This window comes from Nocardia sp. CDC160 (assembly GCF_035818795.1).
Taxonomy (GTDB): Bacteria; Actinomycetota; Actinomycetes; order Mycobacteriales; family Mycobacteriaceae; genus Nocardia.
In genome coordinates, this window is sequence record NZ_JAYKYT010000004.1 from 618118 (window position 1) to 673973 (window position 55856).

The 55856-nt window shown below is 67.3% G+C and carries 59 protein-coding genes and 1 pseudogene (2 of these 60 only partly in view); 29 read left to right on the forward strand and 31 right to left on the reverse strand.

Going from position 1 to position 55856, the window contains the following annotated elements; translation table 11 throughout:
- Positions 1 to 1011 carry the 5' portion of a methylmalonyl-CoA mutase family protein gene (locus tag VMT40_RS24390; protein ID WP_326361033.1) on the reverse strand. The gene continues 831 nt to the left of window position 1, outside the view, so the window shows 1011 of its 1842 coding nt (coding positions 1-1011); its start codon is at positions 1009 to 1011; its stop codon lies beyond the left edge, outside the window.
- Between the two features lie 169 nt (positions 1012 to 1180).
- On the opposite strand from VMT40_RS24390, the gene VMT40_RS24395 reads away from it, so the two are divergent.
- Entirely contained in the window at positions 1181 to 1867 is a 687-nt protein-coding gene (locus VMT40_RS24395) for a TVP38/TMEM64 family protein (RefSeq protein WP_326361034.1), read from the forward strand.
- Between the two features lie 73 nt (positions 1868 to 1940).
- Positions 1941 to 2264, forward strand: coding sequence for a hypothetical protein (locus tag VMT40_RS24400; RefSeq protein WP_326361035.1), 324 nt, complete (start codon positions 1941 to 1943; stop codon positions 2262 to 2264).
- Here VMT40_RS24400 and VMT40_RS24405 read toward each other — a convergent pair.
- Genes VMT40_RS24405 through VMT40_RS24415 form a run of 3 tightly spaced genes read right to left on the reverse strand, consistent with a single transcriptional unit; the run spans position 2243 to position 7129 of the window.
- Positions 2243 to 3952, reverse strand: a complete 1710-nt coding sequence (locus tag VMT40_RS24405) for a hypothetical protein (protein WP_326361036.1) — start codon at positions 3950 to 3952, stop codon at positions 2243 to 2245. The genes VMT40_RS24400 and VMT40_RS24405 overlap by 22 nt on opposite strands.
- The gene (locus tag VMT40_RS24410; protein WP_326361037.1) at positions 3949 to 5781 is read right to left on the reverse strand and encodes a hypothetical protein; all 1833 of its coding nucleotides are present in this window, start codon (positions 5779 to 5781) and stop codon (positions 3949 to 3951) included. Before VMT40_RS24410 ends, VMT40_RS24405 begins: the two co-directional genes overlap by 4 nt.
- A gap of 16 nt (positions 5782 to 5797) precedes the next feature.
- Complete coding sequence (locus tag VMT40_RS24415; protein ID WP_326361038.1) at positions 5798 to 7129, reverse strand: ABC transporter substrate-binding protein; 1332 nt, start codon at positions 7127 to 7129, stop codon at positions 5798 to 5800.
- A 269-nt stretch (positions 7130 to 7398) separates the two neighbouring features.
- Between VMT40_RS24415 and VMT40_RS24420 the strand changes: the two genes are divergently transcribed.
- The 6 genes from VMT40_RS24420 (at position 7399) to VMT40_RS24445 (ending at position 12702) form a co-directional block, all read left to right on the forward strand.
- Positions 7399 to 8070, forward strand: a complete 672-nt coding sequence (locus tag VMT40_RS24420; protein ID WP_326361039.1) for a response regulator transcription factor — start codon at positions 7399 to 7401, stop codon at positions 8068 to 8070.
- Between the two features lie 51 nt (positions 8071 to 8121).
- Positions 8122 to 8499, forward strand: coding sequence for a response regulator (locus tag VMT40_RS24425; RefSeq protein WP_326361040.1), 378 nt, complete (start codon positions 8122 to 8124; stop codon positions 8497 to 8499).
- Positions 8496 to 9743, forward strand: coding sequence for a sensor histidine kinase (locus VMT40_RS24430; RefSeq protein WP_326361041.1), 1248 nt, complete (start codon positions 8496 to 8498; stop codon positions 9741 to 9743). The genes VMT40_RS24425 and VMT40_RS24430 overlap by 4 nt, the downstream gene beginning before the upstream one ends.
- Before the next feature lie 162 nt (positions 9744 to 9905).
- A complete protein-coding gene (locus VMT40_RS24435) occupies positions 9906 to 10778 on the forward strand; it encodes an ABC transporter permease (protein WP_326361043.1) in 873 nt (290 codons plus the stop codon).
- On the forward strand, positions 10775 to 11833 hold the full coding sequence (locus VMT40_RS24440; protein WP_326361044.1) for a taurine ABC transporter substrate-binding protein: 1059 nt from the start codon (positions 10775 to 10777) through the stop codon (positions 11831 to 11833). The genes VMT40_RS24435 and VMT40_RS24440 overlap by 4 nt, the downstream gene beginning before the upstream one ends.
- Before the next feature lie 86 nt (positions 11834 to 11919).
- Positions 11920 to 12702, forward strand: coding sequence for an ABC transporter ATP-binding protein (locus VMT40_RS24445; protein ID WP_326361741.1), 783 nt, complete (start codon positions 11920 to 11922; stop codon positions 12700 to 12702).
- Between the two features lie 82 nt (positions 12703 to 12784).
- Here VMT40_RS24445 and VMT40_RS24450 read toward each other — a convergent pair.
- Positions 12785 to 13117, reverse strand: a pseudogene (locus VMT40_RS24450) (transglycosylase family protein); the annotation flags it as partial.
- Positions 13118 to 13551: 434 nt separating this feature from the next.
- Here VMT40_RS24450 and VMT40_RS24455 point away from each other — a divergent pair.
- The 5 genes from VMT40_RS24455 to VMT40_RS24475 all read left to right on the forward strand — a co-directional run bounded on the left by VMT40_RS24455 (position 13552) and on the right by VMT40_RS24475 (position 18991).
- A complete protein-coding gene (locus VMT40_RS24455) occupies positions 13552 to 14292 on the forward strand; it encodes an IclR family transcriptional regulator (RefSeq protein ID WP_326361045.1) in 741 nt (246 codons plus the stop codon).
- Between the two features lie 170 nt (positions 14293 to 14462).
- Complete coding sequence (locus VMT40_RS24460) at positions 14463 to 15542, forward strand: ABC transporter substrate-binding protein (RefSeq protein WP_326361046.1); 1080 nt, start codon at positions 14463 to 14465, stop codon at positions 15540 to 15542.
- A complete protein-coding gene (locus VMT40_RS24465; RefSeq protein WP_326361048.1) occupies positions 15539 to 16372 on the forward strand; it encodes an ABC transporter ATP-binding protein in 834 nt (277 codons plus the stop codon). The genes VMT40_RS24460 and VMT40_RS24465 overlap by 4 nt, the downstream gene beginning before the upstream one ends.
- A 433-nt stretch (positions 16373 to 16805) precedes the next feature.
- On the forward strand, positions 16806 to 17606 hold the full coding sequence (locus VMT40_RS24470) for an ABC transporter permease (RefSeq protein ID WP_442790055.1): 801 nt from the start codon (positions 16806 to 16808) through the stop codon (positions 17604 to 17606).
- Between the two features lie 38 nt (positions 17607 to 17644).
- Positions 17645 to 18991, forward strand: coding sequence for an LLM class flavin-dependent oxidoreductase (locus VMT40_RS24475; RefSeq protein WP_326361049.1), 1347 nt, complete (start codon positions 17645 to 17647; stop codon positions 18989 to 18991).
- A gap of 61 nt (positions 18992 to 19052) precedes the next feature.
- Here the strand turns inward: VMT40_RS24475 and VMT40_RS24480 are convergent, their stop codons facing one another.
- A complete protein-coding gene (locus tag VMT40_RS24480; protein WP_326361051.1) occupies positions 19053 to 20303 on the reverse strand; it encodes an SPFH domain-containing protein in 1251 nt (416 codons plus the stop codon).
- The gene (locus tag VMT40_RS24485; RefSeq protein ID WP_326361052.1) at positions 20303 to 20734 is read right to left on the reverse strand and encodes an NfeD family protein; all 432 of its coding nucleotides are present in this window, start codon (positions 20732 to 20734) and stop codon (positions 20303 to 20305) included. The genes VMT40_RS24480 and VMT40_RS24485 overlap by 1 nt, the downstream gene beginning before the upstream one ends.
- Positions 20735 to 20924: 190 nt before the next feature.
- On the opposite strand from VMT40_RS24485, the gene VMT40_RS24490 reads away from it, so the two are divergent.
- Genes VMT40_RS24490 through VMT40_RS24500 form a run of 3 tightly spaced genes read left to right on the forward strand, consistent with a single transcriptional unit; the run spans position 20925 to position 23032 of the window.
- Positions 20925 to 21749, forward strand: a complete 825-nt coding sequence (locus tag VMT40_RS24490) for a DUF3097 domain-containing protein (RefSeq protein WP_326361053.1) — start codon at positions 20925 to 20927, stop codon at positions 21747 to 21749.
- 22 nt (positions 21750 to 21771) lie between these two features.
- Entirely contained in the window at positions 21772 to 22584 is an 813-nt protein-coding gene (locus VMT40_RS24495; protein WP_326361054.1) for a hypothetical protein, read from the forward strand.
- Between the two features lie 55 nt (positions 22585 to 22639).
- Complete coding sequence (locus VMT40_RS24500) at positions 22640 to 23032, forward strand: VOC family protein (protein WP_326361055.1); 393 nt, start codon at positions 22640 to 22642, stop codon at positions 23030 to 23032.
- A gap of 55 nt (positions 23033 to 23087) precedes the next feature.
- Here the strand turns inward: VMT40_RS24500 and VMT40_RS24505 are convergent, their stop codons facing one another.
- Both VMT40_RS24505 and VMT40_RS24510 read right to left on the reverse strand, forming a co-directional pair.
- Positions 23088 to 23798 (reverse strand): helix-turn-helix transcriptional regulator, encoded by a 711-nt coding sequence (locus VMT40_RS24505; RefSeq protein WP_326361056.1) that lies wholly within the window; start codon positions 23796 to 23798, stop codon positions 23088 to 23090.
- Between the two features lie 92 nt (positions 23799 to 23890).
- Positions 23891 to 24406 (reverse strand): pyridoxamine 5'-phosphate oxidase family protein, encoded by a 516-nt coding sequence (locus VMT40_RS24510; RefSeq protein WP_326361057.1) that lies wholly within the window; start codon positions 24404 to 24406, stop codon positions 23891 to 23893.
- A gap of 73 nt (positions 24407 to 24479) precedes the next feature.
- Between VMT40_RS24510 and VMT40_RS24515 the strand changes: the two genes are divergently transcribed.
- Positions 24480 to 25226, forward strand: a complete 747-nt coding sequence (locus tag VMT40_RS24515; protein ID WP_326361059.1) for a S1 family peptidase — start codon at positions 24480 to 24482, stop codon at positions 25224 to 25226.
- Positions 25227 to 25230: 4 nt separating this feature from the next.
- Here the strand turns inward: VMT40_RS24515 and VMT40_RS24520 are convergent, their stop codons facing one another.
- Positions 25231 to 26775, reverse strand: a complete 1545-nt coding sequence (locus VMT40_RS24520; RefSeq protein ID WP_326361060.1) for an FAD-binding oxidoreductase — start codon at positions 26773 to 26775, stop codon at positions 25231 to 25233.
- 106 nt (positions 26776 to 26881) lie between these two features.
- Entirely contained in the window at positions 26882 to 27478 is a 597-nt protein-coding gene (locus VMT40_RS24525; RefSeq protein ID WP_326361061.1) for a TetR/AcrR family transcriptional regulator, read from the reverse strand.
- A 75-nt stretch (positions 27479 to 27553) separates the two neighbouring features.
- Here VMT40_RS24525 and VMT40_RS24530 point away from each other — a divergent pair, with 75 nt between their 5' ends.
- Positions 27554 to 28696: an acyl-CoA dehydrogenase family protein gene (locus tag VMT40_RS24530; RefSeq protein WP_326361062.1), complete on the forward strand. Its 1143-nt coding sequence runs from the start codon at positions 27554 to 27556 to the stop codon at positions 28694 to 28696.
- A gap of 64 nt (positions 28697 to 28760) precedes the next feature.
- On the opposite strand, the gene VMT40_RS24535 is transcribed toward VMT40_RS24530, so the two are convergent.
- Positions 28761 to 29081 (reverse strand): hypothetical protein, encoded by a 321-nt coding sequence (locus VMT40_RS24535; RefSeq protein ID WP_326361063.1) that lies wholly within the window; start codon positions 29079 to 29081, stop codon positions 28761 to 28763.
- A 237-nt stretch (positions 29082 to 29318) separates the two neighbouring features.
- Between VMT40_RS24535 and VMT40_RS24540 the strand changes: the two genes are divergently transcribed.
- Complete coding sequence (locus tag VMT40_RS24540) at positions 29319 to 29513, forward strand: hypothetical protein (RefSeq protein WP_326361065.1); 195 nt, start codon at positions 29319 to 29321, stop codon at positions 29511 to 29513.
- On the opposite strand, the gene VMT40_RS24545 is transcribed toward VMT40_RS24540, so the two are convergent.
- The 4 genes from VMT40_RS24545 to msrB form a co-directional block, all read right to left on the reverse strand.
- Positions 29502 to 30128, reverse strand: a complete 627-nt coding sequence (locus tag VMT40_RS24545; RefSeq protein WP_326361066.1) for a class I SAM-dependent DNA methyltransferase — start codon at positions 30126 to 30128, stop codon at positions 29502 to 29504. The genes VMT40_RS24540 and VMT40_RS24545 overlap by 12 nt on opposite strands.
- 15 nt (positions 30129 to 30143) lie before the next feature.
- Complete coding sequence (locus VMT40_RS24550; RefSeq protein WP_326361067.1) at positions 30144 to 31361, reverse strand: FAD-dependent monooxygenase; 1218 nt, start codon at positions 31359 to 31361, stop codon at positions 30144 to 30146.
- Between the two features lie 140 nt (positions 31362 to 31501).
- Positions 31502 to 32014, reverse strand: a complete 513-nt coding sequence (gene msrA / locus VMT40_RS24555; RefSeq protein ID WP_326361069.1) for a peptide-methionine (S)-S-oxide reductase MsrA — start codon at positions 32012 to 32014, stop codon at positions 31502 to 31504.
- Positions 32011 to 32466 (reverse strand): peptide-methionine (R)-S-oxide reductase MsrB, encoded by a 456-nt coding sequence (gene msrB / locus VMT40_RS24560; protein ID WP_326361070.1) that lies wholly within the window; start codon positions 32464 to 32466, stop codon positions 32011 to 32013. The genes msrA and msrB overlap by 4 nt, the downstream gene beginning before the upstream one ends.
- Positions 32467 to 32611: 145 nt before the next feature.
- Between msrB and VMT40_RS24565 the strand changes: the two genes are divergently transcribed.
- Complete coding sequence (locus VMT40_RS24565; RefSeq protein ID WP_326361072.1) at positions 32612 to 33304, forward strand: hypothetical protein; 693 nt, start codon at positions 32612 to 32614, stop codon at positions 33302 to 33304.
- Between the two features lie 21 nt (positions 33305 to 33325).
- Here VMT40_RS24565 and VMT40_RS24570 read toward each other — a convergent pair whose 3' ends face one another.
- The 8 genes from VMT40_RS24570 to VMT40_RS24605 form a co-directional block, all read right to left on the reverse strand.
- On the reverse strand, positions 33326 to 33559 hold the full coding sequence (locus VMT40_RS24570; protein ID WP_326361073.1) for a hypothetical protein: 234 nt from the start codon (positions 33557 to 33559) through the stop codon (positions 33326 to 33328).
- A gap of 10 nt (positions 33560 to 33569) precedes the next feature.
- Positions 33570 to 34670 carry a ferrochelatase gene (locus VMT40_RS24575; protein WP_326361743.1) on the reverse strand — a complete coding sequence of 367 codons (1101 nt, stop codon included), beginning with the start codon at positions 34668 to 34670 and terminating at the stop codon, positions 33570 to 33572.
- Between the two features lie 50 nt (positions 34671 to 34720).
- The gene (inhA, locus tag VMT40_RS24580; RefSeq protein WP_326361074.1) at positions 34721 to 35557 is read right to left on the reverse strand and encodes an NADH-dependent enoyl-ACP reductase InhA; all 837 of its coding nucleotides are present in this window, start codon (positions 35555 to 35557) and stop codon (positions 34721 to 34723) included.
- Positions 35558 to 35614: 57 nt separating this feature from the next.
- Positions 35615 to 36334, reverse strand: a complete 720-nt coding sequence (gene fabG1, locus VMT40_RS24585; protein ID WP_157387900.1) for a 3-oxoacyl-ACP reductase FabG1 — start codon at positions 36332 to 36334, stop codon at positions 35615 to 35617.
- Between the two features lie 49 nt (positions 36335 to 36383).
- Positions 36384 to 37394, reverse strand: a complete 1011-nt coding sequence (locus tag VMT40_RS24590; RefSeq protein WP_326361075.1) for a VWA domain-containing protein — start codon at positions 37392 to 37394, stop codon at positions 36384 to 36386.
- Positions 37395 to 37405: 11 nt separating this feature from the next.
- The gene (locus VMT40_RS24595) at positions 37406 to 38380 is read right to left on the reverse strand and encodes a DUF58 domain-containing protein (protein ID WP_326361076.1); all 975 of its coding nucleotides are present in this window, start codon (positions 38378 to 38380) and stop codon (positions 37406 to 37408) included.
- Positions 38381 to 38404: 24 nt separating this feature from the next.
- A complete protein-coding gene (locus VMT40_RS24600; protein ID WP_326361077.1) occupies positions 38405 to 39628 on the reverse strand; it encodes an AAA family ATPase in 1224 nt (407 codons plus the stop codon).
- Positions 39629 to 39886: 258 nt separating this feature from the next.
- On the reverse strand, positions 39887 to 41197 hold the full coding sequence (locus VMT40_RS24605; protein ID WP_326361079.1) for an RNA-guided endonuclease InsQ/TnpB family protein: 1311 nt from the start codon (positions 41195 to 41197) through the stop codon (positions 39887 to 39889).
- 24 nt (positions 41198 to 41221) lie between these two features.
- Between VMT40_RS24605 and tnpA the strand changes: the two genes are divergently transcribed.
- Positions 41222 to 41641: an IS200/IS605 family transposase gene (tnpA, locus tag VMT40_RS24610; protein ID WP_326361081.1), complete on the forward strand. Its 420-nt coding sequence runs from the start codon at positions 41222 to 41224 to the stop codon at positions 41639 to 41641.
- Positions 41642 to 41775: 134 nt separating this feature from the next.
- On the opposite strand, the gene VMT40_RS24615 is transcribed toward tnpA, so the two are convergent.
- A complete protein-coding gene (locus VMT40_RS24615) occupies positions 41776 to 42624 on the reverse strand; it encodes a helix-turn-helix transcriptional regulator (RefSeq protein WP_326361082.1) in 849 nt (282 codons plus the stop codon).
- 101 nt (positions 42625 to 42725) lie between these two features.
- Between VMT40_RS24615 and VMT40_RS24620 the strand changes: the two genes are divergently transcribed.
- Entirely contained in the window at positions 42726 to 43352 is a 627-nt protein-coding gene (locus tag VMT40_RS24620) for a cysteine hydrolase family protein (protein ID WP_326361084.1), read from the forward strand.
- On the forward strand, positions 43349 to 44005 hold the full coding sequence (locus tag VMT40_RS24625) for a trimeric intracellular cation channel family protein (protein WP_326361086.1): 657 nt from the start codon (positions 43349 to 43351) through the stop codon (positions 44003 to 44005). The genes VMT40_RS24620 and VMT40_RS24625 overlap by 4 nt, the downstream gene beginning before the upstream one ends.
- Here VMT40_RS24625 and VMT40_RS24630 read toward each other — a convergent pair.
- Entirely contained in the window at positions 43953 to 44603 is a 651-nt protein-coding gene (locus VMT40_RS24630; protein ID WP_326361088.1) for an NAD(P)H-binding protein, read from the reverse strand. The genes VMT40_RS24625 and VMT40_RS24630 overlap by 53 nt on opposite strands.
- 240 nt (positions 44604 to 44843) lie before the next feature.
- Between VMT40_RS24630 and VMT40_RS24635 the strand changes: the two genes are divergently transcribed.
- Together VMT40_RS24635 and VMT40_RS24640 are read left to right on the forward strand one after the other, a co-directional pair.
- Positions 44844 to 45260 carry an NUDIX domain-containing protein gene (locus VMT40_RS24635; RefSeq protein WP_326361090.1) on the forward strand — a complete coding sequence of 139 codons (417 nt, stop codon included), beginning with the start codon at positions 44844 to 44846 and terminating at the stop codon, positions 45258 to 45260.
- Between the two features lie 20 nt (positions 45261 to 45280).
- Entirely contained in the window at positions 45281 to 46627 is a 1347-nt protein-coding gene (locus VMT40_RS24640) for an FAD-binding oxidoreductase (protein ID WP_326361092.1), read from the forward strand.
- Between the two features lie 20 nt (positions 46628 to 46647).
- Here VMT40_RS24640 and VMT40_RS24645 read toward each other — a convergent pair whose 3' ends face one another.
- The gene (locus VMT40_RS24645) at positions 46648 to 47850 is read right to left on the reverse strand and encodes a serine hydrolase domain-containing protein (RefSeq protein WP_326361094.1); all 1203 of its coding nucleotides are present in this window, start codon (positions 47848 to 47850) and stop codon (positions 46648 to 46650) included.
- Positions 47851 to 47883: 33 nt separating this feature from the next.
- On the reverse strand, positions 47884 to 48798 hold the full coding sequence (locus VMT40_RS24650) for a LysR family transcriptional regulator (protein WP_326361096.1): 915 nt from the start codon (positions 48796 to 48798) through the stop codon (positions 47884 to 47886).
- A 92-nt stretch (positions 48799 to 48890) separates the two neighbouring features.
- Here VMT40_RS24650 and mqo point away from each other — a divergent pair, with 92 nt between their 5' ends.
- Positions 48891 to 50342, forward strand: coding sequence for a malate dehydrogenase (quinone) (gene mqo / locus VMT40_RS24655; protein WP_326361097.1), 1452 nt, complete (start codon positions 48891 to 48893; stop codon positions 50340 to 50342).
- Here the strand turns inward: mqo and VMT40_RS24660 are convergent.
- Positions 50288 to 51283 (reverse strand): YncE family protein, encoded by a 996-nt coding sequence (locus VMT40_RS24660; protein ID WP_326361099.1) that lies wholly within the window; start codon positions 51281 to 51283, stop codon positions 50288 to 50290. The two genes, mqo and VMT40_RS24660, sit on opposite strands and share 55 nt — an antisense overlap.
- Positions 51284 to 51408: 125 nt before the next feature.
- Here VMT40_RS24660 and VMT40_RS24665 point away from each other — a divergent pair, with 125 nt between their 5' ends.
- Positions 51409 to 52188, forward strand: a complete 780-nt coding sequence (locus VMT40_RS24665) for an alpha/beta fold hydrolase (RefSeq protein WP_326361100.1) — start codon at positions 51409 to 51411, stop codon at positions 52186 to 52188.
- 297 nt (positions 52189 to 52485) lie between these two features.
- The gene (locus VMT40_RS24670; RefSeq protein ID WP_326361102.1) at positions 52486 to 53364 is read left to right on the forward strand and encodes a patatin-like phospholipase family protein; all 879 of its coding nucleotides are present in this window, start codon (positions 52486 to 52488) and stop codon (positions 53362 to 53364) included.
- Positions 53365 to 53427: 63 nt separating this feature from the next.
- Here the strand turns inward: VMT40_RS24670 and VMT40_RS24675 are convergent, their stop codons facing one another.
- Positions 53428 to 54147 carry a hypothetical protein gene (locus tag VMT40_RS24675; protein ID WP_326361104.1) on the reverse strand — a complete coding sequence of 240 codons (720 nt, stop codon included), beginning with the start codon at positions 54145 to 54147 and terminating at the stop codon, positions 53428 to 53430.
- Positions 54148 to 54468: 321 nt separating this feature from the next.
- On the opposite strand from VMT40_RS24675, the gene VMT40_RS24680 reads away from it, so the two are divergent.
- Positions 54469 to 54807, forward strand: a complete 339-nt coding sequence (locus VMT40_RS24680) for a hypothetical protein (protein WP_326361105.1) — start codon at positions 54469 to 54471, stop codon at positions 54805 to 54807.
- On the opposite strand, the gene VMT40_RS24685 is transcribed toward VMT40_RS24680, so the two are convergent.
- Positions 54804 to 55856: the 3' portion of an NlpC/P60 family protein gene (locus VMT40_RS24685; protein ID WP_326361106.1), read on the reverse strand. The gene runs 363 nt beyond the window's last position; the window shows 1053 of its 1416 coding nt (coding positions 364-1416); its start codon lies beyond the right edge, outside the window — the gene reads right to left on this strand; the stop codon is at positions 54804 to 54806. The genes VMT40_RS24680 and VMT40_RS24685 overlap by 4 nt on opposite strands.

Genomic DNA, 55856 nt, shown 5'->3' on the forward strand with positions numbered 1-55856 from the left:
GGCCAGCGTGGTGCGCAGCATGTTCACCCACGGGTCACGCTGGCTCATCATGGCCGCCGAGGTGATCGCCTGCTGCGGCGCGTTGCCGAAGGCCGGGGCACCGCACACGTGCGCGACCCGGGCCCAGAGCTTGCGGGCGGCACGGAATTTGGCGATGGTCTCGAACTGGTCGTCGGTGGCCGCGAAGCGGAACTCCAACTGGCCCAGCGCATCCGCGATATCGGCACCCGCGTCGGTGAGGGCGCGCAGGTATTCGAGACCGGCGGCCACGGCCGCGCCCAGTTCCTGGGCGTCGGAGGCACCGGAGTTGTGGAAGGCCACGCCGCACACGGTGATCGCGCGCACGGTCTCGGTGCGTGCCACCGCCTGCTGGGCCAGCGCGACCGCGCCGTCCAGGTCGATGGCCTGCGTACCGGCGAACAGGCTCGTCAGCGGGGTCGCGCCGAGGGAGACGCGAATGTCCTTGCGGTTCGGGGCCTGGTAGCCGTCGAGCAGCGAGAACAGCTGGGCGGCGGCCTCATTGGCGGCCGGACCGGCGTCCAGGGTCAGCGGGGCCAGCTCGTAGAGGAAGCCTTGCAGCGCGGTGCCGAGGCTCTCGACCGGCACGCCGCGCTCGGCGACGCCCAGCCACACGGCACTCACGCCATTGTCGAGCGCGAAGAGAATGTCGGCGTTCACGGCCTTGGCATCAGCTCCGCCACGGTGCTGATTTTCGGCTCTGCCGAAGCGCTGGCTGACGTACCAACCGCGATGCACATCGCGCGTGGCGTCGCCACCGCGCACGTAGGGGAACTGCCCGGGCAGCGGCTGCTCGGGCAGTTCATCGCGGCGCGTGTAGAGCGGGTTGACCGTCAGACCGTCGTAGGTCGTGACCGCGAGCAGCTTCTCCGGCTCATCCGGCAAGTCGCTCGCATCCACCCTGCGGGCCTTGGCCAGCACCCCGGCGACACCCTTGCGCCAGGCGGCATACTCGGGCACCGGATCGGTATCCGAGTCGGAAGCAATCGGCATAGCTGCTTTGTCCTTCTTCCACTCCCTGACCGGATGGTCGATTTCCCGGCATTCGCCCAGGTCAACAACCACTTTGGTTAACGAGCATTCATGGTCTTTCCCCTGATGCTAGCGGCCCGGTTTCGATTGTCGCCTCTGGAGTCTCACTACCAGCGGGTAACCTGGCGCGGTGCCAACAACCCTCCGCGAGCCGATCGAGCGAGTATCCGCGCTGCTCAACCGTCTCCGTCAACCGCGCACGCTGATCGCGCTGATCGCTTGCGGACTGCTGTTCGCCGTGGCCGCGTTCGCGCCGCATCCGGCACCGCAGCAGATCCGGCAGTGGGCCGATTCGGTCGGGCCGACCCTGCCGCTGGTGTTCTTCGCGGTGCACACGCTGGTGTGTGTCGCGCCGTTCCCGCGCACGATCTTCACCCTCAGCGCGGGCATGCTGTTCGGGACTACGGAGGGGTTGACGCTGGCGATCACCGCCACGACTTTGAGTGCGGTGCTGGCACTCTGGCTGGTGCGGGCCCTCGATCACGAACGCGTGCGGGCCCGTTTGACGCATCCGGCGGTGCAGGCCGTCGACGCTCGCCTGGCGCGGCGCGGCTGGCTGGCCATTGGATCCCTGCGGCTCATCGCCATCGCGCCGTTCTCGATCGTGAATTATTGCGCTGCGCTGTCTTCGATCCGGCTGACGCCCTATCTGATCGCGACATTCCTCGGCATTATTCCGGGCACGGTCGGCACCGTGTTGCTGGGCGATGCTCTCACCAACCGAACTTCTCCCGCTCAGCTGATCGTCACCGCGATTCTGCTCGGCGTGGGAGTAATCGGTTTGGTGGTGGATGCGCGAATGTCCGTCGAAAACTGAAATATTGAGTATTCTAACCTCCGGAAATTGCGCAGGCGGTAGCAAATAATCCATCTCCGGAGGTGTGGAAGTCGTGGGCGAATCAGCTTTTCTACCGGGCGAAAACCAGAGACTCAACGCTTGGCTGTCCTTGATTCGGCAGCCGCCGCCCACCCCGATGCTCGTGGGCATCGGCCTGATTTCGCTGCTCCCCGCACTGCTGACCGCCGGTCCGGTGGTGGCCGCCGTGGCGATCTGGTATCGCGGCGGCGGGCGAGACGGCTGGGCATTTTCCCTCTTTCTCGCCGTCCTCGTCGTGACCGGCATGTTCGCTACCGCGGCGGTAACGCTCGGGACGGCGTGGCGACGCAGCCGCCAATTGCCGCAGCCCGAGGCTCAATCCGACGTTCCCGCCTGATCCGGTGGCGGTAATGGCCACCGATCGAATTCGGGAAGAGTATTCACGGGGGATCCATTTTCGAGGCTGAGTTTGCGAAGCAGCTCAGCCCCGCAAGTATCGGCGGTCAGTTTCGTATTCAGCTGTTTGGCCTTGACCAGCCATCCGGCCGCCTGATGCAGCGGTCGGCCATTGACGTGTTCGGCATCCATCAAGGTGGCGGCGAGCGACGGCTCGGTGACCACGGCCGAGCCCAGGTGTTGCAGGCAGCGCCCGGTGCCGAGATCGTCGGCGAGAGCCCGCCATTCGGCGAGGGCGAGTTGCCAGCGCCCGACCGCGTGCCGCAGTTCGCCCGAGGCCCAGTCGAGCGCCCCCGCGATCTCGTGCACGTGGGCCGCGCCCACGGGATCTCGGCCGTCCGCGGCCATGGAGTCGGCCAATTCCAATCGGTCTCGCGCGGCGGTGTATCGGCCTTGCAGCAGGTGCACGATCGCCATGTTCGCCAAGGCGCATACTTCGCCCGCCACGTCCTCGCGGGGTAGCAGCCACCACGCCTGTTCCAGTAGGTTGATCGCGTCCTCGCGTTGAGTTTCACTGGGGCCCAGGGTATTCAGGGCCTGGCGGTGCAGGGCGCGGGCGCGCAGGCTGCGGGACAGCGGGCGCGGGCCGTAGCGCGGGGACGCCTGCGGGCCGCCGTCCGCGCGGGTGGCCGCCAGCGCCCGAACGAGCCCGGACTTGGTCTCCTCACCGATCTTCACCATCGCCGCGGCGGGACTCAACCGGTCGGGTTCCCGGACTTCGTGGCCCGAAAAGTCCTCCGCTTCCCCGCAGCGCGCGAACCAGATATCCAACGCGTCGGCGATCGCAACGAGGTCCGGTGCCACCGCCCGGACCTGCACGAGCCCCTCGAGTCTCGCGCAGTTCGACAACAGGAGGCACAGTCGCGGCTCCTCGTCGGTGAACCAGGCTCGGGCCGTGGCGGCGGTGGCGGGTACGTTGAGCGCCCGGGCCCAGCGGGTCGCCTGCTCGGCGTGGCGGCGCAGCAGCATGGCCAGGGCGGCGCGCCATTCGGGTGTTCCGGTGGCGGGCTGTTGCGACACGGGCGGGACCTTGGCCAGCAGGTACCGGCTGCCGGTCGATCGGCCGAGCACCTCGTCCGCCACGAGGTCACCCAACAGTGTTGGCGCCGAGGGCATGCCGTCATCCGGCGCGCCCGCATCACTGCCGGGCATCCGCGCGCCAGCACTTGCCGACAGCACGTCCAGCAGTACCGGGAGTTCATGGGTGTGCAGGGGCATATCGCGCAGTACCGCCGCAGCCCACCGGCTCCGGTCGGCCAGGTCGTTTCGCTCCACGGGCGCGGATGCCGGTCCCCAGGGCCCGCCGAGTTCGGGCAGCTGTTCCGGCTCTCGTGGCGGTGCCACATGTTCCCGGACGAACAGATACGCCCTCGCCGACAGCCCGGCCACGAACAGCAGCAAGGCTACCCACCCGACGCCGCCGATCACGAACTGAACCAAGGGATTCTGTTTGAACGAGTCGGTGAGCAGGTTGGTGCCTAGGACGCCGACGAGACCGAGGCCCAGGGTCGCGGGCACGTTCAGCAGGATCTGCCACACCGTCGATTTGGGTGTGGCCATGAGCGAGCGGCTCTCCCGGGCCAGCTCGGCCGATTCGGCACTCCCGCTCTGGGATTGTTCGGTGGTCATATCCTGGCTCCCCCGGTCAATCCCGGCACCAGCCAGCGCCGCCAACTGACCAGCAGCAGCGCCAGCGGCACCACCGCCGAGACGAGGGCCTCGCCCGCGAGTTGCGCCGAGCTCAAGCTGAATTGGCGCGTGTCGGCCCACAGCAGCAGCGACCACGGGCTGCCGCCGGTACCGCTGATCAGCAGGCCGAGGAAGAAGTCGTTCCACACCTGGATGAGTTCGAGCACCGCCACCGCACCGACCGCCGGACCCACCACCGACAGCGTGCGCCCGAGAATCGTTCGCAGGGAGGCCAATCCGTAGAGCGCATCGGCGGCCGGGGTGTACGCGGGCGCGAGCAGCGCGCCGCGCAGGACCAGGATGGAGATCGGGAGACCGGCGGCGGCATGGGTGAAGATGAGCGGCACCAGCGTGCCGAACCAGCCGAAGGAGCCGATCGCCTGTTGCAGCGAGCCGAGATACATCTGGGCGGGCAGCACGGTCAGGATCACCAGCCCGGGCACCACCATGCGGATCCGCGACGCCGCGAGCCAATAGGCCACCGGCAGTGCGAATGTCACCGCGATCACCGTCGCCGAGGCGGCCACCTCGGCGGTGGTCAGCAGGGCGCGGCGCAGTGCCGGATCGGACAGCAGATCTCGCACCCCAATGCCTGGCGAGCCAGCCGTGCCGTACATGGCGACGTACACGAGCTCCCCGATCGGATAGAGCACCAGGGCCACGGCCGGGATCACGAACACGGCTCGCCACAGGCGGGTCCGGGTGCGAGCGCCCGGCCGCAGGCGGCCAACCGGCGGGGGTCCGCTCGGGCGGCGAGCATTGATCCGATCCTGGGAGAGCAGGGCGGCGAGGATCAAGGCAACCGTGAGCTGTAGCGCGTAGGCGGCCGCGTCACCGCACGAGGCCGCCTCGCAGGCGGTGGACAGACGCCACCATTCGACGGTCGCGGTGCCCACGTCACGCTGCAGCGAGCGCGGCACCGCACCCAGTACCGCGTCGAAAACCCGTGCCGCGGCGACCGATACGACCAGAAACGCGATGAAGGCGACCGGCCGGACCTGCTTCCACAGTCGAAACAGCAGGAACGGCTCCCGGCCGTGATACAGCTCCCCCGCGCGCACCGGGTCGGCCTCGATGGCCAGGATGGCGGCCCGGAAAAGGCCGATCAGCAGGCCCAGCCAGGTCCACGCGAAGGCGGCCACCAGAACCGCCTCGAACGCCAGCCGATCCGTTGCCACGTGATCGAAATACCGTCCACCGGTGGTCGTTTCGAGAATGAAGCGGAAGGCGATGCCCGCGGTGAACGCCGAGACCCCGAACGGGACGATGAACGGCCACCACAGCCACGGGATGTGCCTGCTGGGCCAAGCCAGCAGCAGCGCCAGCAGGACCAGCACCACGGCGAGCACGACCCAGCCCGCGGTGTGCAGATACGCGGCGCGGCTGCCGACCGGGAGTCCACGCCAAACCTGCCGCGTGCCGATGCCCAGGCAGGCCACCGCCACCACGGCCGCCAGCACCCGTAGACCGATCAGCAATGCCCTTGCGAGCGGCGATCTTTCGCGACGGTCGCGACTGCGGTCGAGGACCAATAGCAGCGTGCCGCCGCCCAGTTGCAACCCGCATCCGAGGGCCAGTCCCGGATTCGTCCGCGCGCCGAGCCCGATGGTGTACAACGCGGGAACGACCAGCAGCAGCGCCATCAAAACGAATGCCGGAGCGCGGAATAGATTGGTCAGCACCACCTGGATCCGCGGATGCCGACCAGCGATCAGCGGCCCCGATAATCGGCGCGTGGCCAGTTCCAGGTCGAGGCCGTTGGATTTCACCGTGTACATAGTCGAATCACCCACGTCGGCCGTGTTCCAGCTCGTAGATGGCGTCGACGGCATGGGCGACCGCCACGGATTCGCGTTTCGCGGGATCGTCGAGGTCGGTCAGGAACGCGGTGATCACCCGCCACAGCGGGTTGTCGCCGCCGCGGGAACCAATGCGGTCGGCCAGGTCGAATTCACTCCAGGCCCGGATCCGGGGGCCCGAGAGATTGAGCGTCGTATCCAGCAGCGGCGAATAGCCCGGCTGGACACGCAGATCCGGCGCGATGAAGCCGCCCGCGCTGATCCAGTCCGTCAAAAGCTCCGGGCCCGAGAGCAGTCCGATCAATTCGAGCGCCTTCGCGCTCGCCGATCGGGTCGCGACCAGGACGTCGCCGCCACCGATCATCGGCCCTTTCCCGAAGGGCGGCAGATTGCTCGGAAACAGCGAAACCCCGACAGTCTCGGCCATTCTCACGTCATCACCCCCGAAACAACCGCGCACAATGGGCTCGGCGAAGTCCGGTGCCACCACCATGGCCGCGCTGCCGGTGCCGAAAACCGCACGCACGGCATCGGGAAACTGTTGGGTCAGGGCGCGCCCGATATTGCCCGGGAACGCGCCGTCGAACCCCCAGATGCTGGCCAGGGTGCGCAACGCGCGGGTCAGCTCCGCGCGGCGCTGGTCGGGTCGCCAATCGTTCGGATTCGCCACGCTCTCATACGTATCCCGGGATTCGGCGAGCAGGACATTCGCGAAGAAGTCGGTGAGCATCCAGCCGTCCGCACCACCCAACGCCAGGGGATGCACGCCGCTGCGCGCGAGTCTGGTCATCAGCGCGGGCCACAACCATGGCGGCCACCGGTCCGGAGGTGCCAGATTCAGCCGGGTAAAGCGTGTGCGGTCATACCAGATCAGGGATTTGCAGGTGGCCTTGAACGGGAGCCCGTAGAGCCGATTGCCTTTCGCCTCGACGTGCACCAATGGCCACCAGCCGTCGGCGTAGCGCGGTTTCTTGGCGTCGTCGCTCCACAGCTTTTCATCCAGCGCATGCAGACGGTTATCGGCCGCCAACCGTGGTATCTGCCCGATTTGCGGCACGACCACGATATCGGGCGCGAATCGTCCCGCCGCGAAGACAGTGCCCACATCGTCGCCGAGTGTGGTCACCACCGTGCGATGCGAGAATTGGCCGCTCTTGCGGAGATTGGTGAGGATCGCCTCGAATGCCTGAAGTTCCGCACCACCCCACGGCACGGCTATCTTCACCGCGTCCGCGCTCTCGCCCGCCCCGAACGGCGTGCAGGCGGCGGCCAAGGGCAGCAGCGCCCCCGCGCGCAAAATCGTTCTGCGACTCGCCATCCCATCCCCAACCGATGTGACTACCCCGAAATCGGTCTCCTTCCGAGTCACCGTACCCGCGTCGCCACATGTGAAACGTCGGACGGTGAAATCCCCTCCATTTCACCGTCCGACGATTCGATGGTCGAACAAGACCGGTTCCGGAGGCAGCCTGCGCATACCACTCATGACCGTGGTGCGTGCACCCCCTCGGCGCGCATCCGGGACATCGGGATTCAGGTAGTCCGGTACCCGTGCACCGCTGCCTGCGGCGGGCGCATCCTGTCTGTGTGACGACACCGGAGGTCTCCGTCGTGGTGGCCGAGGATTCGATGCTGATCCGCGACAGCCTGCTGCGCGCGCTGGCGACCGACGACACCATCGAGGTCGTCGGGATTGCCACCGATTACGACGCCACCGTCGACCTGGTACACCGGCACGAGCCGGACGTGCTCATCACCGATATCCGCATGCCGCCCACCGGCACCGACGAGGGCATCCGCCTGGCCCGGCAATTGCGCGCCACCCAACCGCGCACCGGGGTGATCGCGCTGTCGCACTACGCCGAACCCCAGTACGCCACCGGGCTTCTCGACGGTGGCTCGGCCGGGCGCGGCTACCTGCTCAAGGAACACATCGCTCGGTTCGACCAGTTGCTCAGCGCCGTGCACGTGGTGGCGGGCGGCGGGTCGGTGCTGGATCCGGTGATCGTGGAGACGCTGCTGTCGCGACGACGCGAGGACGATATGGTGGCCCGCCTGACCGCCCGGGAGCGGCAGGTGCTCGCCGAGATCGCGGGCGGCGGCAGCAATCGCATTGTGGCCGAACGACTCTGCCTGTCGCAGCGGGCGGTGGAGAAGCACATCAACTCGATCTTCGCGAAGTTCGGGTTGACCTCGGATCCGACCTTGGATCAGCGGGTCACCGCCGTGCTCATGTTCCTGGCCGCCCAACCCGGATAGGGGGTGCGTGCACCCTTTCGGGATGCGCCGCCGGACCGCACCATGGCAATCATGACGGCAGCGGTGCAGGTGTGGATCGTCGACGACCGGCCCGCCTTCCGGCGTGCCGCCGCCGCCATGGTCGCGGCCAGTGTCGGATTCGTCGTGGCGGGCGAGGCCGACAGCGGCGAGGCGGCCCTCGAACTCACCCGCGACGCGGCCGTCGGGCTGGTGCTCATGGACATCAATATGCCCGGCATGGGCGGCATCGAGGCGACCCGCCGCATTCGGGCCGTGCATCCCGGCATGGCGGTGCTGCTCATGTCGACCTATGACACATCCGATCTTCCGCGCGAGGTATCACAGTGTGGCGCAGCAGGTTACGTACACAAGGAGACGTTGAGCCCGCAACTGCTGCGGCGCATCTGGAGCCAGCTGACACCGTCGTGAGCGTCGATGCCATCGCCGCGGTGACTCGGCGGCGGCTACGCCAGTTGATCTACGCGCTGCTCATCGCCGATGCGGCGCTCATCGTGCTCAATGTCCTGGTGTTCTACTGGCGGACCACCCTCTGGGTGCTCAGCATGCTGGGCGTGCTGATGCTGGCGGCGCTGGTGCTGCTGGTCGCGCTGCGGTCGGCGACGCGCGGTGCGCTCGAGCGGTCGGTCGCGACCATCTCGGTCATGATCTGGACGGGAGCGATTGCGGCGTCGTGGATTTCGCCGCTGACCTTGCCGCTGCACGTGGTGGCGGCGTTCATTCCCGCGCTGTGCGCCATGCCCTACGTGCGGCGTCGGCATCTGCCGCAATACTTCGTCGGCACCCTGGTCAGCTCGTTCGCCTGCGGCGCGCTGGCGATGCCCCTGGTCACCTCGGTGTCCGCGCCGCCGATCGTGAAATACCTTGCGACGCTGGGGTTCCCGGCCGTGGCCGCGCCGATCCTGCTGGTGGTCTGGCACACCGCCGCCACCCTGCGCGAGATGGCGCTCATCGCCCGCCGCAATGCCGACGCGCTGCGTTCCTCGCAGCGGCTGCTCGCCGAGCGCGCCGAACAGCTGACGGCCTCCCGGGCTCGGCTGGTGGCGGCCACCGACGCCGAACGCCGTCGCCTGGAACAGGATCTGCACGATGGCGCGCAACAGCAGCTCGTCGCCGTCGCGGTCACGCTGCAACTGGCCCGTCATACCGTCGTCGACAATCCGGAGGGCTGTCTCGAATTGATCAGCGAGGCAGGCGAACTCCTGCAGACCGCGATAGCCGAGATTCGGCGGCTGGCGCAGGGCATCTATCCGCCGTTGCTGGCTCGCGACGGGCTGCAGGGCGCGCTGCCCGCCGCGGCGACCCGCTCGACCGTCCCCGTGCGCGTCCGGCTCGACAGCATCGGCCGGTACCACCCCGATATGGAAACCGCGCTGTACTACTGCTGTTTGGAAGCCCTCCAGAACAGTGCCAAGCACGGCGGCCCGGGGACCGCCGTCACCATTACCGCGCATCAATCCGGCACCGTGCTCTTGCTGACCATCGCCGACACCGGCGGTGGTTTCGATCCGGCCCGGGCGACCGACGGGTCCGGGCTGACGAATATGCGGGACCGCCTGTCGGTGATCGGCGGGACGCTCACCATCGACTCCGCGCCCGGCAGGGGCACGCGGCTCACCGCCACCGTGCCCACCCAGCCGCTCCCGACCGCCTGACCACGGCTTCAAATCACGCTGAGCGTGGCCCTGTTCGCGTGCACGCGCGCACGACAGGATCTGCCCGGACGGTTCCGGGTCTCGCAGCGGAACGGTCAGGTCCACCCGTCGAGAGAGAAAGGCGCTTCGCGTGAGTCCCCACCGCGTGCTCGGAACCATCACATGATCAGCGTCGGAGCGGCCCGCTCGGCCACCGCCGCCACGAGTCGAGCCCGACTCGCCCTGCCCATCGGTCCCCTGCGCGGGCTCGCGGTGCGGGTGCTGTCGCTGGCCGGACTGCTCGCGCTGTGGTGGGCGATCGCCGCCGCGAAACTGGTCGATCCGCAGTTCCTTCCGGGACCCGGCGCGGTCTGGTCGGCATTCGTGCGGGCCAATAGCTGGCATCAGCTCGCTCCGGGCGTGCCGCGCGAGGTGCCCGGGGAGCAGAACTACTTCCTGTGGGAGCATCTGCTGGCCAGCCTGCAACGCATTGTCGTCGGTGCCGGCGCGGCCGTAATCCTCGGTCCGCTCGTGGGTTTCGTGCTCGGCACCTCGAAAACGCTGGGCGCGCTGGTCGGCCCGTACCTGAACTTCCTGCGGACCCTGCCGCCGCTGGGCTATATCGGTCTGCTCATCGTGTGGTTCGGTATCGGCGACACCTCGAAGATCTGGCTGCTGTTCCTGGCCGCCTTCCCGCCCGTCGTCATCGCGACCATCGCTGGCGTGCACGGGGTTTCGGCCGATCGGATCAATGCGGCGCGCTCCCTCGGCGCGAACCGGCTGCACGTCATCACCCGAGTCCTGCTGCCCGCCACGCTCCCCGAGGTGATCGGCGGCATTCGCGTGGCCATCGGCTTCGCGTGGACGACCGTGGTCGCCGCCGAGCTCAACAATGGCATCCCCGGTATCGGCGGGCTCGCCTTCCTGGCCGGTCAGCAGCTCAATACGCCGCTGACCATGGCCTGCATCATCGTCATCGGTCTCACCGCGCTCGCCCTCGACGCGGTCATCAGCTGGATCGGCACGCTCGTCGTGCCCTGGAAAGGCAAATCATGAAGCGCGCTTTGGCGGCAGTGGCATTGGCGGGTCTGCTGACGGGATCGCTGACCGCATGCGTTCAGTCGGGGCGCACCGACCAGTCCCGGGCCACCGGGGACAAGGTGGCCTGCCCGGTGGCGGTGGACGAAAGCTTCACCGGGACAGTGCGACTCGGATATCAGGACATTCCCAATGGGGACTTGGTGGTCAAGGACGCCGGGCTGCTCGAGACCTGCCTGCCCAAGGCCAAGATCACGTGGAGCAAGTTCGCCTCCGGAGCCACGGTCATTCAGGCGTTCGGATCGAACTCACTGGATCTGGGACTGCTCGGGAGTGCCGCGGCCGCACGCGCGCTGTCCGCGCCGCTGAACATCGGCATGAAGGCCGTGTGGGTGCACGATGTGATCGGGGCCGCCGAGTCGCTGGTGGTGAAGGACTCCGCCATCACGAGCGTGACGGGCCTGCGCGGTAAGAAGATCGGCGTGCCCTTCGCGAGCACCTCGCACTACAGCCTGCTCGCCGCGCTCACCGCCGCCGGAATCGAACGCGACGTGACGCTGGTGAACCTGCAACCCGACGCCATTGCCGCGGCCTGGAAGGGCGGCGATATCGACGCGGCCTTCATCTGGGAGCCGACGCTCTCGGAGCTGGTGAAGAACGGCCACGTGGTGACCACCGCCGCCGACACCGCGAAGGCGGGCAAGCCGACCTACGACCTGGAAGGCGCACGGAGCGAATTCGTTTCGGCCAACCCGAAGTTCCTCGAGGTGTGGACCGCGGCCCAGAACTGGGCCGTCAACCAGATCAACACCGCCCCCGACGCCGCCGCCACCCGCATCTCGGCCCAGCTGGGCGTCCCCGTGACCGAGGTGCGCAAACAACTCGGCGAATACGGCTACCTCGACGCCGCCACCCAGGCCGGGCCCGCCTACCTGGGCAAGCAGCTGGGCGCGGACCTGAAGTCCTCGGCCGATTTCCTGTTGCGCCAAGGCGAGATTCAGGCGCTGGCCGCCCCGGACGCCTACACTGCCGCGGTCTACCCTGACGCCGCTACGAAGGTAAGTGCGAAGTGACCGCCCCGGCGGAGCTGAATGGCCCGGCCGAGCTGAGCGGCCCGGCGGAGTTCGCTAGTGGTCCGGCCGGGCCGAGCGACTGTGGGGTGGCGCGTGATCGGGTGGTGCTGGCGGGGGTCTCCAAGACCTACGCGAGCGATACGGGGCCGACAGTCGCTCTGTCGCCCACCGATCTGGTTATCGACCCCGGGGAGTTCGTGAGTGTTGTCGGGCCGTCCGGGTGCGGTAAGACCACGCTGTTGCAACTGCTCGGCGGGTTTCTCGAGCCGAGCACCGGGAGTCTGCTGGTGGGTGCGGACCGGGTGGAGGGGCCCGGGCCGGAGCGGGGTGTGGTGTTTCAGGCCCCGACGCTGTATCCGTGGCTGTCGGTGCGTGGGAATATCGAGTTCGGTCCGAAATGTCGTGGTGTGGACAAGAAGACGCGGCGGGCGGCAGCCGAGCGGATGCTGGCGTTGGTGGGGCTCGCCGAGTTCGGGGACAAGCGGCCCTACGAGCTGTCGGGCGGTATGCAGCAGCGGGCGCAGATCGCGCGGGTGCTGGTCAACGATCCACGCATCATCCTCATGGACGAGCCATTCGGCGCGCTGGATCAGCTCACCCGCGAACGCCTGCAGGTCGAGTTGCTGCGGCTGTGGCGGGAGGCCGGTAAAACCATTGTGTTCGTGACCCATTCGGTCGAAGAGGCGGTGTTTCTCTCGACCCGCGTTCTGGTCATGAGCGCTCGCCCGGGACGCGTCATCGTGGATCGCCGCATCCAATTACCGGGTGATGACGACACCGCCGTGCGCGACCTCGCCGTCACGGCCACACCGGAATTCCAGGCGCTGAAAACCGAATTGGCGACAGCGATCTACGAAGCGCACGCCTGACTCCGCAAATACACCGATGGCCCTTGTCGCTGTTATGCGACAAGGGCCATTGTGATGTTTCGACGAACGCGAATCCCGATTACAGGTACGCGCCACACACGGGCCAGGCGCCCGCGCCCTGACCGGCGAGCACGTTCTCCGCGACGCGGATCTGCTCCTCGCGGCTGGCGTTGGCGGCATTGCCCTCGCCGCCGTAGGCGTTCCAGGTGCTCTGGGTGAACTGCAGACCGCCGTAGAAGCCGTTGCCGGTGTTGGCGGCCCAGTTTCCGCTGGCCTCACACTGCGCGACGGCGTCCCAGTCGTGTCCGGCGGCCGAGGCGGTCGCCGTCGACAGCGCGAACGGGACGGACACGAACGCGCCGACGGCCGCGGTGGCGGCGAGCATGCGGGTGGTGAGCTTCCGGTTGCGATGCATAAAGTATTTCCCTGCCTGCGCCCACCGTTCCGCGCTTTCAGCTGCGGTGCCCCGTCCCCAGGGTTCTCGGTTGCTCTCGAATCGCGGGACGGGTTTCCGGTGTTCGGCGATTCGAGCGGGGGCCCGGAGGAATCCGAGCCGGAAGCGACGGTAACGGAACAATCACGCCGAATCACGTCCCAATCACGGACGGTTGACAAAACGGTATCTACCGCACTCGAAGAGTTTGCGCAGATAGCGCCGGAGTGTCGCCGAATAACATTTCTGGAATTTACGCCCGAATTTGTGACGGACGTCACGGAGAAATGGTGACGCCAATCGCGTAATACAAACCCAAGACAAAACGATCCCCACCGAAAATCGCGGTCCGACCGGCCCGAATCGCGCTGCGCGCAACCGTTGCCGCAGGTCAAAGCCCTAGGAATAGTGCGTCCATGGCCGAAGAACCACGTTCCGGAGCACGCGCGGTCGACCGCGCGGTAGCGGTGCTCAATTGCTTCCACGGCGACGATCCCGAGCTCTCGCTCAGCGATCTCGCCCAGCTGGCCGGATTGCCCGTCAGCACCACGCACCGGCTCGCCCAGGCCCTGGTCCGCGGCGGCCTGCTCGAGCAGGATCCGGGGACCGACCGCTACCGGGTCGGGCACGGCCTGGCGACCCTGGCCCGGCCCGCGCTCACCCGCCTGGGCCTGGACTCGGTGGCACCGCATCTCTACGCGCTGGCCGCGGGCATTCGGATCACGGTCAGCGTGAGCGTGCTCGAGGACCACGACGCGGTGACCGTGTTCCAGGCGCGACCACCGGTCTCGTTCTGCCATCACCAGGTGCCCCGAACCCGCCAGTCGCTGCGGACCAGCGCCACCGGGCACGCGCTGCTGGCCTACTCCCCCGCCCGCGCGGCCGCCGACCTCGATCTGGACCGGGTGCGCCGCACCGGGTTCGCCTCGGAGCTCATCGAGACCGAGGACCCGATCCGCGCCCTGGCCGTGCCGATCGTCGGACCCGGCAGGCAGGTGCACGGCGCGCTGGCGGTGCAGGCCCGCTCGGCGCGGCTGGACAGCGAGCTCATTCGCGCGGTCGTGCCCGCCATGCGCATTGCCGCCGGACGCATCGCGCCGCTGCTCCAAACCGGCGGCGGCCCAGCGCTTTCCACGGCCGAATTGCGCTCACGCTGATTTCCACATCGTGAAATGGCGATTGCCGCGCCCTCGCGGCCGTCGCAGCATGTGACCACTCCCGAATCCCCTCGGCTCCCAGTCCCCGCGAAGGAATCCCATGATGCTCTGTTGTCGCCTCGCTCTCGAATCACCCCGTGCGACAGACACATTCACCGAAAGAGCCCCCCATGGCATTCCCTCTCCACCGCCCCCGGGTGCGGCGCGCCCTGGCCGCCGCGTTCGCCGTCACCAGCGCGGTCGTGGTCCTGACGGGCTGCGCCAAGACCGACGCGGGCACCACCGCCGACGGTAGGACCGTCGTCCGCTACCAGGGCAGCACCGGCCAGGTGTCCGCCTTCGAATTGGCCGAGAACCTCGGGTACTTCAAGAAGATCGGCCTGCGTTGGGAGGGCGATACCACCAGCGGCCCGGCCAATATTCAGGCCGCCGCCACCAAGCAGGTCGAATTCGGCAGCGCCTTCAATGGCGCGGTCATCAAGCTCGTCGCGGGCGGCGCGCCCGTCACCGCGGTGCTCAGCTCCTACGGTGCCGATGAGCAGAGCTTCACCGGATATTTCGTACGCGACGATTCCGGCATCGTCTCCGCGCGCGATCTCATCGGCAAGAAGGTGGGCGTCAATACCCTCGGCGCGCACCACGAATTCATCACCCGGCAGTGGCTGCACGATCAGGGGCTCAGCGACGCCGAGATCAAGCAGGTGCAGTTGGTGGTGCTGCCGCCCGCCACTACCGAGGACGCGCTGCGCAACGGGCAGATCGATGTGGCGGCCCTGCAGGGTGTCTTCCGCGACACCGCGGTGGGGCGCGGCGGTGTGCATCCGCTCTACACCGACAAGGATCTGTTCGGGCAATTCGATTACGGCACTTATGTTTTCCGCAACGACTATCTGAAATCCCACGCCGACGCGGTGGCCGACTTCGTGCAGGGCACCGCCCGGGCCACCCGCTGGCTGCAGGTGACCCCGCGCGACGAGGTGGTGGCCAAGTTCGCCGACATCATTCAGAAGCGCGGCCGCAACGAGAACACCTCGCTACTGCAGTACTACAAGAGCTCGGGCATCCCGGTGCCCGGCGGTGTGGTCGCCGAGAAGGAACTCCAGATCTGGATCGACTGGCTGGTCCGCAATGGCGAACTGCCCGCGGGCAAGCTCGCGGCCAAGGACCTCTACACCAACAAGGACAACCCCTACGCCAATGGCACCTACCCCGCCACCAGCGGGCCGAGCGGTGAGGCGATCGCGAAATGAGCACGGACACCGTCAAACTCGCGCTTGCCGGGGTGCGCAAGGAATTCCCGGTGCGGGGTGAGCGCGAGGCCTTCACCGCACTGTCGGATATCACCGTCGAGGTGCGGGACGGGGAATTCCTCGTGCTGGTCGGGCCCAGCGGATCGGGCAAATCCACGCTGCTGGATCTGTTGGGCGGACTCGGGAAACCCACCGCGGGGCAGATCCTCCTCGATGGCGCGCCCGTCAGCGGGCCGGGGCTGGATCGCGGGATCGTATTCCAGCAGTACGCGCTGCTGCCGTGGCGCACGGCCCGCGCCAATATCGAATTCGGCTTGGAGGCCAAAGGAATTCGGCGACGCGAGCGCCGAAAGGTCGCCGAGCATTACTTGGAACTCGTCGGGCTGGCCGGATTCGGGGACCGGTATCCGCACGAGTTGTCCGGCGGCATGAAGCAGCGCGTGGCCATAGCCCGCAGCCTCGCCTTCGACCCCGAGGTGCTGCTCATGGACGAGCCCTTCGCGGCCCTGGACGCGCAGACGCGAGAGTCATTGCAGGACGAGCTGTTACGAATCTGGCAGGCCACCGGCAAGACCGTGCTGTTCATCACCCACGGCATCGACGAGGCGGTCTACCTGGGCCAACGCGTCGCGGTGCTGACATCTCGGCCGGGCCGAATCAAGGCCGTGGTCGATATCGACCTCGATCGCGACGGGAACGGCGATATCCGCTCCAGCGAGCGATTCCGCGAACTGCGCCACGAGGTCTGGTCGCTACTGCACGACGAGGTCGCCCGAGCCCAGGACCTGGAACAGGCCGACCTCGCCGACAGGAGGAACTCCCATGTCTAGCGCACTGCGACTCACCGAAGCCCCCGCCGCCCCGCCGTCCCGGACCGCCGGGGTCACCGCGGCAACCGAGACCACGCCAGCCTCCGGCACCCCGGCCACGAGCGACATAGCGACCGCCGGTGGCACTGCGAGCGTCACCGACATCGCGCGAACCACCGAAATCGCGCCCACCACCGACACCGCGCGAACCAGTGAGAGCGCGTCAACCGCCGAGATCACGTCGGCAACCGAGACCACGACAGCCTTCGGCACCCCGACCACGAGCGACACAGCGGTCGCCGGTGGCACCGCGAGCGTCACCGACAGCGCGCGAAGCACTGAGACCGTGTCAACCACCGAGACCACGTCGGCCACCGAGACCACGTCGGCCGCCGATATCCCGACGAAGGCCGTGGCAGCGACATCCGAGAGTGCGAGGGCGGCCGAGCAACCCATCGCATCTCGCCGTGGAGGTCTGGGGGTCCTCGTACTCGCGCTGGGCAGGCTCGCCTGGCGAATCGGCAAGCCCACCATTGTGATCGGGTTGTTCCTCGCCCTCTGGGAGGCCGCGCCACGGCTGAGGCTGGTGGATGAGGTCTTCCTGCCGCCGTTCTCGACGGTCGTGCAGGCCGGGCTGGAACTCGTTCGCAATGGCCAGATGTGGGACAACGTCTCCACCAGCGTGACCCGTTCGCTGATCGGGTTCGGCATCGCGCTGATCGCCGCGATTCCGGTGGGTGTGGCCATTGCCTGGTATCGGCCGATCGCGGAGTTCCTCAGTCCGGTGCTGGAGCTGTTCCGCAATACCGCCGCGCTCGCGCTGTTGCCGGTGTTCATTCTGATCCTCGGCATCGGCGAGACCTCCAAGATCGCGCTGGTGGTGTACGCCGGGTTCTTTCCGATTCTGCTCAATACCATCAGCGGGGTGCGGACCGTCGATCCGCTGCTGATCAAATCGGCGGTGTCGCTGGGCTTCTCACCGCTGCGGCTGTTCCAGAAGGTGATCCTGCCCGCCGCCGTGCCCTCGATTTTCACCGGCATTCGAATGGCGGCCTCCGGGTCGATTCTGGTGCTCATTGCCGCCGAGATGTTCGGGGCCCGGGCCGGACTCGGCTATCTGATCACCGCCGCGCAGCAGAACTTCCAGATTCCGGACATGTACGCCGGGATCGTGGCCATCGCGCTGGTCGGGCTCGCCTACAACGGCGTCCTCGTCGCCATCGAGCGGCGGCTGTCCCGCTGGCGCGCGCACTGACCTCGCTCGAACCGCACTCTTCGAAGGAATTTCTCTCCATGTCCAACGCACGCAAGACCTTTCACCTCAACGCCTTTCTCATGGGCGTCGGCCACCACGAGGCCGCCTGGCGGCATCCGCGCACCGAAGAACACCGGGTGCTCGATGTGAAGCACTTCCAGGAACTGGGCCGCATCGCCGAACGCGGCAAGCTGGATTCGGTGTTCTTCGCCGATGGGCTGGCGGTGGGCCCGCGCATCAAGCGAAATGCGCTCGCGGTGTTCGAGCCGGTCACCCTGCTGGCGGCCATCGCCACGGCCACCGAGCATGTCGGGCTGATCGCGACCGCCTCCACCAGCTACAACGAACCCTTCAATCTGGCACGCAAATTCGCCTCCCTCGACCACATCAGCGGCGGCCGGGCGGGCTGGAACATCGTCACCTCCGGCAGCGAGGAGGAGGCGTTCAACTTCGGCTTCGACGCCATCCCCGAACACGCGCGCCGCTACGAGCGGGCCGAGGAGTTCGTGGACCTGGCCGTCCAGCTGTGGGACAGCTGGGAATCCGATGCCATCGTGCTCGATCCGGAGACCGGCATCTTCGCCGACCCGGACAAGGTGCACACCCTGGACTACCGCGGTGAGCGGTTCCGTGTCCGCGGACCCCTGAATTCCCCGCGCAGCCCGCAGGGTCGGCCGCTGCTGGTGCAGGCCGGATCCTCGGAGAGCGGAAAGGAATTCGCGGCCCGCCGCGCCGAGGCGGTGTTCACCGCGCAGCGCACCCTCGAGGAAGGCCAGGCGTTCTACCGCGATCTCAAGGCGCGCCTGCCCAAGTACGGCCGCTCGGCCGACGATCTCAAGGTGCTGCCCGGCCTGGTGCCGTTCATCGCCGACACCGAGGCGCAGGCCCGCGCCCTGGAACAGGAGTTCACCGACCTCATCTCCCCCGATTACGCACTGCGGCAACTGTCCTCGCTGCTCGGCGTCGACCTCACCGAGCACGCCTTGGACGCCCCGCTGCCGCCGCTGCCCTCCGAGAGCGAAATCGAGGGCGGCAAGAGCCGATTCACCCTCGTCAAGGAGCTCGCCGAGAAGGAGCGGCTGACCGTGCGCCAGCTCATCGGCAAGCTCGGCGGCGGCCGCGGCCACCGCACCTTCGCGGGCACACCCGAGCAGATCGCCGACGAACTGCAGAGCTGGTTCGACGGCGGCGCGGCCGACGGCTTCAACATCATGCCGCCCTACCTGCCCGGCGGGCTCGAGGACTTCGTCGACCGCGTCGTCCCAATTCTCCAGGAGCGCGGCCTGTTCCGCACCGATTACACCGCCACCACCCTGCGCGGCCACTACGGCCTCGCACCGGTGGAAAGCCAATTCGCCCCCGCCCGCACCCGGGCGACCGCCTGACCGACACGACACGAGGCCCTCTCGACAGGATCGAGAGGGCCTCGCGCAGTTCATGATTCGATCAGTTCCCCAGCGGCCGGGGCGGCGGCGGGTTCTGCCAACCCTGGTTCGGCGGCTCCGGCCGGTACTGCGGGCGACCCGGCTGCTGCTGCTCCGGGCGCTGCCGCTGTTCCAGGTGCGGGGGCCGCGTCGGGGTCGTCGGGATGGCCGCGGGCGGCTCGACCGGGGTGCGCGCATCGGCCTCGGCGGCGCGGACCGCGCGCTGGGTGGCCGGGTCGGTGGCGGTGTCGAACCAGGCGGCCACCTCGTCCGAATCATCCTCGGGCGCTTCGGCGGGCGCGCCGTCCTCGGACGGCTCGTATCGGAACACGCCGTCCTCGCCCTGCTTGGCGAACCCGCGAGCGAAACCTTCCAGGGCCTTGCCGAAATCGCTGGGCACCAGCCACACCTTGTTGGCGTCGCCCTTGGCCACCTGCGGCAGGGTCTGCATGTATTGGTAGGCCAGCAGTTCCGGGGTCGGCTTGCCGTTCTTGATGGCGGCGAAGACCTTTTCGATCGCCTTCGCCTGACCCTGCGCCTGCAGGTACGCGGCGGCGCGTTCACCCTGGGCCCGCAGAATCCGGGACTGTCGTTCACCCTCGGCGGCCAGGATCGAGGACTGCTTGCCGCCCTCGGCCGCGAGGATCTGCGCCTGCTTCTGACCCTCGGCGGTCTTGATGGAGGCCTCGCGCTGACCCTCCGCGGTGAGGATCATGGCCCGCTTCTCACGGTCGGCCTTCATCTGCTTTTCCATCGACTCCTGAATCGACGGCGGCGGATCGATGGCCTTGAGCTCGACCCGCGAGACCCGCAGACCCCAGCGGCCGGTGGCCTCGTCGAGGACCCCGCGCAGCTGAGAGTTGATCTGGTCGCGGGAGGTCAGCGTCTCCTCGAGGGTCATGCCGCCGACCACATTGCGCAGCGTGGTGATCGTCAACTGCTCCACGGCCGCAATGTAATTGGAGATCTCGTAGACCGCGGCCTGTGGACTGGTGACCTGGAAATACACCACCGAGTCGATCTGCACGGTCAGGTTGTCCTGGGTGATCACCGGCTGCGGCGGGAAGGACACCACCCGCTCGCGCAGATCCACCTTGGCGCGCACCCGGTCGGCGAACGGGACCAGGAAGGTCAGCTGCCCCGACACCGTGCGCGAGTAGCGGCCCAGTCGCTCGATCACCGCGGCCTCGGCCTGCGGCACCAGGGCCACCGACTTGAAGACCACCACCACGACCAACAGCACCAAGACAATGGCGACTATCAGTACAGCCATCACGGCCCTTTCATGACGACGGCGTGCGCGCCGTCGATCCTCATGATGAAGACGGTCGAACCGACGGGGTATGTCTCCGACGCGTCATAGGGACGCGCACTCCATACCTCGCCGCCCAGCTTCACGCGGCCGCCGTGCTCGTCGACCTGTTCGAGCACCTTGGCGGTCCTGCCGGGCAGCGCGTCGACCCCGGTCTGATGCGGGGGCGGAGTCGCGTAGCGCCGCAACAGGAATGGACGTACCCCCACCAGGAGCGCGATCGAGACTCCACCGAACACCACGGCGTCCACGACCACCGAGGAACCGGTCGCCGCACTCACGCCCGCCGTGACGAGTGCGGCGACGCCCAGCATGATCAGCACGAGACTGCCCGTGAGCATCTCGGCCGCCGCGAGCAGAATGCCCGCGACCAGCCAAACTATTGCGGCCACAGCATCAACAGTAGTCGCTGCGCGGCTCGTCCACCCGATATCCGGCGCGGACCAAGGTCATCGAATCCAACCGTCCACCCTGTCGTGACCACCGACCGAGGGCTCTTGTCGCGGTGACTTCCGCCGCAAACTCCGCCGTCCGCCGCGTCGCGCCGCCGGATTCCGGTGCGGCGGCGGTACCTTCGGTCGGGTGAGCGGGCGTGACAGTTACGGCGATATCTTTTCCGGCCATTCGAGGACTCGCAAAAGGGACATACCGCGCGTCGTCGCCGAGCGCGACCTGGTTGCCGAGGACGCGGCCACCGGATTCTGCGGTGCCGTAGTGGGATTCGACCGCAGCTACGACGGGGAGTTCGTCAAACTCGAGGATCGTCAGGGGCGGGTGCGGCTGTTCGCCTTGCGGGAGGCCGCGTTTCTGATCGACGGGCAGCCGGTGACGCTGGTGAAGCCGACGGCGGTCGCGCCCAAGCAGGAGACACGGTCGGCGTCGGGTTCCACCCGGGTCGAGGGGTTGAAGGCACGGGTCGCGCGGGCCAGCCGCATCTGGGTGGAGGGTGTGCACGACGCGGCGCTGGTCGAACGGGTGTGGGGGCACGACCTTCGAGTCGAGGGTGTGGTCGTCGAGCAACTCGAGGGCTTGGATCATCTCGGGGCCAAACTCGCGGAGTTCCAACCCGGACCCACCCGTCGGGTCGGCGTGCTCGTCGATCACCTGGTCACCGGCTCCAAGGAGACCGGGCTCACCCAGGGACTCGGGGCGCATGTGCTCGTCACCGGCCATCCCTATATCGACGTGTGGCAGGCGGTTCGACCCAAGGCCGTCGGCATTGCCGCCTGGCCCGAGGTGCCACGCGGCGAGGATTGGAAAACCGGCATCTGCCAGCGGTTACGGTGGGGTACACCGCAGGACGGATGGCGAAGGGTCTACAACGCCGTGAACTCCTACAAGGATCTGGAAACCCCGCTCATCGGTGCCGTCGAACGACTGATCGATTTCGTCACCGAGCAGGAGTAGCCCTCCAGTTATCCTCGATTGCATGAGTTCTTCCCCGAGCGCGTCGCTGACGGTCTGGGCCGGGTCCTGGCTGGCTGGCAGTAGCGCCCCCGACGACGTGTTGGACGCGTTGCGCACCTGGGCTCCCCAGCAGACCGTGGCTGCCGGGGACCCGGTCACGGGTGGACACACCGGCCTGCCCTGGGCTCCCGACGGCGATCCGGACGCGGTGGCCGGTGCGGGAATCATGGTGCTGCTCAAGCTCATCCGCGAGGCCATGGACGGCCCCGAGGCGCAGGTGCGGCTGGTGCTGCCGATTCCCGGCGATGTGCGCGGTATGCCGGTCGGGACCGAATTCGCCGCCGCCGCAACCGAAGCCGGGGAAGGCCTGTTGATCGGAACGCCGGGGAGCACCGGGACCGGACTGGTGCCGTTCTGGACCGAGGACGACGCCCTGCAGTGGCGGGTCTACTCCACGCCCATCCCCCTGACCCTCGCGCCCGAAATGCCATTGGGCGAGGCCGAATACACCATGCGGGAGGCCGTGCGCGACGCCGCCGACGCCCTGGCGCAGTTGCAGACGACCCGGCTCGGGTCCGGCGGTGTCGGGCCGCGCGAGCTCGTGGAGGCCGAACTGGCCGGGCACACGCGCCACAAGTATCCGGATTCGCTGCCGCTGCGGGCGCGCCGGATTCTCGACACCGCGGACCAGGTGGCCGCGATTCTCACCGTCGCCGAGCGCGAACCGGCCTCCGCGCCGACCTCCGCCACCGCGGTCGCGGCACAGGAGGCGCTGTTGCGGCCCTTGTGGAATGCGATTCGGGCGGCGCGGCTCGCGGCCGTGCACGCGCGGTAGCGGTCTGTCCGATTTCTTCAAGACGGTCGGCGGATCGGTGCCTACGGTTCGAGGCATGGGTATTCGACTGAACGTAATCGAAATCGTGGTGGCCGATATGGCCGCCTCGCTGGCCTTCTACCGACGGTTGGGGTTGACGTTCCCCGAAGGTGCCGAGCGCGAGCCGCACGTGGACACCGATCTGGGCGGAGGCGTCAAGCTCATGCTCGATACCGAGGAGACGATTCGGTCCTTCCGGCCCGAATGGTCGGTGCCGCCGGGACCGGGTCGCATGGCCTTGGCCTGCGATTGTGGTTCACCCGCGGCAGTAGATGAGAAATTCGAGGAGTTGGTGGCGGCCGGATATCGGGCGGAGTTGAAACCGTTCGATGCCTTCTGGGGACAGCGCTATGCGACCGTGCTCGACCCGGACGGAAACAGCGTCGATCTCTCCGCAGTCCTGGAATGACGACCGGCTGATGACCGAATAGAGACGAAGGGCGGCCGCGCTTTTCGAGGCCGCCCTACCCCTCCAACAATTCCCGCGGCGACAATCCCGCCAATTCCCGAATCTCCCGCGTCAAATGCGCTTGGTCCGCATATCCCGCGACGGCGGCGACATCCGCGAGCGCCATTCCCTTGCGAGCCAAGGCCAGAGCTCGCTGCATGCGCAAAATGCGTCCCAAGGTTTTCGGACCGTACCCGAAGGCATTGAGCGACAGGCGATGCAGTCGCCGCAGTCCAACCCCCAGGGCATCGGCGGTCGCGGCCACCGAGTGTCCGGATTCGAGCGACGTCACAATGAAGCGCAGCATCGGATCGGTGGGGTCGCTGTCCGCCGCGCGCCACCTGGCCACCGCCTCGAGACCCGCCGCCGGATTCTTCGCGTGCGCGAGGACGTCCGTCGCACGACGGACATTCGCCGCCGACCAGAGCGCGTCGAGATCGACTCGCACATCGCGCAACTCCGACGCGGGGACGCCCAAGAGTCCGGGGGCGGTGCCCGGGAAGAAGCGGATTCCGCTGATTCGGTCGGCGTATCCGGTGGGCGGGCGGTAGGCGCGAGTGTCCGGCCCGGCAACCGAGAGGCGGCCATCGATCCAGAGCAGATCCATGCAGCCGTCCGGCAGCACCGGTAGGTCGCGGTCGGACACACTGTCGCGCGTCCACAGCACCGCGCCATCGATCGTCGACCGCCACGCCCGATAGCCTTGCGGCGGATGGATTTCCCTCACGTCACCTCGAAAAGCGCTGAAACACACCTCTGTTCATCAGTTCGTGCACACACGCACGGTGTGCATGTGTGCACTCGCTGCAAGATTGCAGGCTATGTCGTCGCGGGCTCTGCCGAATCGGAGACCTCGACCACCCGTTCCACCTGTCCGGGCTTCCAGATCGTCACTTCCAAACGCCCGTCCACGATTTCGACCGACGACGCACCGGTGATGTCGGCGGCATAGAAGGGTTCGAACTTGCGACCACGCAGGTCGAAGCCGGTCTCCTCGAACAGGGCGTCTGCGAAGCGGCGGTGCAGGTCCGGGTCCTGCACATCGTGCACGGTGCCGAACAGCTTCACGTCCCCATCGCTGACGTGCGTGTCCACGGTGGCGGTGTGCAGGCAGAAGCGCGGGTCGCGGGCCAGGTCCGCGAACTTCGTGGTGTTGGGCATGCCGACCAGCCATAGCTCGCCCTCGAAGACGCGGGGCTCGAGCGGGGAGATGCGCGGGAAGCTGTCCTTGCGCAGGGTGGCGAGCATGCACAGGTTGCCGGTGGCGGCGTGACGACGGGTGAAGATGGTCGAGATACGTGGTGCGGCGGCGGCGAACTCGTTCCAAGACGTCATATCCCCGACCGTACGCGCGGGGTCCGACACAATCCGAGCCTCGAACTCCCGTGGTCTCTGTTTCAATGGCCCAATGTCGTTCACTCGTCGGGTCGCGGTCCTCACCGCGGCGTTCCTCGGCTGTGCCCTCCCGGCCGCCGTCCCCGCGAACGCGGTGGTCGGCGGTACCGAAATCACGACCGCCGACTATCCGTGGCTCGTCTCGGTCGGCACCCCGCTGTTCTTTCCCCGAGCCTCCGGGCAGTTCTGCGGCGGCGCGCTCATCGCCCCCGACCAGGTGCTGACGGCCGCGCACTGTGTCGAACTCGCCCAGCTCCTGCCGCAGGCGCTGACGGTGACCTTCGACCGCAGCGACCTGGCATCCCACGACGGAACGACGGTGAGCGTCACCAACGTTCGCCTGCACCCGGACTACCGCACCGAGACGGTCGACGGTGTCGATGTGCACCACCATGACCTCGCCATCCTCACCCTCGCCAAGCCGCAGAACCGAGCGGTCGTGCAGGTCGCCGCGCCGTCGGGCAGCAGCGCCACCGTCCTCGGCTGGGGCGGGACGGCCGAGACCGACTACTTCAACACGGTCTTGCGGCGTGCCACCGTGCCGCTGGTCTCCGACGCCGACTGCGCCGCGGCCTACCCGGGCACCTTCGACGCCTCGGAGATGGTGTGCGCCGGATCCACCACCGCCGATACCGGCGAATTCGATAGTGGCGGGCCGCTGCTCGTCAACGGGAAGCTGGTCGGCATCACCTCGTGGGCGCGCGGGACGGCGGAGGCCGGGTATCCGGGGGTCTACGCTCGCCTGCCCGCGCCCTTCTGAGCGGTCACACTTTCGACGCCGACTGGTCGAAGGCGAAGACGCCGTGCGGGTCGTAGCGCTTGGCGACGTCGCGTAGTCGAGACGCGTTATCGCCGTAATAGGCGCTCGCCCAATTGGAGAGGCCGGGGTCGATGTAATTGACGCAGGCCGTGTTTCCGGTCAGGTCGCCGAGACCGTCGCGCACCTCGTTCACGGAATTGCGCGCTGCCGGAGTGGCGGCACCGACATAGATCTGGGCGGTCGCCAGTGCGCCGCGATAGGGGAATGCCGTGTCCTTCGCACCGATTCGCGACGGAGCGCCGGAGAGGCTGTCCAGGAGAATGTCCATGCCTTCGCGTCCGGTCATCAAAGCCGTCAATCGGCTCGGGTCCGAGAGCGGTTTGGTCAATACTCGCGACGAGGCGGTGAAGGATTCGCGGCCGAGCACTCCCCCGCCATTCCAATTCGGGCGGCATTGCTCCACCGAATAATTGGCGCAACCGCCGAAATACATCATCGCTGACAGGTAGTCCTTGGACAGGGAATACCGATTCGTTGGTTGGGTCTTGGTGGCCGCGACCAGTTTGTCCAGGAGAGCGTTCATGGCGCTCTCCGAGCCGACATAGCAGCCATTGATGCGGCAGGTTGGCGGGCTTCCTGCGGAAATGCCCAAGGTGGACCAGAATTCGTCCGGGGCCGAGGCGGTGAAGGTCTGCCAGCCCGCGAGCACGTCCGTCAGCGATCCGGCCGGGAATTGGACCTGGAACACGGTCAACTGAGGTGCGGCGACGGTCTTGAACGTGAACGAGGTGACAATGCCGAAGTTGCCGCCACCCCCGCCGCGCAGTGCCCAGAACAGATCCGGTTCCGAGGTCGCCGAGGCGGTGCGCAGCGTGCCGTCGGCGGTGACGACCTGCGCCGAAACCAGGTTGTCGCACGTCAACCCGTATTTTCCGGCTAGGACACCGACTCCGCCGCCGAGGGTCAGTCCGGAGATGCCGACCGTCGGGCAGGACCCGGCGGGCAGACACCGACCAGCCTGCGCCAGACCGTTGTACACGTCCATCAGCCGGGTGCCCGCGCCGATCACCGCCGTCCCGTCGGCGTTCACCTCCACACCGGTCATCCGACCCAGATCGACCACCAATCCGTTGTCGGGCGTCGAGTACCCGGCGTAACTGTGTCCCCCGCTCCGCGCCGCCACCGGGATCCTCGCGTTCGCGGCGGCCGTGATACAGGCCTGCACATCGGAGGCGTTGGCGCACTGCGCGATCGCCGCGGGTTGGCGAGTGTCGAACGCCGGGTTGAACGCCAGCTTGGCCGTCGAATATCCGGAATCGGACGGCAGATTCAAAACTCCGCCGAGTCGCTTGCGCAGCCCTTCCCAATCCACCTGTCCGGCAGGCGGTTCCGTCGTCGGCACCACACTCGTGTCCGTGGGTGGCTTTGCCGATGGCTCGGTCTGCGCAGCCCCCGGCTCGCTCGGCACACAGCCCGTCGCCGATCCCAGGGCCGCCAGCCCGACGCCGAGTCCGGCCGCCCGCAGTAGATTTCGCCGATTGATCGCCATACCGGCGTCCCTCCCCCAAGGTGGTGCCCGGCCTTCCTCCAGAGTGCCGGGCACGCACGAACCATTCAACGGTCCGTTATCGCGACCTTGAAAGCGGGCGTTTCACTCAGGCGAGCAGTCCGTCGGCGAGGCGGGCCCAATCGGCGAGAACTTGCTTGCGGCGCAGGCGGTCTCGGCCGACCATTTCGTCGAGCGTCGCGCCGCGAACGAGGTTGATGGTGAGCCAGAATGCCGACTCCAGGCGCTCGCGCGAGACCTCGATGCGGCGGCCGCAGGCGTCGAGCAGCTCGACGGTCAGATCGTGTTGCACGCGAAGCATGTTCCGGCGCAAACCGGGATCGTTGGCGATGCCGACGTACAGTTCGACGGCCGCCTTGCCCAGTTTGCCCGCGAAGGGCGCGGTCACCAGTTCGACCAGGACCTCGCCCGCCGACGACTCGCGCGGCAGCGTCCGCTCCCGCCGCTGCAAGGCCTCCCGCTGACGCAGCGTCAGATGCTCGATGGTCTGCGCGAACAGCTCCTGGCGGGTGTGGAAGTGATGCAGCTGCGCGCCGCGGGTCACCCCGGCCCGGGCCGTGATGTCGGCGATGGACGCGCTCGCGTACCCGACCTCGGCCAGGCTGTCGATGGCCGCATCCAGCAGGAGTGCGCGGGTGCGCAGGCTCTTCTCCTGATGCTTGTTCGGGGGCAGACCGGATACCACCTGGTCAGTCTAACCGTTTGCCGAAATTGCGTGCACCCTTGCACGCAATTGGGTGTCGGTCGTAATGTGACCGGCATGCCCGTCGATCGTCTGCTGCCCACGCCCGAAGCCCGCGACCTCATCGAGCTCACCCGCGATATCGCGGACAAGGTGCTCGAGCCGAATGTCGTGGAGTACGAGAAGCAGGAGCGGTATCCGGAGGAGGCGTTTCGCGCGCTCGGGGCGGCGGGGCTGTTGAGCCTGCCGTATCCGGAGGAGTTCGGCGGCGGCGCGCAGCCCTACGAGGTGTACCTGCAGGTGCTCGAGGAATTGGGCGCGCGGTGGGCGGCGGTCGCGGTGGCGGTGAGTGTGCACAGCCTGTCGTGCCATCCGCTGTTCGCCTACGGCACCGAGGAACAGAAGCAGCGGTGGCTGCCGGAGATGTTGTCCGGCAACCTCATCGGCGCGTACAGCCTGTCGGAAGCGCATGCCGGATCCGATGCGGCGGCGCTGCGCTGTCGCGCGGTGGAGGCCGAGGGCGGCTACCGGATCACCGGCACCAAGGCGTGGATCACCAACGGCGGCAAGGCCGACTACTACACCCTGTTCGCCCGCACCGGCGAAGGCTCCCGCGGCATCTCCTGCTTCCTGGTCCCCGCCGACACCGGGGGTCTATCCTTCGGCAAGCCCGAGGAGAAGATGGGCCTGCGTGCGGTACCCACCACCACGGCCGCCTACGACGCCGCCTTCCTACCTGCCGAGCGTTTGATCGGCGAGCCCGGCCAAGGTCTCCCGATCGCCTTCAGCGCCTTGGACTCCGGCCGCCTCGGCATTGCCGCCGTGGCCACCGGCATCGCGCAACGCGCTCTCGACGACGCCGTCGCCTACGCCAAGGACCGAGAGGCCTTCGGCCGCCCCATCATCGACCACCAGGGCCTCGGTTTCGTTCTCGCCGACATGGCCGCGGCCGTCGACTCCGCCCGCGCCACCTACCTCGACGCCGCCCGCCGCCGCGACGCGGGTCTCCCCTACTCCCGCCAGGCCAGCGTCGCCAAACTCGTCGCCACCGACGCCGCCATGAAGGTCACCACCGACGCCGTCCAGGTCTTCGGCGGCTACGGCTACACCCAGGACTTCCCGGTGGAGCGCTACATGCGGGAAGCCAAGATCACCCAAATCTTCGAAGGCACCAACCAGATTCAGCGCCTGGTCATCGCGCGGTCGCTCGCCAACGGCTGAGCGATCCGGTCCGGCCGACCGACCCGCGCGGCGCATGACACGCGGGTTTCTCGGCTAGGAGCGGTCACAGACTGCCGAAGGGGTTCCAGGGTGCGGGGGCCGGGGCATCGTCACGGTCGTGATGCCAGCGCCAGTCGTTGTCGCGCCACTCCCAGTGGCCGCGGTCGTGATCGCAGTCGCTCCACTGCATTCGGCCGCGGTCGTTCTGCCAGGTGTATCGGCCGTCGTGGTCGCAGTCCCCACGCCAGTCGTGGTCGTTGTCCACCACGATCAGCGGTGCGGCCAGGGCGGGCGCGGCGAAGCCGATCGGGAGGACGGCGAGCGAGCCCACGACGAGGGCCCGGGACAGTCGGTGTCGTACGATTTTGCTTTCTGAGATAGTCATGGCCATACCTCGGTTGGGCACGGCCACAAAAGCGTCCGGAAGGGGCACCCCGACCGACAACGTGGCAACCACGCGCTTGCGCTCTACTGGCGGATTCGTGACCGTGCACTGTGATCCGGAACCAGGTGGTTCGCGGAAGATCGAATGCTCGGTCCGGCTAACAGTTTAGACCCGTCGCACCCTGCGAATGAAGCGCTCGAGACCCCTATGCTGAGGTCGGACAACCGAGGAGTTCTCATGGGTCGGATCGTCTCAGCCGTAATCGGCATCGTGCTGTGCCTGGTCGGCGTGATCTGGATCGTGCAGGGCCTGGGCTCCCTGCACGGTTCGCCGATGACCGGACATTCCGAATGGAGTTGGGCCGGTGGCGTTCTCGTCGTGGTGGGTGTTGGCCTGCTGGTGTGGAGCGGCTACCGAACGCTACGACGCTGACCGGCGGGCGGCCAGAAACAGGTCGTGTTCCGGGATGGCCGCGGGGTGGGCGGGGCGGAACTCGACCACGCGTTCGCGGACGATGGTCAGGCCCGCGGCCTGGAGAAGACGGTGGTACTCGGCCAGCGGGTAGCTGCTGACCGTGACCGGCTTGCCCATGAATTCGATGTCCAGGCCCTCGATATCGGCGGGGACGGTGGCGAAGAGGAAGACGCCGTTCGGGGTGAGCCAGTCGGCGAATTTCGCCAGGGCGGCGTCGATCTCGGCGCGGGTCAACTGCAGTAGCGGAAAGAAGGCCACCACCGCGTCCCAGCTTCCGGACGGGTAGCTCAGTGTCCGCAGGTCGGCCACCTCGAAGCGGGCCGCGGGGACCTGGGCGCGGGCGATGTCGACCATTCTCGGCGAGACATCGCACCCGGTGACCCGATGTCCGGCCGCCGCCAGCATCTCGGCGGTGGGACGACCGGTGCCGCAGCCGACATCGAGAATCTGTGCCGCGGGCGGCAGTTGGGTGAGCAGCCATTCGAGTTCCTCCCGCTGTGCGGTCAGTCCCTCGAAGGCCTGCTCGTACTCCTTGCCCAGCTGGTCGAACACTTCGGCCGCCGAAAGTCCCATGGCCCCAACGGTATATCAGGCATCTACGCGCTGGTCCCAATCGATGACGAAGCGGTGGACGGGGCCGAACATCTTCTCCGGCTTGAGGAACGTGCGGGTGGCGATCGGCATGATCAGGCCGAACATTGCCTTGGCGACCGGGCCGGAGGTCTTGCCGTTGTTGGTTTTGGCGGCGTTGTCGGAGATCTCCTCCACACGCGGGCGGCGCAGGCGCTCGTAGACCGCGAAGGCCGCCTCGGGCTCGGGGATGTCGCGCAGGCAGCGAGCCAGTTCGATCGCGGACTCGATGGCCAGCGATGCACCCTGACCCGAGCTGGAGGACGGGGCATGCACTGAATCGCCGAGCAGGACGACGCGGCCGCGGAACCAGGTGGGCACGTGCGGCATCCGCTCCATGGGACCGGTAATGATCATCTCGTCCACGCTGGTCTGCGCGAACAGCCGCTCGCCGGGGGTGTCGCCGATGTGCGCGGCGCGCAGCTTGTCCAGCCAGTCCTGCGCGGGCACGGCCTTGGCCTCGGCCAGGGTCATGGGTTCGGCCTGCGGGTAGTTGCTGAAGAACACGTGCTTGCCATTGGGCTGACGCCAGTAGCCGTAGAAGGCGCGCTTGCCGAAGGCGAAATGCATGGCCTCGATATCGCCCTCGCCGCCATCGGAAAGTCTTCCGTCCGAGGTGAATTCGCCGAAGCCGAAGCTCATCAGCCCGGTGTACTCCGGCCCGGGGGCCTGCGGGTCGATGAGGGTGCGCACCGTGGAGTGGATGCCGTCCGCGCCGATCAGGATGTCACCGGACGCGGTTGTCCCGTCGGCGAACTGGGCGATCACGCCGGTATCGGTCTGCTCGATGTCGACCAGCCGCTTGCCGTATTCGAAGCTGATGCCATTGGCGACCGCGTGCTCGTGCAGGACGCGAAACAGCTCCGCGCGCAACATGGTGCAGCTCGGCGGCAGGCCGGGCAGCGCGTCGACCCGCATGAGCTGCTTGCCGGTCCCGGTCTCCATCACCATGCTGTGCAGCGGGTGCCCGGCCGATTCGACCAGCTTGTCCGCGCCGATGATCTTCAGTGCCGCAAGGCCGTTGGGCGCGACGGTCAGCATCGCTCCCGCGTCGGTGGCCGCGCTCTCGTACGCCTCGAAGACGGTCGCGTCGATACCCGCCTTCCGCAATGCGAGGGCCGCGACCGGTCCCGCGATGCCGCCCCCGATGATCAGTGCCTTCTTGATGCCGTTCATGACTATCGCCTTCCGAGAAACCCGTTCGATCGCCCTCGCGATCACTACGGCAATAGTATCCACAACACTAGTTTCTGTGCAACTAGTTTTGAGGATAAAAGAAGGCCTCACCGGGGAAACCCCGATGAGGCCCGTCGAACTTACGCCGTGGCCTGCCGCTTCGGCAGCTTCCAGCCCGGCCGCGGGAAGTGGCAGGTGTACCCGTTCGGGTAGCGCAGCAGGTAGTCCTGGTGCTCCGGCTCGGCATCCCAGAACGTGCTCGCCGGGGTCACCTCGGTGACCACCTTGCCCGGCCACAGGCCCGAGGCGTCGACGTCGGCGATGGTGTCCTCGGCGATCCGCTTCTGCTCGTCGTCCAGGTAGAAGATGGCCGAGCGGTAGCTGGTACCGATGTCATTGCCCTGCCGGTCCTTGGTGCTCGGATCGTGGATCTGGAAGAAGAACTCCAGCAGCGCACGGTAATCCGTCTGCGCCGGGTCGTATTCGATCTCCACGGCCTCCGCGTGCCCGGGGTGATTGCGGTAGGTCGGATGGTCGTTGCGACCGCCCGTGTAGCCCACCCGGGTCGAGACCACACCCGGCTGCCGCCGGATCAGATCCTGCATGCCCCAGAAACATCCACCGGCCAGAATCGCCTTCCGCGTGTCGGTCACGCTTCCTCCTTCATGAACAGAGACTTGTACTGTCCGTAACCCTCGGCCTCGAGATCGTCGAGGTGAATGAACCGCAGCGCCGCGGAATTGATGCAGTAGCGCAGCCCGCCCGCATCCTTCGGCCCGTCGGGGAAGACGTGCCCGAGATGGCTGTCACCGTGCGCCGAGCGCACCTCGGTCCGAATCATGAAGTGGCTGGTATCCCGCTTCTCGAACACATTCGACGCCTCGATCGGCTTGGTGAAACTCGGCCACCCCGATCCGCTCTCGAACTTGTCCACCGAGGCGAACAACGGCTCACCCGACACCACATCCACATAGATCCCGGGCTCGTGGTTGTCCCAGTACTCCCCCGTGAACGCCCGCTCGGTCCCGTTCTCCTGAGTGACGTAATACTGCTCAGGCGACAACGCGGCCACGGCCGCCGGATTCCGGTTGTACTCCCGTGTCACATGACCTCCTTCGTTCGGCCTCAGCTACAACCCACCCTGCCCGCTGGAAAGTCCGGCCTCAACCCCGCGTCATACTTCCGTCACCTTTGGTCGGCGGTGGCGTCGTTCAGCGGCGGAACGGCCCGGGACGGGCATACTCACCAGCGTGAGCACGCCTGGGAATGAGACCGATGACGATCCGGTGCCCGCGTGGGCGCGCAAGACCGCGGGGGAATCGCGGTGGGCGGCCACGGCGGCGATCATCGGAATACTGGTGGTGCAGTTCTTTCTGCCGCGCGAATTCGAGGCCGGGCCGCGCTGGCTGGTGCCGTCGATCGGGCTGGCGCTGCTCGTCATTCTCGCCGTCGCGAATCCGATCCGACTCGACCGCGAGGAAATCTGGCTGCGGCGGCTCAGCCTCCTGCTGATGGCGGTGCTCGGATTCGCGTTGGTGTGGTCGGTCTACCACCTGGTGCTGGGCCTGATCCACGGCACCGTCAGCGACAACGCGGCGGGCCTGCTGACCTCGGGCGGCGCGGTCTGGCTGAGCAATGTTCTCGTATTCGCCCTCTGGTACTGGGATTTCGACCGGGGCGGCCCCGCCGCCCGAGCCCACGCCCGCAAGCCCTACCCCGACTTCCTCTGGGTCCAAATGCAGAATCCGACTCTCACGGACCCCGAATGGGAGCCGCAATTCCCGGATTACCTCTACCTATCCTTCACCAACGCAACGGCCTTCAGCCCCACCGACGTCATGCCCATGTCCCGCTGGGCCAAGACGCTGATGATGGTGCAGTCGGCGGTTTCGCTCGTCACCGTCAGCCTGGTAATCGCCCGCGCGGTGAATGTCCTGAAATGACAGGCGGTTCGTGCGAAACGGTCAGCGGTTGAACCACATGTCGGCTACGACCATGACTACGGCGACTGCTACGAAAGCGGCGGCGAAGAGGAGGGATTGGCCTATGGTGCCGATGATTCCGGCTGCGAGGAAGAGGGTGAGGACGGGGGCCCAGACGAACATGTCCGGGGGGCCGAAGGTGCGGCGTTTGCGGGTGGCGGCGGGGGTGGCCGCGGGCTGACGGCGTTGTTGGGTGGCGCGTCCGGGTGTAGTCACCTGGGCGAGACTACAATTCGCTGGCGGTTGGCGCGACCGCGGGGCGGCGTGGTGGGAGGGCGCAGCAGCCTACGACGCAGGGAGCGCCATTGACGGTGCAGCCCAGGGCCGTCAGATCGCTCAGGCGAGCGGGGGCGGCGTTCGCGGTGTGTTCCTCGACGAGCTCTGCCACCATCTGGGCGAAGCGCGGGTCGGGGCCGGGGGTGGCGGCGCGGGCGAAGGCCATACCCAGTTCGGCGGCACGGTCTTTCGCCTCGTTGTCGAGATCCCAGATGACCTCGAGGTGGTCGGAGACGAAGCCGACGGGGCAGACGACGACCGAATCCACGCCCTGCTCGGCGAGGGCGTCGAGGTGGTCGACGATGTCGGGGTCCAGCCACGGGATCTGCGGCGGGCCGGAGCGAGACTGCCAGACCAGGTCGTAGTCGTCGAATCCGGTTGCGGCGGCGCACAAGCGGGCCGCCTCGGCGACCTGGCGGCTGTAGAGGTTCTCCTCGGTGGGCGGGCCGGAGGCGACATCGGCCGAGACCGGCACCGAGTGCGCGGTGAAGACCAGGCGGGCGCTCGCGCGCTTGTCCTGCGGTAGTTCCGCGACCGCCGCGCGAATCGCGTCGGCGAAGGCCGCGACGAACAGCGGATGGTCGAAATACTGGCGCAGCTTCACCAATTCGGGCGCGCCCTCGACCGCGCCACGCGCTCGCGCGATGTCCTCGTGGTACTGCAGGCAACCCGAGTACCCGCCCCACGCCGAGGTCGGGAACACCAGCGCGGAACGGATCCCGTCGGCGCGCATGCGCTCGACAGTGTCCTCGACCATCGGATGCCAGTTGCGATTGCCGAAGTACACCGGCAGATCGATACCGCGCGCGGCGAATTCGGCCTCGATGGCCTTGATGATGTCGAGATTGAGCGCATTGATGGGCGACACCCCGCCGAAGTGCAGATAGTGCTGCGCGACTTCGGCGAGACGCTCCGGCGGGATGCCCCGGCCGCGAGTGACGTTCTCCAGGAACGGCATCACGTCCTCGGGGCGCTCCGGGCCGCCGAAGGACAGCAGTAGCAGGGCGTCCACTTCCTGAGCCGTGGGCTCTGTGTCCACTTCCTGAGCCATCGGCTCCGCCGCCACTGCTCTCCTCCTTCAGAACTCGAAAACGAAACGGATCAGGCGCCGAAGCCCTGGTCCGGGAACCAGGTGTTGTGGCTCGCGCCGCCGTCGACGTAGATGATGGAACCGGTGGTGCCCGGCAGCCAATCCGACAGCAGCGTCACGATGGACTTGGCCACCACGGTCGGGTCGTCGACGTCCCAGCCGATCGGGGACGCGCCGTCCCAGTACTGGTTGAGCATGTTCAGCTGCTTGGCGTCATCGGTGGCGGTGCCCGCGATGGCCTTGGCGGCGAGGGTCTTGATCGGACCGGCCGCGATCAGGTTGGAGCGAATCTTCTTCGCCTCGCCCACCTCTCGCGCCACATACCGGTTCACCGACTCGAGCGCGGCCTTGGCCACACCCATCCAGTTGTAGTACGGCATGGCGGTGCGCGGATCGAAGTCCATGCCCACGATGGAGCCGCCCTCGTTCATGGCGGGCAGCACGGCGCGCGCCAGCGAGGCGTAGGACCAGGCCGAGATCTCGAACGCCTTGGCAGCGTCCGGGCCGGGGCCGTCGAGGAAGGCCACCGCGTCCGGACCCATCAGGGTCTTGGGGGCGAAGGCGATCGAGTGCAGCACGCCGTCGATGCCCTCGGGCGCGAGCTCACGCAGCTTCGCCGGAAGGTTGGCCAGATCCTCTTCGCTGGTCACGTCCAGGCCGATGGCCGGGGGGACCTCCTGCGGCAGACGCTTGGCGATGCGGTCGATGAGCCGCAGGCGCTCCGGAATGCCGGTGATGATCACCTTCGCGCCCTGCTCCTGCGCCTTGGCGGCGGCGTGGAAGGCGATGGACGAGTCGGTGATGATGCCGGTGATGAGGACGGTTTTGCCGTCGAGCAATCCAGCCATGGGGTGGTGGGTTCTCCTCGAGTTGAAAGTGCTGGGGAAGGACGGATTCGACCGGGCCTAGTGGCCCATGCCCATACCGCCGTCGACGGGAATGATCGCACCGGAGATGTAGGACGCGTCGTCCGACACGAGGAAGCTGATGGCCGCCGCGACATCCTCGGCCTGGCCGATGCGGCCCGCGGGGATGAACTCGAGGACGTTCTTGCGCATCTCCTCGGTCATGTCCTCGCGGGTCATGTCGGTGTCGATCAGACCGGGCGCCACCACATTCGCGGTGATGTTGCGCTTGCCGACCTCGCGGGTGATGGCGCGGGCCATACCGATCAGGCCGGACTTGGAGGCCGCGTAGCTGACCTGCGCCGGGGAGCCCATCTGGCCGACGACCGAACCGAGGAACACGATGCGGCCAAAGCGGTTCTTGAGCATATTGCGGTTGGCGCGCTGGGCGACTCGCCACGCACCGGTCAGGTTGGCGTCGATGACCTTGGAGAACGAGTCCTCGGTCATGCGCATGAGCAGCGTGTTGTCCACGATGCCCGCGTTGGCGACGACCACCTCGACCGGACCCTGATGCGCCTCCACCTCGGAGAACGCGCGATCGACCGATTCGCTATCGGTCACATCGCATTTCACGCCGAAGAGCCCCTCGGGAACGCCCGACCCGCGATGGGTCACGGCGACCTTGTGTCCGTCGGCGAGCAGGCGCTGGGCGACCGCGAGACCGATGCCGCGGTTACCGCCGGTCACCAGTACCGACCGGGATGTGATGTTCGACATAAGGGCAAACCTATCTGTTCGTGTTCGGGACTCGGCGCGCGGTACCGATTTACGGCAGACGCTGACGATAGAGCAATGCCGTGATCAAACCGGCGGCGGTCACCAGCAACCCCACCAGGACCCACGGACGGCTCGCGTCGGCGACGGTCTTCTCGTAGCCGATCTGCTCTTCCAGATGGCCGTACACATTCTTGAGTTCCTCCAGCGTGGAGGCCGTGAAGAACTCGCCGCCGGACAGTTTCGCGATCTCGCGCAGCGAGTCGTCATCGACGGGGACGCGCACGCGCTGCGAGCCCTTGCCGTCCTGATCCGGGATCTCGACGGTGCCCCAGGTGGTGCCGAACGAAATCGTCGACACCGGAACGCCTTTCTCCTTCGCCAGCCTCGCGGCGGTGAAGCCGTGGCGGGGATTCTCGACGTCCTTGTCGTCCGGAACGGTCTGCTTGCCGTCGGACATGAGCACGACCTGCGCCGGTGGCGGCTTCTCCGCGCCGCCGAGGACCGAGGCGAGGGTGTCGATGGATTGCAGCGCGGTCAGAATGCCCTCACCGGTGGCGGTGCGCTCGGCCAGCTTCATATTGTCGATGGCCGCCTTCACCGCTTCGCGGTTCGTGGTCGGCGACACCTGCACCGAGGCGGTTCCGGCGAAGGTCACCAGACCCAGGTTGATGCCCGGGGTCAGATTGTCGGCGAATTCCTTGGCGGCCTTCTTGGCCACCTGAATTCGACTGGGCGGCACGTCGGTCGCCTCCATGGACAGCGACACGTCGATCACCAGGATCACCGTGGCCCGGTTGCGCGGCACCTTCTTGGCCGCGGTCGGACCGGCGGCCGCGAAGGTCAGGAAGACCAGACCGACCAGTGTGATCGCCACCGGCACATGCCGCCACGCCCGCGGCTGCTTGGGCGCGACCTTCTCCAGCATCTCCATATTGGAGAAGCGCAACACGTGCTTGCGGCGACGCTGCTGCATGAGAATGTAGATCAGCGCCGCCAGGGCGATGATGGCCAGGAAGCCCAGCCAGGCTTCGTATTTGAAATTCGAGAGACTGAAAGTCAAGTCGCCAATAGTCACTGCCGCGGCACCCGTCCGGCATTCGGGGCGCCGAAGGTGTGGCGCCGGGTGGACACGAATCGGACCACGTCCGCGATCCAGTCGCGATCGGTGCGCAGGGTCATCACCGGCGCGCCGCAGCTGCGCAACGCACCCTCGACCTGTTCGCGATGCTGCTGCGCCGCACGCGCGAAATCGGCGCGGAGCGTGGGGGTCACACTGAATTCCCGGGTCCGGCCCGACTCCGGGTCGTGCAGGACCACATCGCCGACATCGGGCAGCTCGAGATCGCGCGGATCCAGGATCTCGACGCCGAGCAGATCGTGGCGGCCGGAAATGGCGCGCAGCGAACGCTGCCAGTCGATATCGCCGAGGAAATCGGAAATGACCACGGCCAGACCGCGTTTGCGCTGCGGGCGGCGCAGGGACTCGATGGCCCCGCGCAGATCCCCGCGCACGCCGTCGGGCGCGTGCGGGGTGGTCGCGATCTTGCGCAGCAGCGCCTGCTCGTGCACGCGGCCGCTGCGGGCCGGAATGCGGATCAGCTGCTGGCCATTGGCCACCACCGCGCCGATCCGATTGCCGCCGCCGCTGGTCAGGTGCGTGACCGCGGCCGCCGCGGCGACCACCAGATCCCGCTTCTCGCACAGCGCGGTACCGAAGTCGAGGCTGGCCGACAGGTCGATCACCAGCCAGGTCTCGAGTTCGCGGTCGGCGATCATCTGCCGCACGTGCGGGTGGGTGGTGCGGGCGGTGACCGACCAATCCATCTGCCGCACATCGTCGCCCGGCTGATACATGCGGGCATCACCGGGTTCGGAGCCCGGGCCCGGGATCAGACCCAGGTGGTCACCGTGCAGGACGCCGTCCAGGCGTCGGCGCACGGTGAGTTCGAGCGTGCGCAACGCCGCCGACAGCCGCGGGTCGGTGAGCTGCCCCTGCCGGAACGAGGGCGGGGCGTGGGTTGAGCCGCTGGGAGGTGAGATCGTCACGGGCGCAATCGATTCCGTGGTCACCTACTTCGGCTGCGGCTGACCGGGGACGCCGGGCACATGACCGTTGGGCGGCTGCGGAATACCCGGCTGCGGGGCACCGCCCACCGGGGCCATGCCGGGCTGCGACTGACCGCCGTGCGGGCCCATCACCGGCGGCTGGGCCGGGGCAGGCATCGGGGTGGCGGCACCGGCCGGGGCATTGGCCTGGGCGGCGACCTGCGGCAGGCCGACGGTCTGCAGCACGCGCTTGATCACATCGTCGGGGCTGACCTCGTCGGCCAGGGCGTCGTAGGACAGCACCAGGCGGTGGCGCAGCACATCCGGGATCACCTCGACCACGTCCTGCGGGACCACGTAGTCGCGGCCGCGGATCAGGGCGACCGCGCGGGCGGCGGCGATGATGCCCAGCGAGGCGCGCGGGGACGCGCCGTAGGAGATCCACCCGGCCACGTCCTGCATGCCGAAGTCGGCGGGCTTGCGGGTCGCGGCGATCACGCGGACCACGTAGTCGACCAGGGCGTGGTGGACGAAGGTATTGGCGGCGACGCCCTGCAGGCGCACCAGCTCCTCCGGGTCGAGCACGCGCTTGGCCTCCGGCGGGGTGACACCCATCCGGTAGATGATCTCGCGCTCCTCCTCGACCGAGGGGTAGTCGACGACGACCTTGAACAGGAAGCGGTCGCGCTGGGCCTCGGGCAGCGGGTACACGCCCTCGGACTCGATCGGGTTCTGGGTCGCCATGACCAGGAACGGATTCGGCATCGGGTAGGTCTTGCCGCCGATGGACACATGCCGTTCGGCCATCACCTCGAGCAGCGCGGACTGCACCTTGGCGGGCGCGCGGTTGATCTCGTCGGCGAGCACGAAGTTCGCGACCACCGGGCCGAGTTCGGTGTCGAACTCCTCGCGGCCCTGGCGGTAGATGCGGGTACCGACCAGGTCGGTGGGCACGAGGTCGGGGGTGAACTGGACGCGGGAGAAGCTGCCGCCCACCACCTTCGCGAAGGTCTCCACGGCCAGGGTCTTGGCGATGCCCGGCACACCCTCCAGCAGCACATGCCCCTTGGCGAGTACGCCGACCAACAGCCGCTCGACCAGCCGATCCTGGCCGACGATCACGCGTTTGACTTCGTAGATCGCCTTCTCCAGGGTCTGGACATCGCGCTCGAGGGTGTTCGAAGCCGAGGGCGGCGCATCCTTCACCGTGCTTACCCCGCTCACACCGTCAGTCGAAGTCACCAACATCCCCGCTTTCGCCTTGGTCTCTGTGCGTTCCGCCCCAACTATATGCGCCGAGCCCGATACGCATCGCATCCGAACACTCGGAGGCGGCGGCCTGCGCGAACTCAACCGCCTCGACACCGATCCGGTCGCGGAATAGCTGAATCCTCGATTTCAGGGCCGAAATTTGGGCGCGGATCGAAACCAGGTCCGGCAAATTCCGATGCGCGAGATACCTGGATTGACGTCCTCTCCAGCCTCGAGGCTGGAGATTCCTCCCGATCATGCTGCGGTTCCTGGGGAGGACGGTTCACGCATCCGGCTGGCCCTGCGGCCGCCTCGCCCTTTCGGACTGCGCGTGCTCTGTGAACCAGCACCACCGCCGGTACCGGTTCCCGCCCGTCCGGCGGTGTGAATCGCTCGATCACGGATGTTGATGGACGCGTTCTTGTCGGCGTGTTCGGTGTGCCCGCACTGCGTGCACGCGAACAGCCGTCCGCAACCCCGCCGTGATTCGGGGTCGCGGGCACCGCAGCGGCAGCACGTCTGACTGCTGCCCGGTGCAGGTACCACGATCAGCTGTCCACCATAGCGTTTCGTCTTGTACCCGAGTTGACGGCGGATCTCGTACCACCCCTGATCGGCGATGGACCGGTTGAGCCCGGCCTTTTGGCGGACCTTCGAGCCGGGTTGTGTGACAGTGCCTTTCGCCGACCGGATCATGCTGGAAACGCTCAGGTCCTCGATACCGATCAGGCCGTGGCTTTGGGCCAGATCGGTCGTGAGCTTGTGGTTCCAGTCCAGTCGGCGACGGGCTTGCCGCGCCTTAAATGCGGCGATTGCCGCGTTCGTGCGGCGGAGTCTGTTCGAGTACTTCCCTCCCGCATACTTTTTCGCGTAGGTGAGCTGGCGGGCTCGACGCCTCTCCAATCTGCGCAACCTACGGTGCTCGCCAACGCTGAGAGTGGCAGGTCGCTGCCGCGCGGCGTCGTCGGCGGAGCAGAACACCGAGCAGGCGATCCCGACATCTATACCGATCGGCGGGCCGGTGTTGACCGGCGGGGTGGCCAGCTCCGGTTGGTGGACACCGAAGGAGATGTGCCAGCCAAGCCCGTCACGGCTGACTGTCGCATTGCGAACCGTGCCGTCGATCGGACGGGACACCCGAAATCGAACCCACCCGATTTTCGGCAGCCTCACCTGCGCGCTACGCCGCGACACCTGCCGAACCTCGATGGCTTGACCGGGGAAGCAGAGACTCCCCCAGTCTCGCTTCTTCTTGAACTGCGGAAACCCGGCCGGATGATCACGGTTCCAGAAATTGTCGTAGGCGGCGTCCAGGCGACGCAGAACTTGTTGCGCGCATTGCGCGGGAAGGTCAGCCAGCCAATCGTATTCGCGCCGCGCCTGGGTCAACTCTGGGCCCTGATCCACAGCCCGCAACGTGACCCGCCGCGCGGAATGGTAGGCCCAGATGCGTTGCGCGAGTGCGGTGTTCCACACGGCCCGGCAAGTGTCCGACCACCCGGTCAATCGGTCCGCCTGTTCGCGGGTCGGGTACAGGCGGTACCTGCGTGCCATGTTCGCCTTCATCCTGTGCAATCTACACTTGGCTTCATGGACACGACCATCGACTTTCGTGCAGGTAGACACGTGGTTTACATAATGCATGTCCATTTGGTTTTCATAACCAAATATCAACGTCCGGTGTTCGCCGCACTGCATCTGACGCGGATGGAGGAGATCATGCGGGAGGTCTGCAAGGACTTCGAAGCCGAGCTGGTCGAATTCAGCGGAGCCGCCAACCACGTGCACCTGCTGGTGACCTATCCACCGAAAGTCGCGGTCTCCAAACTGGTCAACTCCCTCAAGGGCGTATCCAGCCGACTGATGCGCAAAGAGTTCGAAGACCTGCGATTCGCCTACTGGAACGGTGCGCGCCTATGGTCTGGCTCTTATTTCGCAGGTTCAGTCGGTGGAGCACCGATTTCGGTTGCGCACCAGTACATCCAGCAGGAGGCCCGACCCAGCGTCTGAAAGCCAGCCTCTGCCGACGGCTGGTCCTCGACCAACACATCTCCGCGATCCAGTCGGGCTGATCCATCGGATCCTCGCATGTAGGCCGGAGCTCGAAATCGACACGGTAACCTCCCGATACGAAGGTGGTCGAGCTATCTCGCGGTCGGCTCGGTGTCAGGGTGAGTGAGTTCGTGTAGGGCCTTCTCCGAGGGCGTGCCGGGTTCTGCGCTGTAGAGGACGAGGGCGCGCACACCTGGATCGGCGGGCAGATTCAAGAATTCGAAGTCGAGGTGGAGTTCGCCGACACGCGGGTGATCGAGGTGGTAGTGGCCGTGTGAGATGTCGGCGACGTCCTGTGTCTGCCACATGTACCGGAATTGGTCGCTGGCGGCGGTCATGGTGGTGATCAGGTTGCGCAGGGCGGTGTCGTCGGGGCGGGCGCTGACGCGCAGGCGGAGATAGGTGACCACGCGGCGGGCCATTTCGGGCCAGCTGGGGGCGGTGACGCGGCGGACGTTGTCGTCGAGGAAGACCAGGTGCGCCCAGGTGCGTTCGGCCTCGGGCACGGCACCGAAGTCGATGTCGAAGATCGCCGCGGCGGCGCGGTTCCAGGCCAGGATGTTGGTGTGGTGGCCGACCACGTAGGCGGGTGTCGGGTCCAGGGCCCGGACCAATTGCGTCAACTTGGGCCGCAGTTGCGGTGATTCGGGCGTGTCGTGTGCGGGCGGGTGCGCGAGATTGTGCAGGTGCCGTCGCTCGTCGGGGTCCAGGCGCAAGGCATTGGCGACGGCGTCGATGACCGCGTCGGAGACATTGTCGAGGCGACCGCGCTCGAAGCGGATGTAATAGTCGGCGCTGATCCCGGCCAGCTGGGCGAGTTCCTCGCGGCGCAGGCCCGGCACGCGCCGCCGGGTGCCGTACACGGTCAGCCCGACGTCCTCGGGCCGCAGCCGGGCGCGGCGGGTGCGCAGAAACGCGCCGATCTGCGAGGTCTCTTCCACGACCGGACATCCTAGGGGGGCTCTGGCAAACCCCGGTTCGGGCGATCCGATGACGACCGCGGCACTGGCTCGCGGTTTCGGCGCCGCGCAGGCTCATTCCCATGAAACGAGCCTTGATCGTGATCGACGTTCAGAACGAGTACGTGGTCGGCAACCTCCCCATCGCCTATCCCCCGCTGGATATCAGCCTGGCGAATATCGGTGCGGCCATGGACGCGGCACACGCGGCCGGAATCCCGGTGATTCTGATCCAGCAGGCGGCACCGGCGCAGTCGCCGATCTTCGCCAGGGGCAGTGCGGGTTTCGCGCTCCACCCCACCGTCACGCAACGCCCGCACGACCTTCTGATCGAGAAGACGCTCCCCTCCAGCTTCACCGGCACCGGCCTGGCCGACTGGCTGGCCGAGCACGACATCGACACCGTCGCCATCTGCGGCTACATGACCCAGAACTGCGACGAATCCACCGCCCGCGACGCCGTCCACCGCGGCTTCGCCGTCGAATTCCTCTCCGACGCGACCGGCACGCTGACGCTGGCCAATCAGGCCGGATCGATTACTGCCGAGGACCTGCACCGGGCCGTGCTGGTCGTCCTGCAGTCTCGCTTCGCGGCGGTGGCCAGCACGGCGGCGTGGATCGAATCCGTCACCACCGGAACCGAACTCGCCCGATCCAGCATTGTGGCCAGCACCAGCATTGTCGGCAGCACCGTGACCGCGCAGTCGTGACGGCGTTGCTGCACATACCGGTCGGGCTCGACCTGGCGGCGGTGGCGGTCGGCGCGCTCGCGGGTGCGTTGACCGCCACCGGCCGCGCCCAGGCCGATCGCATCGATGTGATCGGGGTGGCCGTCATCGCCATCGCGACGGGGCTGGGCGGGAGCATCCTGCGCGATTGCGTCCTCGGGCAGACACCGGCGGCACTGCGCGGCGACGGCTATCTACTCACCGCGCTGCTCGCGGCGGGCATCGGAACGACGTTCGCGCACGCGCTGATCCGCGTGTCGATGCTGATCGCACTGCTCGACGCCGGGGCCCTGGGCCTGTATCTCGTGCTCGGCATCACCAAGGCCCAGCTGGCCGGGGTGTCGACGGGTGCGGCGGTGCTCGTGGGCATCGTGGCATGCACCGGCGGTGGAGTGGTCCGAGACCTGCTGCTCGGAGATCCGGTCGCGCTGGTGCGCATCGGATCCTGGTATGTCACAGCGGCTTTGGGGGCAGCGGGCGTCTTTCTGCTGTGTCAGCCACACACGAGCCTCACCACCGCCACGATCGTGACGGTCGCGGCCGCGTTCGTCCTGCGCGCCGCCGCCTTGCGGTGGGCGTGGCTCAGCCCAGCAGCCGGTCGACGGCCTCCTCGACGGGTGTCGGTCCGTCGGTGAGTTCGATGATCATGCGGTTGAGTTGGGGGCGGTGCAGGGCGGCGGCGAGGAAGGCGGCGACATTGTCGCGGTGGACGTCACCGTATTCGATGGCCAAACCCGCTGTGACCGAACCGTTTCCGGGCTCGTCGCGCAGGGTGCCGGGGCGCACGATGAGCCAGTCGAGGTCGGTGTTGACCAGGTGCACGTCGGCGGATTTCTTCACGCGCATGTAGTGCTCGAAGCCGGGTGAGGTTTCGCGGTCGCGGCCCGCGTCGGGGAAGACCGAGACGAGCAGGAACCGGGAGACTCCGGCCTGGCGGGCGGCCGCGGCGGACTTCTCGAGGCCCTTGCCGTCGATGAGGGTGGTCTGGTCGATGCCGGTGCCGTGGGCTCCGGCCGAGAAGACGATGGCGTCGTGGCCGCGGAACTTGGCGGCCAGTTCGTCGACCGTGTCGGCGATGAGGTCGCCCGGAATCGGGGTGGCGCCGGTGGCGGCGATGGCGTCGGCCTGGGCCGGATTGCGGTGCATGCCGGTGACCTGGTCGCCGCGGGCGGTGAGCAGGCTCGCGAGGGGGCGGCCGACGCCACCGGCGGCACCGATTTGGAATACCTTCACGGCAACTCCTCTCGTAGGCTGGAACCGGCCTTCAGCTTCTCACCGACCTACCCCCAGAAAGTTTCCGGGCCGCGGATCGGTTGGCTGGAAGTGCGTGCAATCTTGCGAATGTCTCTGCCGCGGACCGATTCCGCACCGGTAGCGTTGTCGGTATCGGTCGACGGTGTCCGGTGATACGGGATGTGGTGTGCAGTGTGGGATTTCGAAGTTTCGCCCCGGCAATCGATCGGCGAGACGGTGTTGGAAGAACTCAGGGAGCGGGCCGCCGCGGACGGGGTGGCGCTACGGGTCGGAGTCGTGGTCGAACACAACGACGCCGTGCTGATGCTCGAGCATGAGGAACACGTCGAGGGGCGCAGTCCGCTGCACCTACCCGGCACGGTGGTGCGCCCCGGCGAGTCGCTGGCCAACGCGGTGGTGCGCGCGGTCCGCGAGGAGACGGGGCTCACGGTGGTCGATATCGTGCGCCACCTCGGCAGCTTCGACTACCTCTCCAGCGCCGGAAAACCGGTGCGCAGAGAGCATTTCGCGGCCGAGCTGGCGGCCTCGGGACCGGTTCGCCTGACCAATTACGCGAACTATCGGTGGGTTCCGCTGGCGGGTGAGCTGCCCGTCACCAAGTCGATTCGCCGTATCCTCATGGCGTACCAGGAGTAGTCGCGAGCCGGGAGGGCCACATGCTCGAGATCGACACTCGTCCGGTGGTCCTCGATCAGTACACGATCGACGAGACCGGCCGGGCCGGGCAGCGCCCACGCGGCGTGGTGTACCCGACCGGGGTCGACGACGTGGTGACCGTGGTCGAGTGGGCCCGCGACACCGGGACGCCGCTCATCGCACGGGGTGCCGGGACCAGCCTGGAGGGGCATCTGCTGGCTCGCGGGGACGAGCTGATCGTGGATATGTCGCAGGCGAACAAGATTCTGGGCATCGCGCCGGAGGATTTCACGGCCACCGTGCAGCCGGGGGTCACGCGCACTCAGCTCAATGCGGCGGCCGCGGAATACGGGCTCCAGTTCACCGTGGATCCCGGGGCGGACGCGTCGCTGGGCGGGATGGCCGCGACCAATGCCAGCGGCACCACCACGGTCCGTTACGGCGGGATGCGCGCGAATGTGCTGGCCCTGCAGGCGGTCTTCGCCGACGCGACGGTGACCCGGCTCGGGCGGGCGGTGCGCAAGTCATCGAGCGGGTACGACCTGAAGGATCTGCTCATCGGGTCGGCGGGGACGCTCGGGCTGATCACCGAACTCACGGTGCGGCTGCATCCGATTCCGGAATGGATTCACTCGCTGCGGATTTCGTTTCCGACCGTGGCGGACGCGGTGGACACCGCGGTCGAGATGCTGGGGCTGGCGCTGCCGGTGAGTCGGCTCGAACTGGTCGACGCGCCGAGTATGGCGGCCATCAATGCGTTTCGGGGCACGGCGTATGCCGAGACACCCGCGCTGTTCGTGGATATCGAATCCAGTTCGGCCGCGGCGGTCACCGCCAACGAGAGCGACATTCAGCGGATCGCGCACGCGCACGGGGCGATCGATGTGACGACGGCGCGCACGCACGGCGACCGGCATGCGCTCTGGGAGGATCGGCACAATCTGTATTTCGCGGTCAAGGCCAGCAATCCCGGACGGCAATTCCTGATCACCGATACCGCCGTGCCGTACTCGCAGATCGCCGGGGCGGTCGACACGGCCGCCCGGTTGGGTACCGAGCTGGGGTTGAACATCACCGTCGCCGGGCACATCGGTGATGGGAACGTGCACACGATCGTGCCGTACAACGAGGACGAATACCCTGGCGCGCAGGTGTTTTCGGATCTGGTGGTGCGTCATGCGCTCGAGGTCGGTGGGACCGCGACCGGGGAGCACGGGATCGGGTTGACCAAGAAGAAGTATCTGCGGGAGGAACACGGGTCGGGGGTCGATCTCATGGCGGCGGTCAAACGGGCGCTGGACCCGCAGGGGTTGTTCAATCCGGGCAAAGTGCTCGACGTCGAACCCGTGAGCTTGGAGACCGACTAGTCGGTTGATTCCCGGTCGGCTCAGGCGATCGCACAGGCGATGGTGGTGAACGCGGTCGCGAACTGATCGTTCGTATCGACGGTATTGATGCTGACGGTCACCGCGGTGCCCTTGTCCGTGGCGATCGCCAAGGTGCTGAAGCCCGGGATTCCGCCGGAGTGACCCCACACCTGCTTCGTCTCACTGCCGCACGGCAGCTGGAATCGGATCAGGCCGAGTCCGTAGTTCATTTCGGTGACCGGCGGCATCGGGATGGTCTGTCGCATCTGCGCGAGTTGTGCTGCCGGGAGCAGCTTTCCGGTCACCAGGGCGGTGAAGAACCGATTCACGTCGGAGCCGGTGGAGACGATCGCACCGGCGGCACCCGTCCACGCCACCTCGGTGTCGGTGGCGTCGACCCAGGTGTCGCCGACCTTGCGGTAGCCGAGAGGGTGCGGGTCGCGCAGGGTCGTATCACCGGCCACCGGGATGTAGGTGTCGCGCATTCCGAGAGGTTCGAGGATGCGGGTACTGATCGCGTCGGCCAGGGAATGGCCGGTGAGTCGTTCGATCATCATGCCCAGCAGCACGTAATTGGTGTTGGTGTAACGGAATTCGGCTCCCGGTTCGAACTGCGGCGGGATGCTCAGGGCGATGCGGACCTCGTCGGCCGGTGTGTAGTCGCGGTAGGCCTTGCCGTCGGTCGTCTGGTCGAGCTGTTGCGGGAGCTTCTGCGCGACGTCCTCCGGGGCGAAATCGGCCAGACCGCTGGTGTGCTGGAGCAGGTGGTGGACGGTGATTCGATTGCCGTCATTGCCGTTGCCCTGCACCACGCCCGGGAGGTACCGCTCGATCGGGGCCTCGAGGTCGACGGTTCCCTCCCCTACCAGTTGGAGGACCACCGTGGCGACGAAAGTCTTGGTGACGCTGCCGATTCGAATGTGCGCGTTGTCGGCATAGGGCGCTCCGGTGGCGAGGTTGCCGGAACCCGCGGCGACCGTGTGCTGGCCGTCGGGTCCGCTGAGTACCGCCTGCGCGCCCGGCAGTCCGGAGCGGACCAGGAGGGTGAGCGCGTCGGAGACCTGCGCGGTCGGTGTGGAGGAGCGGGTCTCCGCCGTGCCGTCGTTGCAGCCTGCCGTGGCCAGCACCGCGGCGGCGACGACGGCATACCCGCTACGACGCCGAAACCTGCTCACACCCACACCGCTCCCCTTCTCCACGTCGACCAAGGTCACTTCGACCACGCCTACGACGCTAAGGAACCGCGACACCCGTGCCTATCCGGTAACCCCCGGAATTCGCCCTACCCCAAAAGTCGCAATGTGATCGCGTAACCGCTGCACGGCCGGGGTCGGGCGGTGGTTGCCCGAGACCAGGCCGATGCTGCGGTCGCGCTCGCCGGTGAGCGGGACGCGGGTCAGGCCGGGATGCGGGAGTTCCGGGGCAGGCAGTACCGCGATGCCGAGGTTTTGGGCGACCAGGGCGCGCAGGGTTTCGAATTCGGTGATCTCGAAGCCGACCTGTGGGGTGAATCCGGCTGCGGCACACCAGGAATCGAACAGGCGGCGCAGATGGTAGGTGGGCGGGTTGGCGATGAACGGCTCGTCGGCCAGTTCGGCCAGATCGACCTCGGTGCGGGTCGCGAGGGGGTGATCGCTTGCAACGTAGAGGTCGATGCGCTGCAAGCCCAGCAGGATGGTCGGCAGATCATCAGGTGCGGGGATGGTGACGGCCAGGTCCAGGCGACCGTCGCGGACCATGTCGACCAGGGCGGTGCCGTGCGCCTGCACCAGGTGCAATCGGACACGCGGTGCGACGGTGTGGAAGTCGGCCAGCAGCGACGGAATACTGACCGGCCCCAACGTGAATGGGAAGCCGAACCTGACCAGGCCGCTGTCGGGATCGGCATTGCTGCGCACGACATCGACCGCGTCGCCGAGCTGGCGGACCAGGCCGCGGGTGCGTTCGAACAGCTCCTGCCCGGCCGCGGTGAGGGCGACACGGCGGCCCACCGGCTGGAACAGCCGCACCCCGACCGCCTGCTCGACCGCCTTCAGGCGTCGGCTCAAGGACGACTGGGGTACGCCGAGCCGTTGCGCCGCGCGGGTGATGTGGCCCTCATCGGCGGCCGCTTCGAAGGCGGCGAGCAGCGGAATCAGCGCCTCTACCTGCACCGACGACAATTCATCCATATATGGATCATAAAGCTTTGAAATGAACATTGGACGGATGAATCTGTGCGGCGTGACGATGACAGGTACTACGAGCCAAGGAGGTCGCTTCCATGGACACGAATGTCACCTACGCCGAATTCGCCACCCGGACCGAGGTTCTCGATGTGCTGCTGATCGGCGGCGGCATCATGTCGGCCACGCTCGGCGCGATGATCGCGGCACGGCAACCGGATTGGTCGATGGCGCTGCTCGAGCGGCTCGACCGGGTCGCCGCGGAGAGCTCCGATCCGTGGAACAACGCGGGGACCGGGCACTCCGGGTTCTGCGAGCTCAACTACATGCCCGATCCGAACGATCCGGGGAAGGCGGCCGAGATCGCTTCGATGTTCGGGCTGACGCGGCGGTTTTGGGCGGAGCTCGAGGATCGCGGCGCTGGGACCGGGTTCGTGAATCCCACCCCGCACATGGATGTCGTCTTCGGCGAGCGGGACATTGCTTACCTGCGCCAGCGGTATCAGACTTTGCGTGCGCTGCCGGAGTTTTCGGCCATGGAGTACAGCGAGGATCACGCCACGATCGCGGAGTGGGCTCCGCTACTCATGGCAGGGCGCGATCCGGGCGAGGCGGTGGCCGCCACCCGGTACGAGGCGGGCAATGATGTCGACTTCGGAGCGCTCACTCGGTCATTGATTCACACTATGACCGACTCCGGTGCCCGGTTGCTCACCGGCCACGAGGTCACGGGCCTGCGCCGCGGTGCCGACGGGTTGTGGACCGTGACCGGCCGGAACCGAGATACCAAGCAGCGCTTCACCCTTCGCGCCCGGTTCGTGTTCGTCGGCGCGGGTGGGTACGCGTTGAAGCTGCTTCAGAAGGCCCGCATTCCCGAGGTCCGCGGCTACGGCGTCTTCCCGGTCGGCGCGCAATTCCTGCGCACTGACAACCCGGATGTCGCGGCCCGTCACAATGCGAAGGTCTACAGCCAAGCACCCGTCGGCGCTCCCCCAATGTCTGTGCCGCACTTGGACAAACGGATCGTCGATGGCGAGCCCTCACTCCTGTTCGGCCCGTACGCCACCTTCAGCACCCGACTGCTGAAGCACGGCAGACTCACCGACCTGTTCACTACTTTGCGCCTGACGAATATCGTCGCGCTCGTGGCCGCCGGGCTCCAAAACCTGCCCCTGGTCGGCTATCTCATTCGCGAGCTCCTCGCCACCAAGCGCCGCAAATTCGCCCAGCTCCAACGCTTCTATCCCGAAGCCGATCCCGCCGACTGGTACCTGGTCCAGGCAGGCCAACGCGCCCAGCTGGTCAAGCCCGACCCCAAACGCCTCGGCGTCCTCACCATGGGCACCGAACTCGTCACCGGCGCGGACGGCACCATCGCCGGTCTCCTGGGCGCATCCCCGGGAGCCTCGACCGCCCCGGCCATCATGCTCGACCTGCTGAATCGCTGCTTCCCGCAGCTGTATTCAGAGTGGGAACCGGCCCTGCGCGCGCCCGGCTACGACGTGGGCTCGAACTCCCAGAGCGCGGGCCCGCTGGCGATCGGGAAGTAACTGTGATGATCGGCGGGATCCACGACCACGACGTGCGCGCCATCGGCCATGTGCTCGGCTCCCGCGGGCGTCGTGTGTCCGTCCCGCCGATCGAACACGCTCACCCAACCGCTCTCGCACGCCACATACAGCCGCCGCGGCCCCGGGTCGTAAGCCAGCACATCGGGCGTCTCCCCAACACTGTTGTGCTCGGCGACAACACGTTTCGCGAGATCCACGGTGAGCAGCGTGGCATTGTCCTCACAACCGACATACATGACCTGCCCGCCCGCATCGAGCGCCTGCCCATGCGGCCCCTTACATCCCGGCGTCGGAATCCGGTCCGTGACCGTCAATGAATCCGGCGCGATGACCGCAAGCTCTCCACGCCCCTGCACCGCCACGACCATCCGATCGACCGGCGCATCGTAAACCACATTCCCCACCTCCCCACCCAAATCAACTGTGCCCCGGACGATTCCACTGTCCGCGTCCACCACGGTCTCGCTCCCACCCCGCTCATTGGTGACCCACACCGCATTCCGCACCGGATCGTAGGCAAGCCCATCGGGATAACTCCCGGTCGAAGCCCCGAACAACACCGCCCCACTCCCCTCGTCCAACCCCACCACCTGATCCCGCCCCGTCACCGTCGCATAAACCCTCCCCTTCTCCGGCACCACCAACACCCCATGCACATCCGGCACATCCGCAATAGTCCGCACCACCCTCCGCCCCCGCACATCCACCTCAACGATCTCCCCCGCCCCCATATGCGCGGCAAACATCAACCCCCGCCCAGAATCCAAGCTCGCGTAATCGAACCGCGACGACGCCCCACCCAACCCGATCTCGGCAACCTTCCGCAACGGCAACACCCCACCGGTCGTACTCGGCCCAGGCGACGAGCACCCAACCACCACCAGCATCCCCGCCACCCACCAGCCCCGCTTCAGCCACATCCGCCTCACCTCACGGCAATCGGCCCGCCTCCTGCACCGGGAGTGCCACCGCAGCATAAGACTTCCCATGCCACGATCACCGTCGACGCAAGACTCACGCAAGCGCATGCGGGCAAGATCGCGTCATGTCCCGTAACACCGAGAGTGTCGAGTCCGCGGACGGCACCCGCATCGTCTTCCATACGCAAGGGTCCGGTCCGCCACTGGTGATCGTCCACGGCGCACTAGTCACATTGGACATGTATCGCCATTTGGCCGACCTGCTGTCCACCCACCATCGGGTCGTGCTCATCGAACGGCGCGACTACGGTCCCAGCGGAAACGGTCCTCGCCCGGCGGGATTCGCCGCCCAGGCCGCCGATCTGGCCGCGGTGCTCGACACCGTGGGCGAGCCCGCATTCGTCTTCGGCCACTCCATGGGCGGTCTGGTGGCCCTGCACGCCATGCACCGAGACCCGTCGAAGGTGCGACGCCTCGCCCTCTACGAGCCCCCGGTCGTCCTCGCCGGACCACCGCTGGCACCAACCCTGGCCTCGATCCGAGAACTGATGGACGACAACCAACCCGCCGAGGCAATCATCGAATTCTTCACCGCCATCCTCGATTCCGCCCCACCCCGGTCGGTGCTGCTCCCACTCGGCGAGGCTCTCGCCTCCCGCGCCCCGGGCTTGGTAGTCGACCTCGAATGCCTGACCACCATGGCCACCGACATCACCCCCTGGTCCACCATCGCCCTCCCAACCCTGCTCCTCTCCGGCGAACTCACCGACACCTACGGCACCAAGAGCATCGCCCTCCTCCACACGACCCTCCCCAACACCCAAACCACCACCCTCCCAGGGGAGCACCACAACCCCGACAACCCAGAATCGCTGGCGGCCGCCCTCCGCGACTTCTTCAGCTGATCCATCACCCGCAACCTTCCCCAGTCCACTAGCGGATCGCTCGGAGCCGGGCTGGCCGAGGTCGATCATGTCGATCGCCTCCCGGACCACGGCTTTGGCCAAGACGTCACAAGAGGCATACAGAGCAGTCCAGCCAACAATCCCACCAGCATGCACTGGAGCAGGTCCCTTCTCGACGTTTGCCTGCCGGAATGCATGTTCGTCGAAAGCGGTCGGCGGCAGGGCGCTGCGGAGGTGGGGGCTCGGCGCATTGGCTTTCGGGGGACGGAGGTGACAGGGGTGGTTAGCATGGGCCGCATGGGGAGTGGAAATGAGCTGGGGTTGGGGAAGCCTGGTCGGCTGGGGGTTGTGCTGGGAGGGGGTGGGGTTATCGGGGCGGCGTGGATGGCTGGGGTGGGGGCTGGGTTGCGGCGGCGGGGAATTGATTTGGGGGCGGCGGAGTCGGTTGTGGGGACGTCGGCGGCGGGGGGGGGCCCGCCGGCGGGGCGGCGGGGCGGGGCTGCACTGGCTACGGGGGTGGATCTTGATTCGTTTGCTGAGCATCGGGGGCGGCCGGGTGGGGACGCTGGGGGCGCGGTGAAGCCTGAGTTGCTTGGGGCGGTGTTCGGGCTGCTGTTCGGTTCGGGGATGGATCGGGAGGCTGCGCGGCGGAAGGTGGGGCAGTTGGCGATGGCGGAGGAAGCGGCGGGGGCGAGGCATTTCGAGGCGATGGAGTGGCTGGTTGGTGGGAAGGAGTGGCCGGATCGGCTGCGGGTTGTTGTCGTCGACGCCGAGAGTGGTGAGCGGCGGGTGTGGGATCGGCACAGTGGGGTGCCACTGCCGGTCGCGGTGACAGCCAGCCGTGCACTGCCGGGCGCGTTTCCACCCGTTGTCGTTGATGATCATTACTACATCGACGGCGGGGTGTGGTCGCCGACCAATGCGGACGTCGCCGCGGACTCGGACATTCTCGTGGTCATCGAGCCACTGGCGCACCGGGTTTCAGGTGAGCAGCTGCAAGACGAGCTCGCGCGCACCACGGCGGGAACCGTTGTCCGGTTCGCTCCCGATGCGGCCGCGATCGACGTCTTCAACGCCTACGCCGCCAACACCCTCGCCGGATGGCCGGAGGCCTTCGGCCACGGTGTGCGCCAAGCGGATTCGCTCGCTCGGAAGTTGGCTGTGACGGTCGACTGAAAGCGCGTCATCGACGGCCGGATGTGTCAGTTCCCATGGCCGGGTCCCCTCGGGGCGTGGCGGTCAGGGTCCGGTTAGCGGGAACCTCCAGTAGAGGCGGGGTAGGAAGCCTATGGACAGGTAGCGGAGGGGCCCTAGGACACAGAGTTCCACGGTGGTCACGGTTTGGTAGGCCGCGTCCACGGTTGGGTCGTAGGGGGTGGTGACCGCCATGCCGGAACCTGGTTGGCACTCTTGGGTAGCCGCGGAGGTTGTCGGGTCCAGGGCGGATGCGGCCGGTAAACGCGACCGCCAGAAGGGGCCGGGTGCGTCGCCGAAGCTGAGCGTGACAAGAGCATTGGTGTGGTCGCCCTCGGTCTGGATGCTTCGGATCGTGAACTTCAGATCCGGGCCCGTGCTCTGGGCTCCCGCGGCGTGGTCCGGGGGCTCGAATCGGCTTCCTCCCGTGACGTACTGCGGGAAGTGTCCGAAAAAGCTGATCTCGGCCGTACCACGTAGCGCATCCGCGGTGTCGAAACACAGCTTGCCCGAGACGATCCCGTGCGCCGCGAGGGAACCGGTGTGTGGCAGACCGGCACCCAAGTCGGACGGGCAATCGATGAGATCAGTCCCTTTCTGCCCGATATCGTTCGGGTTCTGGATGAACGCCGACCAACGCACCGCACTCAAATCCCCGGCCGCCGCGGCGGTATTGCGGACACGCGCCGTCACAGCGAACCGATTGCGGCCGCCGACCGAAGCGAGTGTCGTGAAGTCCCACAACGCCACTTCCCAGGTGCTCACGCTGTCCGCGGCACCCGGCGCCAACGCCGGGTCCGACGACGTGGTGGTCGGCGGAGTGCTCACCGTACCGGTAGCGGCCGGGGTACGCGGCGAATCTCTTTGTGAGACAGCACATCCCACCAGCACCACCAACGCCACAGCCGTCAGAAGTATCGTCATGGCACGAATCGACATCCCGCCCTCCTCCCCCGTCGACGCGCCATCCGCGTCGCCCACGCATCCGGAACCTTCCGCTGCCCTCTTATCCGACCCATGCGCACACCTGTTAATCACTCGCAAAAGCAATCGTTCACCGTGGGGTCGGCACGCTACGGTGCCGCAATGAAATGGAAAGTAGGCAAGGGAGACGAATGCGAATTGCCCGCCACCGCCTCCGTATGGCTCACCGACGACCCGCAACCCGGTTTGGTGCTGGTCGAGTTCACGGACGTGTACGGTCGGCCGCACCAACTGGTCGGTAAGAGCGCCTACTTCGGCGGCGACCTGCTGCCGACCTCGACCTATCCCCGACGCACTGCCATCGGGTGCACGATCGAGGACATCAAAGGCGAAATCGCAACTGTCAGTGTGCATTGGGTGTTCAGCCGCGTCACCGACATGCCATTCACCTTCGACGTTCAGCTGGATGCTCTCGCCCCGGTTGCCGCCGACCGGGGTTAGGAGATTATTCGGATGGCGTAGGGCATGATGCCGTCTTCGCGGACGGAGGCTACTCGGACCACGTCGCCGGATTGGGGGGCTTCGATCATTTTGCCGTTGCCTATGTAGAGGGCTACGTGTTGGCTGCCGCCCGGGCCCCAGAAGAGCATGTCGCCGCGGGCACGGTCGGCGACGGGGACTCGGGTGCCCATGGTGTATTGGTAGCCGGAGTAGTGCGGGAGGGAGACGCCGATTCCGGCGAAGGCGTAGATCATGAGGCCGGAGCAGTCGAAGCCGGTTTTGTTGTAGTCGCCGTAGCTGTCGGCGGTGCCGCCGTCGCGGATGCCGAGGGTGGGGCCGTCCTCATCGCCTCCGCCCCAGGCGTATTCGACGCCCAGCTGGGACATGGCTCGGTCGACGACGGTTTCGATCAGCTGACTGTTGGAGCCGCTGGGGCGGACCGGCTGGGTCGAGCGGCGCGGGGGCGGCGAGGTGTCCTGGACGACGTGGGGGCGGTGGCTCTGGCCCACCTGGTCGGCGCGGTCGGCGGAGTCCTTGTCGGCGGCGACCCGAGCCGCGGCGGAGCGAGCGGCGGCGCGGGCCGCGGCCTCCTCCGCCTTGCGCTGATTGTCCCACGCCACGAACGCATCTCGTTGACTCTGCAGACCGGCGACGTTGGCGCGCGCCGCATCCAGCCGCTGCTGGGCCGAATCACGCTGGGACACAAGGCCATTGCGGATCGAGTTCTGCTGGTCGAATTCGGCCTGCGCCGCGGTGACGGCGTTCTGCGCCGCCACCTTCTTGGCATCGGCGTCGGCCGCGGCGGCATCGGCGGCCTGCTTGGCCTGCTTGGCGTCGGAGGTCTTGTTGGCCTGATCGATCTGCGCGTGACGCAGACCCTCGACCACCACCTGCTGATTCTTGGACGCGATCGTCAGCACCTGCGCGCGGTTGAGCGCGTCCTCGGGGCTCGGGGCGGCCAGATAGCTCACCAGCGAGGTCGACCCGGGCCGCATGTAGACCTGGGCCACGTACTTGTCGAATTCCCGGTGTGCCGTATCGACTTTCGC

What these genes read in the sequence shown, in the direction of transcription:
- VMT40_RS24460 (WP_326361046.1), top strand. Translation starts at nt 14,463, where the DNA reads ATGGCATTCCCTCTCCACCGCCCCCGGGTGCGGCGCGCCCTGGCCGCC.
- VMT40_RS24605 (WP_326361079.1), bottom strand. Translation starts at nt 41,197, where the DNA reads ATGAAGGCGAACATGGCACGCAGGTACCGCCTGTACCCGACCCGCGAA.
- VMT40_RS24455 (WP_326361045.1), top strand. Translation starts at nt 13,552, where the DNA reads ATGGCCGAAGAACCACGTTCCGGAGCACGCGCGGTCGACCGCGCGGTA.
- VMT40_RS24440 (WP_326361044.1), top strand. Translation starts at nt 10,775, where the DNA reads ATGAAGCGCGCTTTGGCGGCAGTGGCATTGGCGGGTCTGCTGACGGGA.
- VMT40_RS24465 (WP_326361048.1), top strand. Translation starts at nt 15,539, where the DNA reads ATGAGCACGGACACCGTCAAACTCGCGCTTGCCGGGGTGCGCAAGGAA.
- VMT40_RS24415 (WP_326361038.1), bottom strand. Translation starts at nt 7,129, where the DNA reads ATGGCGAGTCGCAGAACGATTTTGCGCGCGGGGGCGCTGCTGCCCTTG.
- VMT40_RS24475 (WP_326361049.1), top strand. Translation starts at nt 17,645, where the DNA reads ATGTCCAACGCACGCAAGACCTTTCACCTCAACGCCTTTCTCATGGGC.
- VMT40_RS24520 (WP_326361060.1), bottom strand. Translation starts at nt 26,775, where the DNA reads ATGGCGATCAATCGGCGAAATCTACTGCGGGCGGCCGGACTCGGCGTC.
- VMT40_RS24660 (WP_326361099.1), bottom strand. Translation starts at nt 51,283, where the DNA reads ATGTGGCTGAAGCGGGGCTGGTGGGTGGCGGGGATGCTGGTGGTGGTT.
- VMT40_RS24665 (WP_326361100.1), top strand. Translation starts at nt 51,409, where the DNA reads ATGTCCCGTAACACCGAGAGTGTCGAGTCCGCGGACGGCACCCGCATC.
- VMT40_RS24620 (WP_326361084.1), top strand. Translation starts at nt 42,726, where the DNA reads ATGAAACGAGCCTTGATCGTGATCGACGTTCAGAACGAGTACGTGGTC.
- VMT40_RS24480 (WP_326361051.1), bottom strand. Translation starts at nt 20,303, where the DNA reads ATGGCTGTACTGATAGTCGCCATTGTCTTGGTGCTGTTGGTCGTGGTG.
- inhA (WP_326361074.1), bottom strand. Translation starts at nt 35,557, where the DNA reads ATGGCTGGATTGCTCGACGGCAAAACCGTCCTCATCACCGGCATCATC.
- fabG1 (WP_157387900.1), bottom strand. Translation starts at nt 36,334, where the DNA reads ATGTCGAACATCACATCCCGGTCGGTACTGGTGACCGGCGGTAACCGC.
- VMT40_RS24515 (WP_326361059.1), top strand. Translation starts at nt 24,480, where the DNA reads ATGTCGTTCACTCGTCGGGTCGCGGTCCTCACCGCGGCGTTCCTCGGC.
- VMT40_RS24545 (WP_326361066.1), bottom strand. Translation starts at nt 30,128, where the DNA reads ATGGGACTTTCGGCGGCCGAAGTGTTCGACCAGCTGGGCAAGGAGTAC.
- VMT40_RS24495 (WP_326361054.1), top strand. Translation starts at nt 21,772, where the DNA reads ATGAGTTCTTCCCCGAGCGCGTCGCTGACGGTCTGGGCCGGGTCCTGG.
- VMT40_RS24680 (WP_326361105.1), top strand. Translation starts at nt 54,469, where the DNA reads ATGAAATGGAAAGTAGGCAAGGGAGACGAATGCGAATTGCCCGCCACC.
- mqo (WP_326361097.1), top strand. Translation starts at nt 48,891, where the DNA reads ATGGACACGAATGTCACCTACGCCGAATTCGCCACCCGGACCGAGGTT.
- VMT40_RS24650 (WP_326361096.1), bottom strand. Translation starts at nt 48,798, where the DNA reads ATGGATGAATTGTCGTCGGTGCAGGTAGAGGCGCTGATTCCGCTGCTC.
- VMT40_RS24530 (WP_326361062.1), top strand. Translation starts at nt 27,554, where the DNA reads ATGCCCGTCGATCGTCTGCTGCCCACGCCCGAAGCCCGCGACCTCATC.
- VMT40_RS24435 (WP_326361043.1), top strand. Translation starts at nt 9,906, where the DNA reads ATGATCAGCGTCGGAGCGGCCCGCTCGGCCACCGCCGCCACGAGTCGA.
- tnpA (WP_326361081.1), top strand. Translation starts at nt 41,222, where the DNA reads ATGGACACGACCATCGACTTTCGTGCAGGTAGACACGTGGTTTACATA.
- VMT40_RS24510 (WP_326361057.1), bottom strand. Translation starts at nt 24,406, where the DNA reads ATGACGTCTTGGAACGAGTTCGCCGCCGCCGCACCACGTATCTCGACC.
- VMT40_RS24550 (WP_326361067.1), bottom strand. Translation starts at nt 31,361, where the DNA reads ATGAACGGCATCAAGAAGGCACTGATCATCGGGGGCGGCATCGCGGGA.
- VMT40_RS24405 (WP_326361036.1), bottom strand. Translation starts at nt 3,952, where the DNA reads ATGACCACCGAACAATCCCAGAGCGGGAGTGCCGAATCGGCCGAGCTG.
- VMT40_RS24600 (WP_326361077.1), bottom strand. Translation starts at nt 39,628, where the DNA reads ATGTTGGTGACTTCGACTGACGGTGTGAGCGGGGTAAGCACGGTGAAG.
- VMT40_RS24640 (WP_326361092.1), top strand. Translation starts at nt 45,281, where the DNA reads ATGCTCGAGATCGACACTCGTCCGGTGGTCCTCGATCAGTACACGATC.
- VMT40_RS24535 (WP_326361063.1), bottom strand. Translation starts at nt 29,081, where the DNA reads ATGACTATCTCAGAAAGCAAAATCGTACGACACCGACTGTCCCGGGCC.
- VMT40_RS24670 (WP_326361102.1), top strand. Translation starts at nt 52,486, where the DNA reads ATGGGGAGTGGAAATGAGCTGGGGTTGGGGAAGCCTGGTCGGCTGGGG.
- VMT40_RS24500 (WP_326361055.1), top strand. Translation starts at nt 22,640, where the DNA reads ATGGGTATTCGACTGAACGTAATCGAAATCGTGGTGGCCGATATGGCC.
- VMT40_RS24575 (WP_326361743.1), bottom strand. Translation starts at nt 34,670, where the DNA reads ATGGCTCAGGAAGTGGACACAGAGCCCACGGCTCAGGAAGTGGACGCC.
- VMT40_RS24540 (WP_326361065.1), top strand. Translation starts at nt 29,319, where the DNA reads ATGGGTCGGATCGTCTCAGCCGTAATCGGCATCGTGCTGTGCCTGGTC.
- VMT40_RS24425 (WP_326361040.1), top strand. Translation starts at nt 8,122, where the DNA reads ATGACGGCAGCGGTGCAGGTGTGGATCGTCGACGACCGGCCCGCCTTC.